We start from the raw sequence: 57,671 nt of genomic DNA, 5'->3' as shown, positions 1-57,671 counted from the left end.
GAAGCAATAGCTCGACCTGAAGCAGCCCAAGGGAAAGTGGCAGTTTCATAACTTACACCTTGCTCTTTAGCTTCTTTTTCAGTCAATCCTACCCAAGCGACTTCTGGGTCAGTGTAGGCAACTGAAGGAATACATTTAGGATCGAAGAAGTGTTTCTTACCAGCAATAACTTCTGCAGCTACATGGCCTTCATGAACAGCTTTGTGAGCAAGCATAGGTTGACCAACAAGGTCACCAATTGCATAGATGTTGCTAACGTTAGTACGCATTTGTTTATCAACGTTAATGAAGCCACGCTCATCTACTTTCACGCCAGCTTTATCGGCAGCAACTAAACCACCGTTTGGACGACGTCCAACTGCCACTAATACTTTATCGTATTTAACTGGCTCAGCAGGTGCTTGTTTGCCTTCGAAAGTCACGTACAAGCCATCATCTTTGGCTTCAACGGCAGTAACTTTAGTTTGTAGCATAACGTTAAACTTGTTTTTAACGTATTTTTGGTAGATTTTAATGACGTCTTTATCAGCAGCAGGGATCAACTGATCTAAAAACTCAACCACGTCAATTTGAGAACCTAGTGAACGATAAACGGTTCCCATTTCCAAACCAATAATACCACCACCCAAAACTAGCATTTTTTCAGGGATGTCTTTCATTTCCAAGGCACCCGTTGAATCGATTACTCGATCATCATCGTTTGGAATGAAAGGTAAAGAAACTGGCTCTGAGCCCGCAGCGATAATTGCGTTATCAAAGGTGATGGTAGTTTTACCATCTTTGCCTTCTACTTCAATGGTATTGGATCCGGTAAATTTACCGTAACCTTGCACAAACTTAACTTTGCGCATTTTTGACATGCCTGATAAACCTTTCGTAAGTTGCCCTACTACACTGTCTTTCCAGCCACGCACTTTATCTAAATCGATTTTTGGCTCACCGAACACAACGCCGTGTGAAGCCATTTCTTTTGCATCATCAATCACTTTAGCAACGTGAAGTAACGCTTTAGACGGGATACAGCCTACGTTAAGACATACTCCACCTAAGGTTTCACGGGAGTCAATGATGACTGTTTCAATACCTAAATCGGCAGCTCTAAAAGCTGCGGAATAACCACCAGGTCCTGCACCTAGCACAACCAGTTGAGTTTTAATTTCGCTCATTATGACCTCAAATTTCGAATTCTATTCTGACAGACCTGTAAAATACTACCTTCGCAACAGTATGTTAGCAAAGGAAAGCTCGACTAAACACGAAAAATATCAAAAAAGTGCGCCTCAAGGTTATTTCCGTAAAGCGCACTCTTATTGTTACCTAAAGTAAGATTTGGCGAAGATCTGCTAACACATTACCTAAGTGCACTGCAAAACGTGCAGCCACAGCACCATCGATCACTCGGTGATCGTATGACAATGATAGTGGTAACATTAGTCTTGGTTCAAAATCTTTACCATTCCATTTAGGTTTCATCTCACTTTTTGAGACACCCAAAATAGCAACATCAGGGGCATTAACAATAGGCGTAAATGCCGTACCGCCAATTCCACCTAAACTAGAGATTGTAAAACAGCTACCCTGCATATCTGGGCCTTTAAGTTTTCCGTCTCTGGCTTTAATACTAATTTCAGTTAACTCTCGAGATAATTCGACAATGCCTTTTTTATCTACATCTCGAACCACAGGAACAACAAGTCCTCCTGGAGTCTCTACCGCAATACCAATATGGTAATACTTTTTCTGGATAAGTGATTCACCAGACTCAGATAAAGATGTGTTAAATACCGGATAGGCTTTAAGGGCATCAGCCACCGCTTTCATCATAAACACAAGAGGTGTAATTTTAACCCCTAGTTTACGTTTCTCAGCGATAACGTTTTGCTCTTTACGGAATTTTTCTAACTCAGTGATATCCGCTTCTTCAAACTGGGTAACATGTGGAATCGTCACCCAATTACGATGCAGATTTGGTCCAGAGATTTTCTGGATACGAGTAAGAGGAACTTCTTCCACTTCACCAAATTTAGCAAAGTCTACTTTCGGTGGAGCAAGTACTTGCAAACCACCTGAGCCGCTTCCTACCGACGACCCAGGAGTCATCTTCGGACGTGACAACTCGTATTTAACAAAAGACTGAACATCTTCTTTTAAGATACGTTTCTTCGGTCCACTGCCGGTAACCTGAGTTAAATCGACACCAAATTCTCTTGCTAAACGACGTACCGATGGTGAAGCATGAACTTTACCGCTGGACTTTTTGTCGGCTGCAGAAGGATGATGTGGAACAGGTGGCTTACGGGTATTTGCCGATGCCGCTTGTGCTGGCGCAGCAGGTGCCGCAGCTTTTGGTGCTGGAGCCGGAGCCGCCGCTTTAGGTGCTGACTTTTCAGTAACTTCAAGGGTAATAACTAAACTTCCCTCAGAGACTTTATCGCCAACGCTCAATTCGACACTTTTCACCGTACCACTTTTTGGAGAAGGCACATCCATAGTGGCCTTATCGGTTTCTAATGTAACCAATCCGGCTTCTGCTTCAATCTCATCGCCAGCTGCGACCAATACTTCAATTACATCAACATCAGTATCGCCACCAATATCTGGGACTTTTACATCAATTACTGACGTAGTTTCTTCACCAGAATCCGCCTCGGCGCTAGCCGGTGCTTCTGGTTCTGACGCTTCTTGTGCTGGAGCAGGAGCTGGTTCTGAGGCAGCTGGTGCAGATTCAGCACTTGAACCTGATGCACCTTGGGTAGCTAATTCAAGAACCAAAGTTCCTTCAGAAACCTTGTCGCCTACTTTAATTTTTACAGACTTGACTACACCTGCAGCAGGTGAAGGAACGTCCATTGTGGCCTTGTCGGTTTCCAAGGTAATTAAACCGGTTTCCGCATCAATCTCGTCACCTTCGGCAACCAGTACTTCGATAACGTCGACGTCGGTATCACCACCAATATCAGGTACTTTAACTTCAATCACTTCACTGCTTGAACTTGCATCAGCTGACGGTTGTTCTGGTGCGCTTTCTGGTGCTTTTTCAGGCGCGGCTTCTTCAGCTGGCGCTGCAGATGAATCACCTTCAGCAGCCAGTTTCATAATCAAAGTGTCTTGACTAACTTTATCACCAACCTTTACCAGAATATCCGCTACAGAGCCTGCAAACGGAGCAGGAATATCCATACTGGATTTATCACTTTCTACCGTTATTAGCGAAGATTCAGCTTCGACGTCTTCGCCAACAGCAACACAGATCTCTATGACTTCAACTTCTTCACCGCCCACATCGGGGACCAATACATCTTTTAAATCTGACATTTTGAGTCCTCCCAATTACGCGTAAAGCGGATTAAGTTTGTCGCCATCAATACCAAATTCTTTGATAGCCTCTAGTACAACTTTCTTATCGATATCACCGGCTTTGCTTAACTCAGTTAGCGCGGCTAGTGCGATAAACTTAGCATCAACTTCGAAGTGATGACGCAAGTTAGGACGACTATCAGAACGACCGAAACCGTCAGTCCCTAACACTTTATATTGACCTGGTACAAACGCACGAACTTGGTCAGCATAGTTTTTAACGTAATCAGTAGCCGCAATAGTCGGACCATCAAAGCCTTCTTCAAGTACAGTAGTGATATAAGGCACTTTGGCTTTTTTGTCTGGGTTGAGCATATTGAAGTGTTCGCAATCTAAACCATCACGGGCCAATTCATTGAATGAAGGGACACTGAATACTTCAGAAGCAACTGAGAACTTATCTTTCAATAATTGTGCAGCTTCACGAACTTGCAATAAAATCGTACCAGAACCAAGCAATTTAACTTTCTTCTTACTCTTCGCTGTGCCGACCTTCTCAAGGGAATAAATACCTTTGATGATGCCTTCTTCAGCGCCTTTAGGCATTTCTGGCTGGGCGTAGTTTTCGTTCATAACGGTTAGGTAATAGAAAACATTCTCATGATTCTCACCCATACGACGTAAGCCGTCTTGTACAACCACTGCCACTTCATAACCATAAGTTGGATCGTAAGTTACACAGTTTGGAATCAAAGCCGCTTGAACATGACTGTGTCCATCTTGGTGTTGTAGACCTTCACCATTAAGTGTAGTTCGGCCAGCCGTTCCGCCCACCAAGAAACCTCTTGCTTGACTATCACCGGCAGCCCAAGCCATATCACCCACACGTTGGAAACCAAACATAGAGTAATAGATGTAAACTGGGATCATCGGCAAGTTATTGGTCGAATAAGACGTCCCTGCAGCTAACCACGAAGCCATTGCCCCTAGTTCGTTGATACCTTCTTGTAAAACCTGGCCTTTTTTATCTTCGCGATAATAAGCAACTTGGTCGGCATCTTGAGGAACATATTTTTGTCCCTGACTAGAATAAATACCCACTTGACGGAACAAACCTTCCATACCGAAAGTACGAGCTTCATCAGGAATAATGGGAACGATACGACTACCAACTTGTTTGTCTTTAAGCATAACGGTCAAGACACGAACGAATGCCATAGTGGTAGAGATTTCACGCTCACCAGAACCTTTGGTAATAGCTTCAAAGGATTTTAAAGGTATTGCAGGTAAATCTTCGGTGCTGTCAGCTAAACGGGTTGGCATATAACCAAACAGTTTTTCTCTGCGCTGTCGAAGATAGGTTAACTCTGGGCTATCTTCAGCAAACTTGTAATAAGGCAAGTTTTCTAAATCTTCATCAGCAACCGGAATATTGAAACGATCGCGATACTGGCGAACTGCATCTATGTCCATCTTCTTCACGTTATGGGCAATGTTTTTACCTTCACCAGCTGAACCTAGACCATAACCTTTAACGGTTTTAGCAAGGATAACCTGAGGACGACCTTGAGTTTCAGAAGCACGTTTATAAGCGGCATAAACTTTAACTGGATCATGTCCACCACGATTCAAGCGCCAAATATCGTCATCTGACATATTTGAAACCATTTCTTTCAACTCTGGATATTTACCAAAGAAGTTTTCGCGGGTGTAAGCGCCACCTTTAGCTTTGTAATTCTGATATTCACCATCAACGGTTTCATTCATAACATCAAGTAATTTGCCTGAGGTATCGCGGGCCAAAAGCGGATCCCAATAGCGACCCCAAATTACTTTAATCACTTCCCAACCAGCGCCTCGGAATGTCCCTTCTAATTCTTGGATAATTTTACCATTACCACGAACAGGACCATCAAGACGCTGTAAGTTACAGTTGATTACGAACGTTAAGTTGTCTAAACCTTCACGAGAGGCAAGACCGATAGCACCTAGACTTTCTGGCTCATCCACTTCACCATCACCCATAAAGCACCATACACGCTGCTCAGAACAATCTTTCAGGCCGCGGTTGGTTAGGTATTTTAGGAATCGGGCTAGATAAATGGCTTGCATTGGACCTAAGCCCATAGAAACCGTTGGGAACTGCCAAAAGTCTGGCATCAATTTAGGATGAGGATAAGAAGAAATCCCATTTCCATCCACTTCCTGACGGAATCCATCTAACTGATCTTCAGACAAACGTCCTTCGATGTAAGCACGGGAATAAATGCCCGGAGAAACGTGTCCCTGAACAAATAAATAGTCGCCGCCGTCTTTTTCGTTAGGTGCGCGGAAAAAGTGGTTAAAACCGACATCGTAAAGCATAGCTGAGGATGCAAAACTTGATATATGGCCACCTAACTCCAAATCTTTCTTAGAGCCACGCAAAACCATCATCATTGCATTCCAACGGATTGCTTGACGAATTTTAGCTTCAATCGTTTGATCCCCAGGCATGGTCGGTTCTTGACCAGCGGGAATGGTGTTTATATAGGCAGTGGTTGCTGTATAAGGCAAGTACGCACCGTTACGGCGAGCCTTTTCTATCAAGCTTTCTAATAAGTAGTGGGCACGTTCTACGCCCTCTTCTTCAAGTACTGCGTCTAGAGCTTCTATCCATTCCTGGGTTTCTTGTGGATCCACATCCGGATGCATCATATCAGCCATGGTGCTTTCCTTTAGTTAGTTTAAAGATAAATTTACTGACCGAGAAAATAAAGAATAGTTTATTTTTATATTCTTTTCTTTCAGTTCAGTAAGTAAATTACATAAATTGGCAAACTTAACGTTACCAAAAAGGTTAGTTCTGTATTTCAATTCTTCTAAGTGCCCGTTGAATTCTGGTATCTTGTCGATTAATTTCCAACAAAATATCTTCAATGAACGCTAAGTGTTCATTACTTGCTTGCCTAGCTGTTTCCGGGTCACGAGAAACTATGCCAGCCAATATTTTTTCACGTTGTTTATGAATAGTGTCAGTAACATCGTCTCTAATTGCCAGCATTTCAAAGTTGGCTTTGATATTTTCCTGCAACATTGACTTTAAACTACGCATTACATGCACTAACACCAAGTTATGAGAAGCCATTGCCATAGCGAGATAAAACTCTACCAAAGCCTTCGATAAATCAGTTTTGTCTGACTTTTTAGAAAGCTCTGATATAGAAGCAAGTGCGTTTTCTAACTTAACGTAATCTTCTGGTTGGCCTCGCAGCGCAGCATAATAAGCAGCCATGCCTTCTAATGCATGGCGAAATTCCAATAAATCAAATTGAGTTTCTGGTCGCTTAGCGATTAAGTCCAGAAGAGGATCTGTCACCGACGCAGTTAAGTTACGTTTAACAAAGGTGCCTCCACCTTGTTTTCGCAATAATAAACCGCGGGCTTCTAAATTTTGAATCGCTTCACGTAAGGACGGTCTAGAAACGGCAAACTTCTCGGCAAGTTCGCGTTCTGAAGGTAACTTTTGACCAGCTAACAAACGACCATCAATGATCATTGATTCTAGCTGTTCGGTGATCACATCAGAAAGTTTTCGTGACTGTATGCGTTGCATGTTTGCGCGTGCTTCCTCAAAAAGTGTTAGGGCTTGCCATAGTGTTTATTAGCAAAAATATAATTTCACTACACCCACACACTAAAATTGGTAAGACCATTTTACCTAATAGGTTAGACTAGTTATTTAATTACGTAAACCTTTTACCTGAAAAACTTTTTCAAAGATTCTGTTAAAAAATGTCGAAAGTTGTTAAACAACCTATTTTTAAAGGCTTTTCATGAATGGTCAGACCACAAAGCCTAAATTCACCTAAAGTGCAGTTAATTTACCTCAGCCAGCCTGAAAGGGACAACACTGAAATCAAGACCACTAAAAACATCACATTTCGTTTTGCTAAACGAACCAAAGTGCATGGTTCTTCAGTATAGTCGGATTTATCACATTCGACTTCCTCAGCTGCATCGGCGACATCACACAAAATCATTTTTGCTGAAACATTAAGGTCAAATAAATACTTAAACCAAATAGGAAAGGCTTTGGAAAAATGCCCCATTAATAACAATCCTAATGTCGTGATTCTGACCGGCAACCAATCCAGAACGGTCATAAATTGCTTGCCAATGGTGAGCTCATTTTGAAATTCGCTTTTATAGGCTTCGGCTGCACTTCTTGCAATGACATACATCACTGCACCAGCGGGACCAAGAATGGCAAACCAAATAATTACCGCGGCATAATGCTGATAATTCAACCACACTAACTCTTGACCAAATGTTCTTGGACTATCTCCGCTGTGTCCCAATTGATCTGCATACATTGAACAGGCTTGAAAATCACCTCGATTAGCCGCTTGTAGATAACACTTATATAGTTCGCGTAATTTTGGACAACCAATGCATACCATTAAAATAGCAGTATCGAGAATCAATCGAATTAGAGCATTATCAATACTATTTAATAGCAGTAAAATAATAAAAGCAGGAATGAGCACTGCAGCTAAGAAAGTAAGGCTGGTCATATCTTCAGTAAAGATACGTTTGCGCAGTAGCAAACCTTGATACATTCCATTATAAAAACTTTCTCGCCAATATTTAGTTTGGGTGGCTATGCGCTCTGCCATTAAAACCACAATTAAGCTTATTAATGTCATGGAACTTCCTTCTAATGATTATCTTTATTTAAAACACGGGTGGTTGCAGAAAAATCCTAGACAACCGCTTTATCCACTTTTCGGAAAACGAATCTGCTGCCTGTATCCTGCCCAGTCAAAGCTAACGCCCGGATCGGTTTTTCGACCCGGCGCAATATCATTGTGCCCCACTATGCGAGATAGGTTAATTAATGGGTATTGCTTAACAATTACATTAGTTACCTTAACTAATGCTGCGTATTGCTCTGCACTATATGCGCTATTATCTGTTCCTTCCAACTCAATGCCAATGGAAAAGTCATTGCATCTGGTACGACCTTGAAAGGAAGAAACCCCAGCGTGCCATGCGCGCTCTTCAAAACCAACAAATTGAATAATTTGACCATCTCTACGAATTAATAAATGCGCTGACACCCGCATAAGGTAGATTTGTTCAAATATAGGGTGAATATGTGGCTGCAGCTTACCGGCAAAAAAGTCTAGAATATGCGGCCCACCAAATTCACCAGGAGGCAATGATATATTGTGGATTACTAACAGACTGATATCATTAGCGTCTGGTCTACAATCAAAATGTTCACATTCAGAACGTTTAACCGAGTTAAGCCAACCCGCGTGTATTTGCAATCCGGTGTCTGAGACCATATATAAAACAAGCCGTAAGTATTAAAGCGAAAAGAAGCAGCATAGCAGGGTATAGAATGGAACAAAATCAATCACCGGCCGAAAACTCCACTAAAATCGGAAAATGGATGTTTTTCGCCTTTTGGATAGTGGGGCTATTGCTGTTGTCGCTATTTTTTGGTGATCGATTAGAAAAACAAAATAACCCAAATCAAAACCCCGAAAGTCAACTGAACAATGGTGCGGTTGAAGTAAAACTTAAACGCAATCGCATGGGGCACTATGTGGCCAGTGGCCTTATTAATGGGCAAACCGTGACTTTTTTATTGGATACGGGAGCAACTAATGTGTCCGTTCCAGCTCACCTCGCTACTGAATTAGGCTTAGTTGCTGGCGCTAGATATAACGTTTCAACAGCAAATGGCAATGTAACAGTGGCGCAAACTAATATACAACAATTAGAGCTAGGCTCAATTCGATTAAACGATGTTCGTGCTAGCATCAATCCCGGTATGTTAAGTGATGAAATTCTTTTGGGTATGAGTGTACTCAAGCAGTTGGAATTTACTCAACGTGGTGACTGGTTAATACTGCGGCATTAACAATTTCGCGTAGATTATCTGTGTACTAATCTGCAATTACTTTACTTATGTGACTTTCATATGAATCAAAACTTAATAAAAAACGATGTTGAGCGAGCGCTTGACGAAGACTTAAATGGCCTAGGTCCCATAGACGGGGATATTACCGCCGCTTTAATAAGCAGTGATGTTAAAGTGAAAGCGTCTATATTGACCCGCGAAGATTGCGTGTTATGTGGAACCCAATGGGCGACAGAAACATTTAATCAAGTCAATCCTGACATCGAGGTTAAATGGTTAGCTGGCGATGGAGAGTTATGTCAAGCCAACCAGATATTTTGTGAGCTTACCGGTTCAGCCCGATCCATACTAACCGCTGAGCGCACCGCGCTGAATTTTTTACAAACGTTATCTGGCACCGCAACCAAGGCGAAAACCTATGTTGATCTACTTGAAGGTAGCGGTATTACTTTATTAGACACACGCAAAACCATACCTGGTATGCGCTTGGCACAAAAATATGCGGTCAAATGTGGTGGTGCTGAAAACCACCGTATTGGTTTATTCGATGCTTTCCTTATAAAGGAAAACCACATACTTGCTTGTGGATCTATTGCCAATGCGGTGAAACAGGCTCGTGAAAACATGCCTAAAGCAAAAGTGGAAGTCGAAGTAGAAAGTCTTGATGAGCTTAAACAGGCAATAGACGCAAGAGCAGATATTGTAATGTTAGATAATTTTGATCATGAAATGCTTAATCAAGCAGTATTGATCAATAAAAAAACAGTAAAATTGGAAGTTTCGGGCAATATAACCCAAGAAAAATTACATAATTTACGGGGTATAGGTATAGATTTTGTGTCATCAGGGGCATTAACCAAGGATGTCAAGTCAATTGATTTATCACTAAGAATCAATTAGTTACTTATTTTAGGGCTGTAATTTTGTTTGATGAAAGAGACTTGAGTATGTTTCTACATACTTGTCAGTAAGCAATCTCGTTCTATACTGATTATGAATTCAACGAGGACGCCATCAAACGCAAACGTTGTTGTGGCAACAAACAACTTAACTAACTAATTTACAGTAACTTAAATCGCACTAAATGGTGCAGGAGATAAATACCATGAAAATGACTCAAATGACTAACAACAAAGGTTTTACACTAATTGAATTGATGATCGTTGTAGCGATTATCGGTATTCTTGCAGCCATCGCTTTACCAGCTTATCAAGGCTACACAGATAAAGCGAAATTCTCAGAAATAACCAATGCGACAGCAGCAGCGAAGTCAGCGGTTGAAGTATGTGCACAGGTTAACAATGCATTAACTGCTTGTGACGGTGGTTCTAGCGGTATCCCAACTAGCATAGCAGCGACAGCGGTAGCTAACGGCCTAGAAACAACAGATGGCGTAATCACAGCGACTTTCAAATCTGACGGTTCATCACTAGACTCAGCAACTTTCATATTGACTCCAGCATTCGCCGGTGGCCGTGTTGAGTGGACTGCAGCGTGTAACCCAACAACCCTTTGTTAATAGCAACAGTTTTGCAAATTGCTTAAACATAGTAATTAAATATAGTTTGAAGCCCAGGTTATCTGGGCTTTTTCGTCTAAACAGATAGGTCAATAGGGTTTAACGATGGCTAAAACAGCAGAAATGTATACCTGGATTGGAGTCGATAAAAAAGGCCACAGTCGAAAAGGCGAAATCAGTGCTATTTCGTTGTCAGAAGCGAAAAATATGCTACGCCGCCAAGGTGTTTCTGCCACTAAAGTTAAGAAACTCGCCAAGCCACTGTTTGGCAGAAGAGATAAAGTTTCCGCTCAAGATATTTGTGTGTTATCTCGACAAATCGCAACTATGTTAGGGGCTGGAGTAAGTTTGATTCAGACGATAGATATGATTGCCCAAGGTCATGCAAAACAAAGTGTGCGCAGAATGCTTACGGAGATTGCCGATGAAGTCAAAGCCGGTAACCCGTTATCCAGTGCGTTGCGAAAACACCCTGACCAATTTGAAGCCCTATATTGTGACTTGGTGGAGACCGGCGAACAATCCGGTGCCTTAGAAACAATCTATGATCGTATCGCGACTTATAAAGAAAAAGCCGAAGCGTTAAAATCAAAAATCAAAAAAGCGATGTTCTATCCCATCGCCGTAGTGGTGGTAGCCTTTATTGTAACCACCATCCTATTAATATTTGTAGTACCGCAGTTTCAAGAAATATTCAGTAGCTTTGGAGCTGAATTACCCGCTTTTACATTATTTGTATTAGCTATTTCCCAATTTGTGCAAGATTTTGGCATTTTCATCGCGGCGGGCACAGCGATTGCTGCGGTTTTATTTATGCGCGCCCACAAAAAGTCAAAAAACTTACAAGATAAAGTGGATAAGCTCATTCTCAAAATACCGATTATTGGTGAGATTCTGAAAAAAGCGTCAATCGCTCGATTTACCCGTACTCTTGCCACCACCTTTGCAGCGGGGGTGCCATTAATTGGCGCATTAGATTCTGCGGCTGGTGCATCAGGTAATGCGGTGTTTCGTGATGCCATATTATTTATTAAACGAGAAGTCGCAGGTGGTATGCAAATGAATACGGCCATGCGAGCTACCGGCACCTTTCCTGACATGGTCACCCAGATGATTGCCATTGGTGAAGAATCTGGCGCGGTGGACGATATGTTAAGTAAAATAGCAACCATCTATGAAGCGGAAGTTGATGATATGGTTGATGGCTTAACCAGTTTGTTAGAACCAATGATCATGGCTGTACTAGGGGTTGTCATTGGTGGTTTGATTGTGGCTATGTATTTACCCATCTTCCAAATGGGTAATGTGGTTTAGTAAAAGTACCAATCACGTTATATAATTAGCACTATGATTGCCAGAAAGGTTTCTACCTCAACACTTTTCTGGCAAGCTTAGAAAAAATATTTTTCACTTTAACAAAGAACCCACATATGCCAGCGATGTTTGAGCTATTAGCCGATTCTCCCTTTTTTTTTATTAGTTTCGTTTTTATTATCAGTTTATTGGTAGGTAGCTTTTTAAATGTGGTTATTTATCGTCTTCCCGTAATGATGGAACGTAGCTGGAAACAAGAATATCAACAATATTTCCAGCCTGAGACATCAGAACAAACGACTACAGACACGTTCAATTTAGTTAAACCGGATTCTACCTGTCCGAAATGTCAGCATAAAATAAGAGCGTGGGAGAATATCCCTGTAATTAGCTGGTTATTTCTGAAAGGCAAATGCTCTCAATGTAACAATCCAATTTCAATTCGCTACCCTGCCGTTGAGCTTTTCACAGCTTTAACGAGTATGGCCATTGCATGGCACTTCGGATTTGGTTGGCAAGCGGCCGCCGCGGTTTTATTTACATGGTGCTTGGTTGCCTTAATATTTATTGATATCGATAAAATGCTGTTACCTGACCAAATCACTCTGCCCATTTTATGGCTAGGGCTGATTTTGAGTACCATGAACATTTTTGTCAGCCCAACAGATGCCATTATTGGCGCTGCAGCGGGTTACTTGAGCTTGTGGAGCGTGTATTGGTTATTCAAATTGCTCACCGGCAAAGAAGGGATGGGCTATGGTGATTTTAAATTATTAGCCGCTTTAGGTGCATGGGTGGGTTGGCAGTATCTTCCCATTATCATTCTGCTCTCTTCGTTGGTCGGCGCAGTGATAGGGATTAGCTATTTATTAATTAAGGGAAAAGACAAAGGCAGTCATATTCCCTTCGGCCCATATTTAGCAATAGCGGGTTGGCTGACGTTAATTTATGGTGCAGATATAGCTAACTGGTATTGGGGATGGGCTTTAGCATGAGCGATTATGTAGTTGGGTTAACAGGTGGTATTGGCAGTGGCAAAACAGCAGTTTCTGACACATTTGCCGACTTAGGAATTGATGTTATCGATGCTGATATAGTGGCTCGTGAAGTAGTTGAACCTGGTAGTCCGGCACTCCACGTTATCGCGAAAAAGTTTGGTGATAAATCATTGTTAGCAGATGGCAATTTAAATCGACAATATATTCGAGAGATTGTATTTTCAGACCCATTGCTGAAGACCTGGCTAGATAATCTACTCCATCCGATGATCCGCAAAAATATGCAACGTCAATTAAAACAAGCAAAATCCCCTTATTGTATTCTTGCCGTGCCTTTATTAATCGAAAATAGCATGATGGCGATGGTTAACCGAGTTTTGGTTGTGGATGTTGACGAAGAGGTGCAGTTACAGCGAGCAGCGAATAGAGATCAGCAATCTAGCCAACAAATCAAAAATATAATGGCTAATCAGGTCTCCCGAGAAGTGCGCTTAAGCCATGCTGACGATGTGATTGATAACAATGGACCTGTGGAAAATTTAAAAAAACAAGTTGAACAATTACACCAACAATATTTATTGCAGGCTAACAATCAAGTCGCACTAGTTTAACTAAGATTTTAGCCGATCAACAATTTTGCTAGAACAAGCATCTAACAACAGACGAAAATATGTTATGTTGTCCTCCTAACTACCGCTTTACAGATTAAAAACACCTATTGCTAACATTTTGAGGGTTGTATGATTTACAACTTTATTATCTTGGGGTTGAAATCTGATGCGTTTTGCGGTGTAGTTTCCTTTATAATAATCATTCAATAGTCAGTTCTAACTATTTTGATTTGCTTTTTAAGAACAATAAGTCTTCCGTCTGCGTATAAATTCTTTAGGATAATTAATGTCATTAGCTGTTTATGAGTTTCCATTAAACGAAAAAGTCAGGACCTATTTACGTCTTGAACAGTTGTTTATTCAACTCAAACAAAGCGCAAAAGCCCAAGAAGATTGGCAATTTATGAGCTTTTTTGAGGCTCTCTTTACCCTACTTGATCTCTTAGAGCGACTGGATATTCGTAGTGACATTTTAAAAGATATTGAAGTTCACGAAAAGAACTTAGTGTATTGGTCACAGCACCCGAAAATTGATTCAGAAGCACTGCAAGCTGCACTGCAAAAAATACTGCGCCTTAGAGATCAGCTTAAACACTCGAAAAAAGTTGGCGCAACACTCAAAGAAGATAAATTTCTAAGCTCAATTAGACAACGCTTTTCCATTCCTGGTGGTACCTGTAGTTTTGATCTGCCAAATTTACACTACTGGATTAAACAGCCGCTGGAGCTGATCCGTAGCGATATTGATAATTGGCTAAAAGAGTTCGATTTAATTAATGAAGCCATAGATATTACCTTAGCTTTTTTACGCGAAAGAGGACGTTTTACTGGGATTACAGCTGAAAATGGTTTTTATCAAGGGATAGCTGATGATAAAAGTGAGTTAATTCGAATCCAAAGTGTCACTGATGAAGGCTATTACCCGATGTTAAGTGGCAACAAATACCGGTATGCGATTCGATTTATGCTGTTTACTGCAAATGAAAATGGCAGTAGCCAAGTGACTGATTCCATCCCATTTAAAATTGCCAGTTGTTAGGAGTTTAATATTGCAATGCTAGTGTCCTGCCCCACTTGTTCTAAAAAAGTAGAATGGAATGAAAGCAGCTTATTTCGCCCATTTTGTTGTAAGCGTTGTCAGCTAATTGATCTTGGTGAATGGTCTAATGAAGAAAAGTTCATTGCCTCAAATAATCCAAATAATGATGGTAAAAACCAAACCCTTCCTGATGTTGAAGATATAGAAGCCATCCTGGCTCAACAGCAACAAGATTTTTTTAAAGAATAGGCTCCAGCGCTTCTACCATTAGTTGCAAACTTACGCGCCCCCTAAACTCATTAATATCTAGCTTGTAAGCAACTTGAATTTGCTTACATCCGTGATTAGGCCAGAGCTTTGGATCTATGTTAAATGCTATCGCATCTACCAATACCCCTGATTCGCTTTTCAACATCAATTTGAGGTGCTTACCACCCAGTAACTTTTGATCCACAGGTGTAAAGATGCCGTCAAAAATCGGCTCAGGAAAACCTTGTCCCCATGGGCCACAATCTTTTAATTGTTGAGCGAATTCCAATGAGAGTTCTTGTTGGGAAAGTTCTCCATCACTTAATACTTGCCCGCTTAGGTCTTTATCTTTTAACAACTCGTGGCTAACTTGCTCAAAAACACGTTTAAATGCAGTGAACTTGTCGGCATAAATTGTCAAACCTGCAGCCATGGCATGACCACCAAACTTAACAATCACATCAGGATAGCGACTGTTTATTTCTTCTAGCAAATCACGAATATGCAGACCTGGGATAGATCTAGCCGAGCCTTTTAATGTTTCGTCATCTTGATTAGCAAATGCAATGGTTGGGCGGTTGTATTTTTCTTTGATTTTACCGGCAACAATACCAATAACACCTTGGTGGAAATCAGACTGATAAACAATTATCCCATTTTTTGATTGGTCACCATCAATTTCCAAGCTTTCTAAACTAGCTAACGCTTGGTCTTGCATTGATTGCTGAATTTCTCTGCGTTCGCGGTTTAATGAATCAAGTTCAACAGCCATTTGCCGAGCTTTAGCATGATCAGCAGCCAATAAACATTCGATGCCCAAAGACATGTCGTCTAAGCGGCCAGCGGCATTAAGCCGTGGACCAAGAACAAAACCTAGATCACTGGACACCATTCTTTCGGAATTCTTACCGGCAACTTCTACCAAGGCTTTAATACCGGGTCGACATTTACCACTGCGAATACGTTGTAAACCTTGGTAAACCAAGACACGATTATTACTATCCAAAGGCACAACATCAGCCACTGTACCCAAAGCAACAATATCTAAAAATTCTGCTAAATTTGGTTCGGGGATGGCTCGCTTTTCAAACCATTGTTTTTGTTTTAGGTGATTTCTAAGGGCTAACATTAAATAAAACGCGACCCCTACCCCAGCGAGGTTTTTAGATAAAAACTCACAGCCAGGTTGATTAGGATTCACTATTGCATCTGCCTGAGGTAGACGATCTGCGGCCAAATGATGATCTGTTACCAAGACTTTAATTCCAAGGGCTTTAGCTCTATCCACCCCACCAAAACAAGCGATACCGTTGTCTACGGTAATTATTAATTGCGCACCTTGTTGATGGGCGACGTCGACTATTTCAGGACTTAAGCCATAGCCAAAATCAAACCGATTAGGCACTAGATAAGTGTGATCAGTAGCGCCCATTCTAGCCAAACACAGCATAGTCAGAGCAGTACTTGTTGCGCCATCGGCATCGAAATCGCCAACAATGATAATTTTAAGCTGCTTTTCCAATGCATCACTAAGCACTTCAACGGCGGCCTCGATACCAGAAAGGTTTTGATAATGCAGTAAGGCTCTTGCTCCTTTATCTAACTGACTTGCTTCTTCAATTCCTCGACTTGCAAAAATTTGTCGAATTATTGGTTGAGAAATATCGGCTAAATGAGAGTCAGGAACAGGTTGGCGACGGACAATTTTGGCTGGCATAAGATACCGTAGTTTGATGTGGCAGATGTAACACTGGGAAAGGCTCAAAACACTGGGTGTTTTGAGCCTCAATTTTATAATTTAGATTTGATTTAATTTCTGTAACAGAGCATCAGCAGGCATGTAACCACCAACCAAAGAACCGTCAGGTAATATGATGTTAGGTGTGCCATTCACGCCTACTCGTGTACCAAATGCATATTCATCTGCAACTTTATTGCTACACGTAGTGCCATTCACATCGGCTCCTGTTTTTGCTGCGGTAAGGGCACTTTGTTTATCATCAGCACACCATACTGCAACCATGTCGTAATAAGTTTGCGTATTAAGACCACCTCGAGGGTAAGCTAAATAGCGAACTGTAATACCTTTTTCGTTGTAATCGTCAATTTCACGGTGAAGTTTTCGGCAGTATCCACAGGTAATATCAGTGAAAACATTAATGACGTACTTTTCATCTTTTGCTTTAAACTCAATCACATCTTCATCAGAAAAATCAGCAACGCCTTCTAAACGAAGTTCTGACAATTTAATATCAGTTTCATTCCGCATTCCCGCATCAACATTGAAGATTCGGCCACTTACCAAGTACTTACCATCTTCACTGGTGTAAAATAGACCTTGATTAGTTGAGACTTGAGCTAAGCTAGGTACAGGTGAATCTCCGATTGCAAGAACTTTAAGCCCGAGCTTATTTTCTAGCTTTTGTTTTGTCTTAGTGTAGTCAGCACTACCCATTGAGGTATTTTGCTGTGATTCATTTTTAGGAATATTTTCAGCCTGATGTTTGACCATCACTTTTGCAGTATCTTGGGTATCACCTGCGTTTTGTGAATCTTTCATCATTGCGTAAGTTGACGCGGCTGCAACACACAAAGTCACCAAAATTAGAGGTGGTTTTATCCAGTTTTTCATTTACCTTCCTATTAATTAACCATTATTAACTACGTTGTAAGATGTAGACCTGCGAAATGAACAAAAAATTGCATCTAAACAGTTAATTTTTAGTGTTCAAAATTTTTCATTAGTTTATAACGAAAGCCACTTTGATCCAATGTAAGCGAAGCATGCAAATGCATATATTCGCACCTTTTTTGACGAATATCGCTTAATTGGAAAGCATTGATTACAGATTGACTATTTATCCTCTTGGGTGATGCTCTTCCACCAGCATTTGCAGCCTCTGTGTTGCAACATGAGTATAAATCTGTGTTGTAGATAAATCACTGTGACCCAACAACATTTGCACAACCCTCAAATCTGCACCGTGATTCAGTAAGTGAGTAGCAAAGGCATGACGCAAAGTATGAGGTGAGAGATGGGTCTGAATACCAGCAACAAGTGCATAATGTTTTATTCGATGCCAAAACGTTTGTCTGGTCATCATCACCCCACGATTACTCGGAAAAACGATGTCTGATTCAGTCTTCAAAAGGTTACCGCGTGCTAACTTAATAAACCTCAATAACCATTCAATAGCTTCTTCTCCAAGGGGCACTAATCGCTCTTTATTACCTTTACCGGTAACCCGTATTACCCCTTGTTGTAATCCCATTTGTTCCATACGCAAAGACACTAATTCCGATACCCGAAGACCGGTGGCATATAATACTTCCAACATTGCCTTATCTCTAAATTCAATTGGGTTATCGATGTTTGGGGCATTGAGTAAATCATCGACCTGCTCTTCACTTAGGGTTTTAGGTAGGGATTGCGGTAGCTTAGGGTTACGCATTTGTGCAATAGGATCATCTTCTCGCAACTTTGATTGCAGTAGGTAGATATTGAACATACGCAGACTACTTAAAAAACGAGCCATACTGCGTTCAGACTTTTTTAAGTCGTATTGAAAGGCTAAGTATTGGTCGATATCAGATTTAGTAAATTGTTGCAGAGAAAAATTAGCCAAATGCTTTTCTGCAAAGGTACAGAATTTCAATAAATCTGAGCGGTAGGCGTTTAGGGTGTGCTCGCTTAAACCTTTTTCTATCCAAATAGAATCAATAAAGGTTTCAATTAATGTTAGATGATGATCTTGTACTGTCACTTACTGTTCCTTTCTCATCATTTAACGGAGGTTTTTAAGCATCATTTTGGCTTCTTCTGAACCTTTTTCTACCGCCTTCTCAAGCCAACTCTTAGCCTTCTTAGGATCTGACTTAGTGCCAACGCCTTGCATATAGGCTTTTGCTGTCGCAAGCATACCTTCGACAGAGCCCCACTTAGCACTTTGCTCATAAAAAACGGTGGACAATACCGGGTCTTTTTTAAGCCCATTATCTGTCTCATGTAATTGCCCCAGTCCAAAAGCGGCAGCAGAATTTTGCATTCCGTAGGCAATAATATAATACGACTCCGACTTCTGTGGATTAACCTCTACGAGTTCGCCGCTTGCATATATGTAGCCTAATTCAACCAGAGCACTTTGATTATTGGTGGCGGCACTTTGTTCAAGATATTTCAATCCAACATCGATGTTCTGTTCTCGGCCCTCACCGTAAAAATAACAGTAGCCAACATCATACAATGCACTTTGCAAATCGAACTCAACCGCTTTTTCATAGTAGTCACAGGCTAGCTTATAATCTGACTCGCCGTGCTCACCCAAATAGTAGATATCTGCGAGGTTCTCTGCTGCGAAGCCATTACCTTGGCTGGCTGCTTTTTGGTACCAACTTATAGCACTTTCAAGGTCTTTTTCTACCCCGTTACCATAGCGTAAAGCAGTCGCGTAGTTGTTTTGTCCTGTGGGATTACCGCCTCGGGCAGAAAATTGATAAAAGTTAACAGCCCTTTCTAAATCAACGGGTACACCTTCTCCATGTTCGTAAATGTAACCTAAATTCGCAGCAGCTCGAAAACTGCCTTTATTTACCGCTTGCACATAATAGGCGATTGATTGTTTTATGTTTTTTTCAACGAGCTCACCTGCACGATAAATGACTCCTAATTCAAACAAGGCATCTTTATCCCCTAACTGAGCGGCTTGTTTAAAACGTTGAATACCAAGAGGCACATTTTTGTGATGGTCAATTTCAATGAATGCTAAACCATAAGCACAACTGGCTATTTCTTTGGCGCTACTTTGGGGATCATCTATGACCTGCTCATAGAATTTAACCGCTAAATCGTAATTCCGCTTTTCGACTTCATCCCCATACAAATCTCCTAATCTACAACCGGCTAATTGAAAACCAGCATCTAAGGATTGTTGAAAATACTCTACTGCTTGTGACAAATCGCGTTTCACTCCGCGGCCAAAACGATAAGCCAGAGCAAGGTTATACAGAGCGTTAGGCTCTCCTTGTTGTGCAGCTTGTTGATACCAATAGACCGCCTTTTTTCTATCCTTGCTGATACCAAAGTGAGAAAAGGTGTATAAGATCCCATAATCTAGCTGAGCTTTGGCATAACCTTGCTGCGCCAACTCCTCTATTATTGCCAATCCAGCTTCACTATCTTGTTGATTGTTCCAGCTTCCGTTTAATAAAATATGCGCGTAATCTAATTTTGCGCGTGGATATTTTTCACCTAAACGTTGCAGTAAATAGCTAAGTTTTTGGTTAACTAAGGGCGTGATCAAGCCAAAGGTTGTATTGTAATTATTAATAGCAGTGCGCCAATATGAATAATATTCTTCAGATAAGTTAGCTAATAACAAATCAAACGCTGAACTATTATTGGGTTGATTTAAAAACCCCTCCAACCAAGTATTAGTCGCCTCTTCAGCCCCTAGCGTTTTTACATTATATTGGTATAAGTGTGCGGCTTCCTCTGCTTCGAAAGGGTCTTGGGTGGATAACATATACTGTCCAAGAGCAGCACTGGCATTAATAAATCCATTTTCTGAATAGGTGAGCAAATCATCCATTCTAAATTCGAACTCATTATTATTTTGTTGGTGCAAATAAGCATAAGCTAATGCAACAGACGCTACCGCACCTAAATTCTCAGCGTTTTCCAATGACTGAATAACCAACTCTGGATGATCATTCTTTAGCCAGGTGTTAAATTGCCAAAGAAACGCCGCTATGCTGCCCGTTTGGAAACGGTTTTCCATTTGTATTTTAGCTAACTGCTTACTTTTTCCATTTTGCGGGATAAGTAAGTTTTGTTGGCGGGCAAAAAACTCGGTATTTTCCACATAGTAAACGGAGTATTTAGAAGTGATGCTGTCCATTGCATGTACTTTGAATACAACTTGATTCCCTAAACGAACCATTTCCATATCAAAAACACTGATACCCACCCAGTTAAAGATGATTTGCGCTTCATAAAGCTCTCGAATGGTAATCGCTTGTTGAGGAGTTTTACCGTTTCCCGATTGCAATAACAGAGTTGAAATAAGGTCAATTTTAGACCTAATTTGCATACCTAACTCGTCGTTTGCGGCGCTTTCGGCACAATGTAAAGCCATTCGATAGGCCATTAAACTTGTATTATTCAACGCTAGCGTATCTTCGATAGCCCGTTGATGCTGGTTACTACAAAAATCCTCTTCTGGCCAAGAATTTAAACGTTCCAATTGTTGATTGTAAGGTTCGATAACAGATTTAACATCCGCTATAAAAAATTGGTTTATTTGCTGTAACCAGTATTTTTTATCCTCACTCATATTCGTGGTATCAAAATCCAAGACTATGGGTGGAGTGACATATTTAGCAGGTTGTGTTGCCGTTGTTGCACACCCTGCCAGTCCTCCACCGATTACCAAGGTAGAAGTTAGGACTTGCAACAAACACACCCAATTTGGTCTCATTTCATTTGAACCCTTTGACTTGCTTAATCAAATCATACGCCGACTGTATATCCTGGGCCTTATTTTTTGCTATTTCAATGGCTTGTTTAGGTAGACCTTTAGACACCAACTTATCGGGGTGGTATTCCGTCATTAGCTTGCGATAAGCCTTTTTGATTGTGCGACTGTCATCGCTTTGATTAACCCCTAAAATCTTATAAGCATCGGCTAATGATTGTTGCTGGGAATAATGGGGTTGTTGCGAGTGGGAGCGACTACGGTTACCACCAGAGTTCCCGGTACGAAAACGAATCTCCGCTTCATACATGGAAAGCAAATATAAAAACTCATGCTCTTTGAATCCCAAGTGACGAGCGGCATTTTCCAATAACCGTTGTTCTTTTTTATCTAATTTTCCATCCACGAAAGCCGCTTGAATTAGGATTTCTAAGAACACCTGTAGGACATCACGTCGACCATGACAAGAGGCTTTAAATTCACGCAGAACCTCATCCACCGGAAAGTCATTGGCTTTACCTTCACGAAATGCTTGCTGCGCTTCTTTGCGAGTATCTCCTTGCAGATTCATTTGATCCATCAAGGCTGTAGCCATGCGTATTTCAGAATCGGTAACTTGGCCGTCAGCTTTGGCGATGTGACCCATCAAGGAAAATAGCGCGTGGAAAAATATCGCTTGAGATTTCAGCTCATCTTGACTGGTAAAAAATCGACTGAACCCGCCCATTTGATTAAAATCACGACTGTATCCTTTATCGAAAAAATGACCGATGATAAATCCAATCAACGCTCCTATCGGGCCTCGGAACATAAACCCAAAAACAGTCCCTAACACTCTTCCCCAAATCGGCATTGTTACCCTTCCATATTATTAATTTCTTCTAAACGTTGCGGCGTACCTATATCAAACCAAATGCCAGGATGAAGCTGACCAGTAAGTTGGTTTTTATCTGCTAAATCAAAAAGAAGCGGTGCCAATGGTGATTTGCGCCCTTCCAGATTAGCGAACAAATTCACATCATAAACGGCTATTCCGCTAAAAGTGAATTGATTAGGTGGCTGACGCACAACTGTGTTTCCAGTTAAGTTAAAGTCGCCCTTTAGGTTATGTGGGGGGTTATTGACTAAAACCAAATGGCCCAGGCTGCCATTTAACTCACTGGGTAGACAACTAAACTCAAAATCTGAAAAAACATCTCCATTTATCACCGTAAAACAACGTTGTTCATGCAAACATCGTTTAATTAATGGCAATGCATTGACGATTCCCCCTGCAGTTTCCAATGCGGCAGGTTCAGCAGAATAGTGAATCTGCAAATTAAATTGTGAACCATTCCCCAGATAGGCTTCAATTTGTTCACCCAACCACGCATGATTGATGACCACATGCTCAAAACCGGCAGAACCTAGCTTTTCTAAGTGTAACTCAATTAAGGTTTTACCTTTGACCTTCAACAATGGTTTGGGAGTTGTATCCGTCAGAGGTCGCATACGTTCACCTCTGCCAGCTGCCAAAATCATAGCGACTTTCATTTAGATAACGCCAATAATTTGGGTTTAACTATCTTGTCTATTAGGGCAACCAACTCCGTTAACTCCGAATATTTTTTACCAACCTCAAGAATATAATCTAAGGTACGAGGTATATGGGTTAAATAATCACTTTTACCATCACGATGAAAGAGTCGACAAAATATTCCGCTTGCTTTGAGGTGCCTTTGCATTCCGCTCACATCAAACCAATATGAGAAATCTTGCCATGGATATTGTTCATAAAAACGTTGATGAAATTGACGTAATAATTCATCTACTTGTTCACTAGGCCACTTCTGATAGCAATCTCTTAATAACGATACCGCATCGTAGGTAATTGGGCCAATTACCGCATCTTGAAAATCAATCACGCCAATATCGCCATTGGCTAACAACATCAGGTTGCGACTATGAAAGTCTCGATGCACGCCGACTTGAGGTTGAGATTTAAATGTTCGATGCAAAAATTCGTAGGATTTTTCTACAGTATCCAGTTGGCTTTTTGTTAGCTTGATGTTTAAATGCACCTCGATTAACCAATGGGTAAAAATGTACTTTTCTTTTGCTAACAATTCGTCATCGTAAAGGGGTAAAGGTTGACCGTTTGTCACCATACACGATTGAATGGCGGGAATTTGATTAAGCGCTTGGGTATACAGTTGGTGCATCGTATCCAAATTTAGCCCTTGGCTAAATTGCATATCGCCAAAATCTTGTAAGCAGTAAAAACCCAGTTTGGGATTATGGGCTAGCACTTTTGGTACTATAACTTGATGTTGGAAATAGGCATTGGCAAGATTGACAAATTTGCAGCTATCTTCGAATTCCGGTGGTGCGTCTACCGCAATAATTGAGGTATGAGTTAATTCATCCCTAAATCGAAAATAGCGACGAAAACTCGCATCGCCAAAAATCATTTCTATTTTCTGGCATTTAAACGCGGTAGAAGAATTTATCCATTCTAACAATGCCTGCTCAATTTGCACTATTTGTGTCACTTTTTACCTCATATTTGTGGTATAAATATAGCCATTGCGAGAGCATAATAGATCAAAGGAAATCCATTGTGGTGTATTTTTTGGGAAGTTTATTAGTAAATCGTGTTCAAGCACTTAAAATTTACACTTTTAATGTCGATTATCGACCTCTACATGGCAATTTAACTTAGACCCTGTATGCAAATTAACCAAATCACTTCTTTACTCCTAACCTGCACTGTTGGGAGTGTTGCGGCTCAAGCTCAGCCCATTTCTTCTTGTAAAATTAATACAGAAGAGTTTATTTCTGACCAATCTATATCAGCCGACCAAATTAGAGTCAAAGCTAATCGCGCTGAAATCCAGCAAAATCGTTATGCGACCTTTGAAGGCGATATCATTATTGATAACGAAAAAGCCCGGATTTTGGCTGACAATGCCACTATTGATAAAGACAATACCGAATTAAAAGCCTCAGGTGATGTTAGTTATAACGATAATTTGATGGTAGTGCAAAGTAGCGATGTTCGATTGAATACAACTTCTGGCCAATTATCCATGAGCAATACCGAATATCATTTACGTCAATTCGGTGGAAGAGGCGCTGCTGGCGTAATAGATATTGATGAGCAAGTAGGCATCGAGTTAACAGACGTGAGTTACACGACTTGCCCTGAAGGTGATGAAGATTGGAAGATAAATGCTAGCAGCATTAAAATTGAAGAGGATGCCTTATGGGGGGAAGCGGTCAATACGGTTTTCTACTTGAAAGATATTCCAGTTTTTTATCTACCGTACTTTGTCTTTCCGGTATCTGATCAGCGGCAAACAGGATTGTTATTCCCCGAGATTACCACTTCAAGCACCACAGGATTAGATTACGAACAACCGTTTTACTGGAATATAGCCGAAAATTACGATGCCACGTTTTCACCTCGAATTATGACTGATCTTGGCGTGATGTTAAAAACTGAATTCCGCTATCTAACTGAGCAAAGCGACGGACAAATCAATATAGAATATTTAGATAACGATAAAAGTACCAGTGACAGTGACGCTAGATACTTTTATCGGTTGTTGAATTCCACCAGCATTGGCGAAAATTGGAACTTGAACATTGATTACAATGCGTTGAGTGACGATAACTATATTGTTGATTTCGGCTCGGATTTTTATAATCGTGCCGACACTCACTTGTATCAAACAATGGCACTGAATTATTACAGTGATAGCTTGGACTTTTCGCTTAGCTTCAAAGATTTTGAGATTATCGGTGATCATCCAACCAATTATCGTGCTCTACCTGAGTTGAAACTGAATTATCAAGCCGATATGTTTGCCGGATTAGAGTTTCGATTTAACTCAGAACTCGCTTATTTTGAAAATAAACAAGCAGACTTACCCAAGGCAACTCGATTTCATATAGCTCCGAGTGTGGCATTGCCATTGCGCGCTCATTGGGGTGAGTTTTTAGCAGAAGCTACGCTATTAAATACCTATTATCGTCAAGATAATATCGAAGGAACGGCACTAACTGAGCGTGCCAATCGCTCCTTGGCACAAGGGCGTATTTTCGGCGCTTTGCATTTTGAAAAAGATATTCAGTGGTTTGATAATGAACTCAGACAAACATTGGAACCCAAAATTCAGTACTTGTACACTAGTTACGAAGACCAAAATGATATAGGGCTTTATGACACAACCCGTCTTTTAAACGACTTCAATGGTTTGTTTCGAGGTCAAGAATTTACTGGTTTAGACAGAATTAGCGACAACAATCAGGTAACCGTTGGTTTAACCACCAGAATATTAGATGAAAATAGTCGGGAACAATTTGCCCTTAGTTTAGGTCAAATTTTCTATCTCAAAGAAAACCGTGTCGTCGCAGCGAGTAAAGATGAAGATCAATCTGCCCTAGCCTCTGAACTAGATTGGCAAATAGGCAGCAAATGGTTTGCTCACTCAGAAATACAGATTGCGACCAAAACTGATAAAGTAGAGCGCAGCAGTATTTCATTGGAATATCAATTGAGTGAAGATAAAATATTCCAATTGAACCACAGATTTGTGCGGAATTTATCAGGCGAAAAAATAGATCAAATGGGATTAACCGCAAGTTGGCCTCTCGCTGAAAATTGGCATTGGGTCGGTAGGTGGTATAAAGATTTAAACACCCAACGTACCATCGAAACCTATACGGGTATCCAGTACGAGTCTTGTTGTTGGGCAATTAGCATTGTTGGTCAGCGGTACTTAAGCAACCGATATGATGATTCTGGTTTACAAGACACGCAGGAATTTGAGACCAGTGTTAATTTGAAATTTAGCTTTAAATTTACGGGTGGCGAAGCAAGAACGAGCCGCCGAGATATGCTCGAAGATGGTCTTTTTGGTTACCGCCAATCTTACCTGATAAATTAATAACAGATATAATGTCCTAATTAAGGACATTTCCACAACGTTTTGAGTAAAAGTAATAAACATGAAATTATTAGTCGTCGCTATAGCTTTAACCACACTTCTTACCTTTCAAAGTGTGGCGCAACAGGTTTCGTTAGATAAAGTAGCCGTCATAGTTGATCAGGGAGTCATTTTAGAAAGTGAAATAAAAGCCTTGGTTGAACAAGTGAAACGTAATGCTGAAACCAATAATCAAACTTTACCTTCAGATCGTGCTTTGCGCACACAGGCAATTGAAAAATTAGTCACTGATAATCTACAAACTCAAATGGCTCAAAAAATGGGGATACAAATTAGCGATCCTCAACTTGACCAGACAATTGCAGGTATTGCCGCAAATAATAATTTGCCCATGGACCAATTTAGAGCCGCTATCGCCCGAGATGGTATCCCGTTTGAAGTCTACCGCGAAGATATTCGAAAAGAATTAATCACCCAAGAAGTAAGACGAGCAAATGTTCGTAGAAGGGTTTATATCACGCCTCAGGAAATCGAAAACTTAGTTAAGTTAATTGATGAGCAAGGCGCGGAACAAGCAGAATACAACTTAGGGCATATATTGATTGGTTTTCCGCCGCAACCTACCGATGAAGATATTGCTAAAGCAAAATCAACGGCAGACAAAGTATTAGAATTACTTAACAGTGGTTCTGATTTCACACGGATAGCCATAGCCTCATCTTCTGGCTCTAAAGCATTGGAAGGTGGTGATTTAGGTTGGATGAATATCAACTCCATGCCGACTCTGTTTGCAGAAGCTGTGCAAGATAAAGGCAAAGATGAAGTCGTTGGACCGATACGCAGTGGTGCTGGTTTCCATATTCTAAAGGTCAAAGATTTACGTGGCGTTGAGGTTGTAAAAGTACAGGAAGTGAATGCCAGGCATATACTTATCAAACCGTCAGTGATCTTGAGCGATGAAAAAGCAAAAGAGAAACTAGAAGAATTCCGTAAACAAATCGTCGCCGGTGAAGCCACATTTGAAGATCTCGCTAAAGAGCACTCTGCAGATCCAGGTTCAGCAATCAAAGGCGGTGAGTTGGGCTGGAATGATCCGAATATCTATGTTCCTGCGTTTAAAGATGCCTTAGCGAATCTAGAAGCTGATGAAATCGGTCAACCTTTTCGCTCTTCACACGGCTGGCATTTAGTGCAAATGATCGGCAAGCGAGTTGACGATGCCACCGATAAACGCAAAGAAGATAAAGCCTATCAGCTTATTTTCAATCGTAAATTTACTGAAGAAACCGATGCTTGGTTAAGAGAAATGCGCGATGCAGCTTACATCGAGGTGTTAGACTCCTCATCTGAATTAGGAAGTTAAATTGCCCTTTAAAATAGCGATCACGCCAGGTGAACCAGCAGGAGTTGGGCCTGACCTTATTATTCAATTAGCGCAAAAACAGTGGGATGCCCAACTAGTTGTATTTGCTGACCGTAACATGTTAGCTGAACGGGCAGAGATGCTTGGATTGCCCTTAACTCTGCTTGATTACGAAAAGGGAGTTGTCCAAGTACAAGAGCCTGGACAGCTTTATATCATCGATATTCCGGCGAAAGTTAAAGTGGTTGCTGGTCAACTTGATGCCAAAAATGGTTTATACGTTGTGGAAACGTTACGTCAAGCCTGCGCTAAAAATATGAGTCAAGAGTTTGATGCGGTTGTAACCGGCCCGGTGAATAAAGGCATTATCAACAAAGCCGGTATATCCTTTAGTGGACATACGGAATATTTTGCCAGTCAATCTAACACCCAAGACGTGGTGATGATGTTATCCACAGAAGGCTTGCGAGTGGTTTTAGCCACTACTCATATCCCGTTAGCTTATGTGGCAAAAGCCATAACTCGGGAAAGGTTACACAAGGTGCTGCACATAGTGCACACCGATATGAAGCTTAAGTTTGGGATCCCTACTCCGCACATTTTTGTGTGTGGATTAAACCCTCATGCCGGTGAAGATGGGCATTTAGGGCGAGAAGAAATTGATATCATAATTCCTGCATTAGAGGAATTACGTGAACAAGGGCTGAAAATCACCGGTCCTTTGCCAGCAGACACTATGTTTCAAGAAAAGTATATGCAGCAAGCTGACGTCATTCTTACTATGTTCCATGACCAAGGGTTACCTGTTTTAAAATACAAAGGATTTGGACAGTCGGTTAACACCACTTTAGGCCTTCCCTTTATTCGCACATCCGTCGACCACGGAACCGCATTAGATTTAGCTGGAACAGGTGAAGCCAATCCAGGAAGCTTCGAATGTGCCATCAATGACGCGCTAAAATTGGCAGTAAAAAGCATATGAGTAAACAACATTTAGGTCACACAGCACGTAAACGATTTGGTCAAAACTTCCTTCACGATGCGTACATTATTGATCAGATTGTCTCGGCTATTCACCCTGTTGACGGTGAGAACTTAGTTGAAATAGGTCCAGGTTTGGCGGCCTTAACTGAGCCAGTATGTGAGCATATAAGCAAACTTAACGTAGTTGAATTAGACCGAGACTTAGCAAATCGACTTAGATCTCACCCATTCATTTCGAAAAAATTAAATGTAATAGAAGCTGACGCATTAAAATACGATTTTTCCCAGTTGTGTGATGAGCAAAACCCATTGCGTGTATTTGGCAACTTGCCTTACAACATATCAACGCCTTTAATGTTCCACTTATTCTCTTTTGCCAATAAAATCAAAGACATGCATTTTATGCTGCAAAAAGAAGTAGTTAATAGGTTAGCCGCTAAAGCAGGCGAAAAGAATTACGGCAGACTATCCGTTATGGCTCAATATCACTGCCAAGTGATACCGGTTCTACATGTTCCGCCTGGGGCGTTTAACCCACCACCAAAAGTGGATTCTGCTGTAGTACGGTTATTACCCCATGACAAAAAACCAGTTGAAGTGATTGAACAAAAAATGTTGAATCAAGTCTGCGCCCAAGCGTTTAATCAACGCAGAAAAACCATTCGCAATAGCTTAAAAAAGTTGATTGAAGAAAAACAGCTTGAAGATTTAGGGATTAACCCTGAGTTAAGAGCAGAAAATCTGAGTCTTGCAGATTTCGCAATTGTAGCTAACTTCCTCTCTCAACAAGGAGCTTAAACATAATGGACCCTAAGGATATTTGCATAGACGTGCAAACTCAGTATCTGGAAGATAGATTTCCAGAAAGCGAGGAAAAATATGCATTTGCATACAAAATAACAATCACCAATAACAGTCAAGATGAGGTCACCCTACTCAATCGTTATTGGCTCATTACCGATGGAAATGGCGACAAATCCGAAGTTTCTGGTAAAGGTGTGGTTGGAGAACAACCTTTAATTAAACCCAGTGAATCTTTTCAGTATACTAGCGGCGCCATATTGGACACACCTGTAGGGACAATGCAGGGCCACTATGAGTTTAGCTGTGACGAAAATGATGAATTGCTTAAAGTGCCTATTGAAGTGTTTAGGTTAGCTGATACAAACGTTCTTAATTAACCGTTAAACAAGCATTGCGCAAATTATATGTCTAATTATGTAGTGGGTGATATCCAAGGTTGTTACGCCGGTCTGCGGCAACTGCTAGACAAAGTACAATTTGATCCCAGCCAAGATAAATTGTGGGCGGTAGGCGATCTTGTGGCCAGAGGCCCAGACTCTCTCGACACCCTACTATTCCTAAAGTCCCTAGGTAGCGCATTTGAAACTGTGTTAGGCAATCACGACTTACATTTTCTTGCCATATTAGGAAAATTAAAAAAAGCTAAACGGAGCGACTTTTTAGAGCCTCTTTTACAATCTCCCCACGCAGAAGAGCTTTCAAATTGGTTGAGAAGCAAGCCTTTGGCTTTACGCATAAACAAAGATACCCTGCTTAGTCATGCTGGCTTATATCCACAATGGTCCTTTAAAAAAGCTCTAGGCTTAAGTGATGAAGTGAGTGCTGTTCTGGCCGGCCCCCAATATTTAAGTTTATTGTCTTCCATGTATGGTTCTAAACCAGACCGTTGGGAAGAAGAACTACAAGACAGGGATCGATTACGCTTTATCATCAATGCATTTACCCGTATGCGTTATCTCAAAAAGTCATCTATATTGGAATTTGAGACAAAATGCGCACCAAATAAACTCAATAATACTTTGAAGCCTTGGTTTACCGTCAAAAATGACAATATCAATAAGCATCAGCGCATTATATTTGGTCACTGGGCTACGTTAATGGGAAAAACCAATTCTAATCAACATGTTGCCCTAGACACAGGGTATGTTTGGGGTAACACCATGACGCTATATTGTATTGAAAGTGAAAGTCGAATTAGCGTTCAAAATAATAGTAAACAACTCACCTGATACTTACCTTCTTCCTTTCTAAAGGATCAGCGTCAAATGTCGATAATTTAATTAGAATCTAATTTATTAATTAATTCAGTGTGTTATTCCATGTTACGTAACTTATTTCTGGTTTTTCAACGGGTAGTGACTTAGTTAAAGCAAGGTCGCAAAATTTCATTTGGGATTTATACTTAGTAATCGTTTTATGTACGTATCAATTCATTTAGTCATTATGTTTAATGAGAACCAGTGTTAGACTGATTTTCATAGTTAAGTTACATAATTTATGACTTTTATGTCAAAGTTTGACACACTTAAATCCGTATTGTTAAAAGTTTGATCTTGGCAAATATAATAATAATAAGATCACTAAATCAGAGGAATATCTAAATGAAAATATCAGTCGCATTAAGAGTAATAGGCGGATTTGCCGTTATTTCTGTTCTACTGCTGGTAATAGGTGTTTCTTCGCTATTTAATTTTAACTCCATTGACTCGGCAACTGATGAAGTTAATACATTGGCCATCCCCACGCTTAACGCGAGTAATCAACTTAAAATATCATTTTTGAATATGGGAAGGCTGACGGTTGCCGGTTTTTATGAAACAGACTCTGATGCTTTAAATAGTCAGTTGGAAAACCTACTAACAAGTGAATCAAACTTCAAAAGTGAAGTGACGATGATCAAAAGTAAGGTTAGTAAAGACCCGACTTTCAGCCAAGCCTTGCAGAATGTAGAAGGCATTTATCAGCAGTACAATAGCAACGTCACCAATATGTTCGAAAACCGAAAAGCCTACTTAGATGAAGGGGCTCGACTAGCGGATATTGTTGAAAACGTTGAGGACAACTCAGATGACTCTTCTACGCTGCTTTTAGATTTCTCAGATTTGGATAGCGTACAAAGCGACGCCCAGTTAAGTAAAGCGGCTGAAATTGGCAGCACTTTAGAATCCACATTACTATCTCTTTTAACGGTTAGTGCCGACTATATTAAAACAGAAAACTTAGTTCGAGCCGATACTATCGGTAACGAAGTTGAGTTGGTTATTGGTCAGATATCAGCACAGTTAGCGGATATGCAGGCTTTGGTTGGCTCACGAGATGACAGCGGCACTATGCAAGAAATCACCAATCTTGTGAACTCTGTCATTAGCTCGGTTACCGCATCAGATGGACTTTTAAACACCCAAGTAACACGCTTAAACAATCAAATAAAATCAGCAGAAGCATTAGCAGCCTCTGAAGAAAATATTCAACAAGCTATCGCAGAGTTAAATGCATTGCTGCAGGTCGCAGAAGAAAAGACTAACGCCATGAAAGAACAGGTAGCAAATCGTGTATCTTTAGGCACTACCGTCATCATCGTGTTAACCATTGTCTCAGCAGTATTAGCCGCTTGGATAGCATGGGCGAGTGTCAGAGCCATTACAGTACCCCTTAGAAAGGTAAATGAAGTTTTACATGTTGTCTCCTCTGGTGATTTGACGCGCAAGTTAGATGATACCTCCGATGACGAGTTTGGCGAGTTAGCCACCAGTGTTAATAATCTTATCGAAAGCCTGAAAACCCTAATAAGTGGCATCAGCACCCGGGCCTCTCAACTGGCTGCAGCATCTGAACAAACCTCAACGGTAACCGCTCAAACAACTCATTCCATTCAGAATCAGAAGTCCCAAGTTGCTCAAGTAGCAACTGCAACCACGGAAATGCACAGTACGTCACAAATGGTCACCCAAAGCGCGGAAGACACCTTGAACCAGATTCGTCACGCCGATAAAGAAGCGGAAAAAGTAAAAGGTATTTCTTTAAATAATAAGATGACCATCGAAAAACTAGCAATTGATGTGGATGACGCGGCTAATGTAATCAATAAACTTCATCAAGATAGCGCGAGCATAGGCGGGATATTAGACGTGATCCGCGGTGTGGCTGACCAGACTAACCTATTAGCCCTTAACGCCGCCATAGAGGCTGCAAGAGCCGGTGAACACGGTCGAGGTTTTGCTGTAGTAGCCGACGAAGTGCGAACCCTTGCCAGCCGCACGCAAAAATCAACTCAAGAAATTAATGATATGATTGAAGTGCTACAAGCTGGCGCCGAAAAAGCCGTGATGGTGATGAATCAAGGTAAAGAACAAGCCACTGTGTGTGTGGATGAAACGGAAAAAGCCACTCAAGCTTTGGATTTGATCACGGAAGCTGTGCATAGAGCCCATGATGTTAGTAGCCAAATTGAACAATCAGCTAGGGAACAAAATGTGGTATCTCAAGAGATCAGTGAAAAGCTTGAGAATATAGTAGGCATTGCCGAAGAAACCTCGACGGGTGCGCAACAAACCGCAGATTCAAGTGAAGAAGTCGCCCGGTTAGCAGAAGAGCTACAAGCCTCTATTCAACAATTTAGAGTCTAAATTACGCCAGACGACAACTATTGTAAAAACAAAAACGCTGCTTAAAAGCAGCGTTTTTTTATGGGACTTAGTAAGTTTACTGAGTTTATTCGAAAAGCGAACGGTGTAGCTCTTTGACAATTTCAGTACTGTCATCCTGATGTACTAGGAATGACATATTGTGTGGGTTAGCCCCATAACAAATCATACGTAAGTTATAATCTCTGACTGACGAGAATATTTTTGCTGAAACCCCTGCAGCACTATGCATATTGTTGCCAACCACTGTAACCAAATCATAATCACTCTCGACGACCACCTCACAGAAATCTCGCAATTCATCAAGGGTTTCACGATTAAGCTTTTCAGCCATGGAATTGGTGGGATTATCTAGAGTGAATGAAACTGCAATTTCAGAGGTGGTGACCAAATCGACACTTAAACTATGTTTAGCGATGATCGTAAACACTTGCTGCAAGAAGCCTTGAGCATGCATCATTTTAGGTGTTTTAACGGTTACCATAACTTGTTTTTTACGACGAGTAATCGCTCGGTACGGCGGTTCATTATCACAATCTCTGACAATCCAAGTACCGCCTTTTTCTGGCTCTTTGCTTGAGCCCACAAACACCTTAATGTTCTTACGTAGGGCCGGTTCCATAGTCGCAGGATGCAGTACTTTTGCGCCAAAGTTTGCCATTTCGGCAGCCTCATCGAAGCTTAATTCTGGGAGCGGTCGAGCGGCATCGGTGATGCGAGGATCTGTAGTGAATACGCCGACTACGTCAGTCCATATTTCACAACTCACTGCATCCAAAGCTTCAGCCAGTAGAGCCGCACTAAAGTCACTGCCGCCACGGCCCAAAGTGGTTGTTCTACCTTGCTCATCAGCGCCAATGAACCCTTGAGTAACATAGACTTTTTGCGATAGCTCTGGTTTCATCACTTGGCTTGCTAAAGATTTGATTTCATCGATTTGTGGAACAGCCTCACCAAATGCCGAATTGGTTCTTAGCACGTTGCGCGCATCAAAGTTCTCGGCTTTTACGCCCTGCTCTTTTAGCACTTCAGCAATTAGCAAAGATGACATTCTCTCTCCGAAAGATAATAATTTGTCTTTCAAGTCATCTCGGTGCAACAACTCTTCGTGGTAGGCCACTTTTTCCATTGCTTCAAATAAAGACTGCAATTTTTCGGTAACTTGCTCTGGCTCTGCAAGTTCTGCGACAATTCCATTTTCAATGATTTTAATCTGCTCAATGGTTTGTGCAATTTGTGCATGAGTCAATGCCGTATTAGCAAGACTAACCAAATGATTAGTTACTCCAGCAGATGCACTCACCACTACAACACGAGTAGATGAGTTAGCCGCGATTATCTTTGCGCAGTTTTGCATTGCGGCATAATTTGCCACACTTGTGCCACCAAACTTGGCGATATTAAGGTCAGGAATTGTCACGCTTGATCCTCTTTGAAAATAATCGCAGTAAATTACCAGATATAAACTTATTTAAAAGCAATAAATCGCAATTTCCTTCGATTAGTTTTGCATTGAATATGCATTTTTTAACTGAATAGTTATTTACTTTTTTCAAATAAACATTCAAAAGTGATATTTACCCATGAGTGTCATGAGCACAAGTGGATATTTCCTTCGCAGCTCGACTCTCTTTAGGTACTAGTTTAATTTGCTTTTATGGGCAAGCTTAGCGGCGTTATCTTCCCAGTTTTGGCCGTCAAAAGGGACAATAGTGATATTAGCGGGTTTAGTATCTAAACAACGTACATTGACGTCGACACCATCGGGATTAGAACGCGGAATATAAAAGGGTTTTGCCCCACAGACTTTGCAAAAAGTATGTTTAGCCACGCCAGAATTGAATCTGTATTCAGTTAAAACCTGTTCGCCAGAAATTAATCTAAAGTGCTGTTTGGGGACAATTAAATGCAAAAATCCAAACTTACTGCACACCGAACAATTGCAATCCTCAACTTCGACCTGCTCGCCAGACTCCACTTCAAATTGAACCGCTTTACAATGACAACTGCCCGTATATTTCATTAGATTCCCCTTAACTATATTTGCAATAAACCCAGAAGTTTATAAATCAGTTGCTCCTCTATTTGGGTATATTAACGTTTACAACGTCTCCAACTTTCACTTTATGCTTGGCAAACCAGCCTAAGTTCATTTCCAACGCGTATAGCACTTCCGTTGAAGAGTTGATGGAGGTTAAGTCATGGGGCTGCATCCCTAGTATGTCAGTTATCATTCCTTGTTCATCAATGTAGGCAACGTCGAGGGGAATAAAGGTATTTTTCATCCACATACCGGCAATACGAGGTCGAGAATATTTAAATAACATTCCACAACTGTCGCACAACTCTTTTCGATACATTAACCCTCTGGCGCGCTGCTCAAAAGTTTTTGCATATTCCACTGTTAATTCAATTTCATTAATTTGTACTTTAGCTTCTTCAAACTCTAAAGCATGGCTGACAGTAGATAATAGTGACAGACCAATGAACAGGACTGTCGCGTATAAATTTTTAGCTATAGTTTTTTGCATGAATATCCTTCAACGCCATCACTTGTTTGTCAGGTTTTATAATGTCCCTGAAAACACTGGCTCTTGACTATAAAACACTGTTGTTGATTATATCCTACCTGAGTATTGGCGGTATTAGCAGCAGCATGACCTAAAAATTCTTTAGTTAAACTTGTGTATCATGCTGTCACGCTAAACAAGACTAGCATGAACCACAGAGGCTGCATCAATTCTCCAGGTTTTTGTGGTTAATGTTAATAGGAATAGCGCTAAGAGTATCTAGTTCCTATCCGCAAATTTAAACAACTAACATGCATAAAAAAACCGAACGAATCAAAGATTACGTTCGGTTTTGTTATTCCTTTAAACTTTGCTGATTAATGCCAAAGCTTAACTGGGCAATGAATGCCTAAGTAAATGTTACTTAGGCAATATTCAATGCTGGAATGATCTTATCTTTAGCAGCTTCTTCAGCTTGCTTAAACTCTTCGATACGGTCGAAGTTTAAGTAGCGGAATACGTCACCAGACATAGACTCAATCTTATTCGCATATTCCATGTACTCAGCAGTAGTAGGAATACGGCCAACAATAGCCCCTACAGCAGCAAGTTCAGCAGAACACAAATAAACGTCAGCACCATCACCTAAACGGTTAGGGAAGTTACGAGTCGATGTTGATAATACGGTTGAGTTAGCTAGTACTCGTGCTTGGTTACCCATACATAATGAACAACCAGGCATTTCTGTACGTACGCCTACACGACCATAGATGTTGTAATAACCTTCATCCATCAATACCGCTTTGTCCATCTTCGTTGGAGGAGAAATCCACAAACGTGTAGGCAAAGTTTTATTGTATTGTTCAAGTAGTTTACCCGCGGCACGGAAGTGACCAATGTTGGTCATACAAGAACCGATGAAGACTTCATCAATTTTCTCACCAGCTACGTCAGATAATGTTTTAGCATCATCAGGATCGTTCGGGCAACATAGAATTGGCTCATTGATATCATCAAGATCAATTTCAATGGTTTCAACGTATTCAGCGTCTTTGTCAGCTTCCATAAGCTCTGGATTCGCTAACCACTCTTCCATCTTACGCGCACGACGTTCAAGGGTACGAGGATCGCCGTAACCTTCGTTGATCATCCAACGTAACATAGTGATGTTAGACGTTAGGTACTCAGCAATAGACTCTTCTGACAACTTGATTGTACAACCTGCCGCAGAACGTTCTGCAGAAGCATCTGACAATTCAAAGGCTTGCTCAACTGTTAGTCCATCAAGACCTTCAATTTCAAGAATACGACCAGAGAAAGCGTTTACTTTACCTTTCTTAGCCACGGTCAATAGACCCTGTTTGATACCGTACAAAGGAATCGCATGAACTAGGTCACGAAGAGTGATACCTGGTTTCATTTTACCTTTAAAACGAACCAATACAGACTCTGGCATATCTAGAGGCATAACCCCTGTTGCCGCTGCGAAAGCAACCAAACCAGAACCGGCTGGGAATGAAATACCCATTGGGAAACGAGTATGTGAATCACCACCAGTACCTACGGTATCAGGCAATAACATACGGTTTAACCAAGAGTGAATGATACCATCACCAGGACGAAGTGATACACCACCACGGTTCATAATGAAGTCAGGCAAGGTGTGCTGAGTATCGATATCAACTGGCTTAGGATAAGCCGCAGTGTGACAGAAAGACTGCATGGTTAAATCTGCAGAGAAACCTAAACAAGCCAAATCTTTAAGTTCATCACGGGTCATAGGACCTGTGGTATCTTGAGAACCAACAGTGGTCATCTTAGGTTCACAATATGTGCCTGGGCGAATCCCCTCAACACCACATGCTTTACCTACCATTTTCTGTGCAAGGGTATAACCTTTACCAGTATCAGTTGGTTGAACAGGCTTACGGAATAAGTCTGAAGCACCAAGACCTAGAGATTCACGAGCTTTATCCGTTAAACCACGACCGATGATAAGGTTAATACGGCCACCAGCACGCACTTCATCTAACAATACGTCAGACTTGTATTCGTACTTAGCAAGCTCTTCACCAGTTTCTGAGTTAGTGATACGACCTTCTAGTGGATAGATGTCGATAACGTCGCCCATGTTCATTTTGTCAACGTCAGCTTCAAATACTAGTGCACCGGCATCTTCCATAGTGTTGAAGAAGATTGGCGCAACTTTACCGCCAATACACACACCACCACCACGTTTATTTGGAACACCTGGTAAGTCTTCACCGAAGAACCAAAGTACTGAGTTAGTAGCAGACTTACGAGAAGAACCTGTACCTACAACATCACCAACGAAAGCAACAGGGTGACCTTTAGCTTTCACTTCTTCAATTTGTTTAAGTGGACCTATTTCACCATGTACTTCAGGCGTTAGACCATCACGAGTCATTTTATAAGCAGCGCGAGCGTGCAAAGGAATATCAGGACGTGACCATGCATCAGGTGCAGGTGACAAGTCATCGGTGTTAGTTTCACCGGTAACTTTAAATACTGAATAAGTGATTTTTTCAGGTAGGTCAGGACGCGATGTGAACCATTCGGCATCAGCCCAAGATTGCAAAACGTCTTTAGCGTACTTGTTACCCGCTTTTGCTTTTTCTTCAACATCATGGAAAGCATCAAACATCAGCAAAGTATGCTTCAATTCTTCAGCGGCCAATTCAGCTAAATCTTCATTATCTAAAGCTGCAACCAAAGTTACGATGTTATAACCACCGTGCATATTACCAAGCAATTGGATAGCAGCATCTTTTGAGATTAGTGGAGAAGTAGCTTCATCATTTACGATAGCAGCTAGAAAGCCAGCTTTTACATAAGCGGCTTCATCAACACCAGGAGGAACTCGTTCAGATAATAACTCTAACAAGAACTCTTCTTCGCCAGCAGGAGGATTTTTCAACAACTCGACTAAACCAGCGACTTGTTCTGCATTTAATGGTTTAGCGGGGATACCCTCAGCGGCACGCTCTTCTACGTGTTTACGATAAGCTTCTAACACTTTTTGGTCCTTTTAAATTATGAATACAGAGAAATGTTGGCGATAGTATAAATGCAAACGTTGAAAATTTGAATTATTCACAACGATTATTTATTTATAGCCAGCATACATGGAATCAATATACCTTAATCAGATTTAATTATGTTTAAACCTAATTAATTACCTTATTAACGATTGGCAGTTACTCTTAATATCTTACCTTGCGCATCATCAACCAGTAAATACAAGGAGCCATCGGGATGCACCTTCACATCGCGAAACCGATAACCTAAGTCAGCGAATAAAGACTGCTGACCGACAACTTTATTTTGTTGCATTTGCAACCAAATAAGCTCTTTCGATTTCAAACTGGTCACTAATAAGTCGCCACGCATTTGTGGAAACATGATGCCATCATAAACGGTGATGCTTGATGGTGCGATGGAGGGCGTCCAATCAACTAATGGTTGTTGCATCCCTGAGTATTTTTTAAAAGGCGTAATTAATGCGCCAGAATAGTCTTTACCGTTAGTAATCACCGGCCAACCATAGTTATCACCTTTTCGAATGATATTTATTTCATCTCCACCGGCGGGACCATGTTCATTTGAAAAAACCATATTGCGGATTGGATCATAAACCAGCCCCTGCGGGTTACGATGACCTATAGAAAATACAGAGTGAGCAAGATTTTTTTCTGTTTCACCAATATAGGGGTTGTCTCGGGGTATCTCCCCGTTATCCAAAACCCGTAGAATTTTGCCCATCTGATTATTCACACGTTGCGCGTTTTCGCGAAAGTCAAAACCATCCCCCGAGGTGATTAACAACGAATTATCCTTTAAGAATGCCAGCCTACCACCGTAATGCACTGGGGTATTTCGAAAGGGTTTAACGGTAAGAATAACTTGGCCATCAACTAACTGGTTATTCTTTAATTTTGCGCGCATGACTTTAAGCGTGTTGCGTTCATCAGTGCCTGCCGAATAGGAAAGGTACAGCCAGCCATTTTGTTGATAATTGGGATGCAGCACCACATCTAACAAACCGCCTTGGCTTTTCACATAAATATCCTTTGGCAGTCCGTCTATAGGCTGGCCTAAGGTAAAGTTAACCACTTGGCGTAAACTACCTGAACGTTCAGTTACGAGAAATCGACTGTTTGAAATAAAGGCAACAGACCAAGGGAAATTGAGCTCGTTCACAACCTCTTCAATTTTAAAAGATTCTGAACTAACAACATTCTTAGCATTTGCTACATAACTGAAAGATAAGAAATAAATTAGCACAGCTGTGAAAAATCGAATGCGCACAAATAATTCCTTAGATTAAAAAGTAGAGTGTTAGATAGGGTGTTCTGCCATAAATCAGTTATAAATATACTCATAAACAGAAAAAATGCGAGCTTAGTGGAAGTTAACTACCTTTTTATTGTTGTTATAAAGGTTGTTACTTTTCCTGCCAAAATGCCACACTAGATAGTATTGATGAAGACAAGGTTATCCTATGAAAAAAACTATAAAACTTGTTTTGGACTTTATCGCGGCGACCCTTGGCTGTTTTATATTAGCAAGTCTCATACACACGCAATTTGTACTCCATGAGCTCATCAAGTTGGATGTGGCGATAAACTGGCAAACAAGATTATCGGCTACAGGAAAAGATATTCTTGGTCTTCTACCTACTTATGGGGTGATAATTTTAGTTGGATTGTTGCTGGCGTTTTTAAGCGTGTTTTGGTTAAACAAATTATTCGTCAAACCTCCCCCCTGGCTATACCCACTTAGCGGCGCAGTGGCTATGTTTGCTATTCTAAGCGCTATGCAACCTATTATGGACATCACTTTGATCGCTGGAGCCAGAACCCAGTTGGGAATTCTTAGCCAATGTTTGGCCGGACTATTTGGTGGCTGGGTATTCATGTATCAGCGCCGAGCAAAGTTAAAGCAGTAATAAATGGTCAAAACAATGTGTTCTGACCACTTTCTGGAACCTAGCGCATATTAGGTATAGCGTTTTTCGCGCCTAGCAAAATTTCACTTCTCGATTAATGGGTCATATCAGAGTGCGCATTACGATTCATATGCAACTCCGTATCCAACAAATGACCATCCATTCCCCATGCTCGCATCTTTTCTACTGCCCACTCTGCGGTTTGCTCAGTGTGACATTCGTTACAAGCATTGGGAGAGTTTTCTAAGCCCATTTTGGCTGATAACAGAGGATTGGGAATGGTACCCACGTTGTGGCTTCTTACATAATAATCGATACCAGATACCTGATTCAGCAGGTTTTTAGGCATGTGGCAGTCATAACAAAAAGAACCTTTGGTGTCTGGCGCATGCCTAGTATGTTTAGCCAAATTCTGCTGTATGGGTTGATGGCAGTCTAGGCAAAACTGATTACTAACTTCAGAGGCTTCTAAAATACCGAACTTCGCAGGCTGTTTGTTATTATGGGGATCATGACAATCGTAGCAGCGCATATCAGTTTGTTCATAATGTGCCGAGTCGGCAAAGGAACGAAACAAAGTACCTAACCCTTTAGGACGACCATCGGGCCAAACTTGTAAAGTAGGGAAAGTGCGACCAGGTACCGTTTCTGCTTCGGTAAAATATTCGGATAAGTCATTTAAATTACCAGCGTGATCATAACCTGGAGTATAAGTGCGATAAGCATCCATTCGTTTTCGTAAAATATCTGAACCATGACAACGGGCACAAACACTTAACGCTACTCCTTGAGAGTGATCAGCGGCATTCATGATGTAAGGAACAGGCTCTTCAAACAGTTTTAAATTGACCAAGGACATCATGCGGTTAATTGGTTTATCTTGCATATAATCGAGATGTTTACTGCCGGGTCCATGGCAGACTTCACAACCCACTCCATCTTCAGTCCACTTTACATTGGCCACAGTATGGGCACGATCTTTACTTATTTGTTGTAAATTAGTGGTATGGCAACGGGCGCAATATAAATTCCAAGCGGAATTTAATGGCTTCATCTGTTCCCATAAATCGTGGACAGTTTCCGGGCTTTGTTCTTGCTCGTTCCAATAGGCAAAAAACTCACCTCTAGCCACAGACCATTGCACAGGTAAGCGCCTCAACACACCACCATCTTCTTGGGTAAGATAAGTTTGGCGATATTGATAACCTATTACTTTATCGATTTTAAAGGATTTGTACTCATCTGAATCAATATCTTTGAGAGCTAAAAAGAAATCCTCACCTTGTCGAAAGGATTTAACCGCAGGACTGGTTTTATCAGGATCTGTATTTAAGAAAAAAGTACCGTTATTGAAATTACCTACAACCGTGCTGTCACTAGGGGCATGGGTAATATTGTGATGGGGCGATTTCAACCAAGCATCGTAATTAATAATATGGCAATCACCACAGACTTCGCTTCCCACAAATTCTGCGTGAAAAACTTTGTCATAGTTATCTTGACTAAACCAAACCAAAGCCACCGCCGCAACGATTAAGCCAATAAAAATATAAACAAATGATTTAAGTCCCATAATTCCTAACTACTTTTAACAAGACATAATAAACCAGTAATGCCTTTATCTTTATTTGATTAAGCGTTCCAACGTTTAAAAATGAGTGAAGTATTAATGCCACCAAAGGCAAAATTATTACTCATTATATAATCGGTTTCCAACTCTCTACCTTGCTGCTTAATGTAGTCTAACTCACCGCAACTATCATCTACACTTTCAAGGTTTGCAGTGGGATGGAACCAGTTATTACGCATCATTTCAATGGCAACCCAAGCCTCTAAAGCACCGCAGGCACCTAAGGTATGTCCGGTATAACTTTTTAGAGAGCTAATAGGAGTATGTTTGCCAAATACAGCTGAGGTGGCTTGGGTTTCAGCAATATCTCCGCGATCAGTGGCAGTGCCATGGGCACTTATGTAACCTATTTGTTGTGGAGCAAGACCTGCGTCTTCAAGGGACAAGCGAATAACTTGCTCCATGGTTTTGGCTGAAGGCTGAGTAATGTGCTGACCATCTGAATTGGTACCAAAGCCCACTAACTCAGCATAGATATTTGCGCCACGCTGGATGGCATGCTCATATTCTTCTAACACCAAAGTACAAGCGCCTTCACCAATGACCAAACCATCGCGATCTTTATCAAAAGGTCTTGGCGTTTGCCCTGGGCTGTCATTCTTTGTGCTCGTAGCATACAGGGTATCAAATACCGCGGCTTCTGTTGCACAAAGGTGTTCACAACCACCAGCAAGCATCACTTTCTGTTGACCAAACTTAATCGCTTCGTAACCTTGCCCTATGCCCATGCTTGCTGAGGTGCACGCACTGGATGTGGTATAAACTCGGCCTTTTAAACCAAAATAAATGCCAATATTAACTGGTGAGGTGTGCGACATCATTTTGATGTAAGTGTTAGCATTTAAACCGTCACAATTATTGTGCAGTAGCATATTGCCAAAGTCAGCAATAGCCCCGGTATCTCCAGCAGATGATCCGTAGGAAACCCCCGCTTGGCCACTGGTTAATACATCAGCATTGAGCAAATCTGCATCGATTAATGCATTTTCAGAACTCACTACAGCAAGTTGTGCTACCCGCCCCATACTACGCAAATCTTTTCTAGAATAGTGGGCAGGCACGGTAAAATCGACCTTGGCACCAAGCCGGGTATTCAAACCTTCATAGATATCCCATTCAGGCATTTGAACAATGCCGGTTTCACCGGACTTTAAACGGCCAAAGATAGCTTCCCAGTTATTTCCAATTGGAGAGAAACCTGCAATTCCTGTTACAACAACTCGATTCATTAATACATTCCACCATTGACAGAGATAACCTGTCGAGTGACATACCCTGCATCTTCAGACATTAAAAATCCGACTGCAGCTGCCACTTCTTCCACTTTTCCCATGCGTTGCATAGGGATCATTTTCATTGCTTCTTCCATATGCAGATCTTCGGTCATTTCAGTATCAATGACCCCAGGAGCAACACAATTCACGGTTATTTTTCGTTTAGCCAATTCTACCGCTAAGGCTTTAGTAGCACCAATAATTCCGGCTTTTGACGCACTATAATTAACCTGACCACGATTTCCCATCTCGCCAGAAACAGACGACAAGGTCACAATTCTGCCTGGTTTCCGGCGTCGAATCATGGGCATAATAATGGGGTATAAAACGTTGTAAAAGCCATCCAAATTAGTATGAACAACTAAGTCCCACTCCTCGCCAGGAATGGCTGGGAATGCATTATCTCTGGCGATGGAGGCATTACAAACTACACCATAATACGCGCCATGTTGCTCTACATCTTGCTCTAAGATTTGTTGGGCTTGTTGCCGGTTTGCGATATCAAAACTGAGAATTCTGGCGTTACGTCCCATGTCTGTTATTTGTTCGACAACCTCTTGAGCAAGGGTAATGTTATCGCGACAATGAACAACAATATCAAAACCTTGTTTTGCAAGCCGCAACGCTATCGCTTTACCAATGCCTCGACTTGATCCTGTTATTAGTACCGTATCCGCCATCGTTATTCTCCTTTTAAAAATGCTGCGGCATCTTCAGGTTGGAACACATTCAGCTTTGCTGATGCCTCAATCCCATTGCCGCGCAATACTGCATTAAATACGTTTAAACCGTTGTCTGCTTCCATTTCTAATTGCACTTCAATGGTCAACACACTACCAACAGGAAAATAGTCAACACTAGATTGGTATTTTCGGCACCCTAATAAAAACCCTAATTTAGGCTTTAATCCAGATTGCCGTTCTTTGCTTCCTGCGTAAGCTGCTACACCTTGAGCCAAATATTCGATACCTACCACGGCGGAAACGCCTTGTTTTTCGACAAACATCGATTCAGGTTTAATTTGTAATCTTGCTTTTAACCAGCCATCACCAAAATCTAAAACGTCATCCAAGAGACTCATTTTACCTGAATGAGGAACAAACTCAGAAATATTATAAGCTTCCATATTAAGCCCGCCCTAATAACAAGGATATATTGTTGCCACCGAAAGCAAATGAATTACTCAACACATAATCTATTGATTTCGGTTGATGAGAACCCGCATCTGCAAAGTGTAACTGAGGTAATTCTGGATCGGCTTGCTTGTCCCATAAATGGGGAGGTATGAATGCTTGTGTACTGTTATCTTCCAACATCAACCAACAGATACCAGCTTCAACCGCGCCTGCTGCCCCTAGTGTATGTCCGGTAAAAGGTTTAGTAGAGCTGCACAATACATTATCAGCAAAAATGGAATTGACCGCTGTCGACTCCATTTGGTCATTGAGTTCGGTGGCCGTGCCATGGAGGTTAATATAATCGATCTGACTCGGCGCTAATTGGGCATCACTAAGGGCACCTTGCATACATTTAATCGCGCCTTTGCCTGCAGGATCGGGTGCCGAAATGTGATGGGCATCACTGCTTTCCCCAGAACCAAGTAGTTCAACCCCACTTTTTTGCTTGCTAACTAAAAACAATCCAGCCCCTTCACCGATGTTGATGCCTTTGCGGTTAACACTGAACGGATTACAAATATCTTCACTTACGGCTTGTAAAGAACTAAAGCCTTGCACAGTGAGCTGACACATAGTGTCAACGCCACCTGCAACAACGGCATCGCATAATCCAGCAGATAACAAGCGGCGGGCAGTGGCCAACGCTTTTGCCCCAGATGAGCAAGCCGTTGAAATTCCGTATGCCGGCCCTTTAACCCCTAAAACTTCGGCGATAAATTGAGCGGGAGCTCCCATTTCCTGCAAACCATAGTCATAGGATTCAGGCACAGTTTCAGTCGTCACCCATTGTTCAATTGCTTGTTCACTTTCTGCAATACCTGAAGTACTAGTACCAATAATAACGGCAACTCGATGTTCCCCGAATTGACTAATAGCTTGGTCAACCTGCGTTCGAATTTGCTGCAGTGCAGCAAAGGCACATTGATTGTTGCGACTTTGCCACTTTTTATGTTCTAAGGGGATCTTAGGTAACTCCCCTGCGATCAACCCTAGGGGAAGCGCCGGACCTGCATGATAATTGTCCGACTTAGTTAATTTGACATTACCTGACTGAATATTATGTTTGATTTGGTCGCCATTATTTCCTGCGGCACACAATATTCCTAATGCGTTTAGGTAACATTTTTTCTTTATCACAACCTTTTGTACTCCAAGGTTTCAATTTTCACTTTGTATTGATGAGCATAATTTTCTAGCATCAATTGTTGATCTGCCAAATAATCAACACGTAACTTAATGCTGCCATTAAGTGACAATAAACGATATTTAGGTTTGATTTCCAGCAACCAACCTTCGTCTTGTTGATAATATTGACGTATTGCCGACTCCGGCCAAAGGGCAAATTGTAACATGCTCAGAATATCTTGAGCAGGCAGTTCATTTCCCCCAAAACTTTGATGATTTAAATTTTGGCCATCGTAATCCAGAGCATAGACAGACTGCCCCGTAGGCAGCAGCCCTCGCAACTTTATCTCTGATTTATCAATTTTTAACACCACCAACAATTTGCTAAAGTTAGTCTCAGATTCCAACTCCAAACGTTGTTTATATATTGCTGACTCTGGCCCATTCACTGGTGGTAATAACAGCAGAGGAAATGCCCGGTTAGCACCGCTATTAAGTAAGCTACACGCCCCTAAACAAAGACATAAGCAAATAACAATAGTTAGTCGTTTTGACATATTTGTGCCAAGGTGGTTAATCGACTCGGATTATGTACGTATGGATTTTTCTTATCCCAAGCGTAACCGGCCAAAATAGAACTTATCATTCGCGTAATATTGTCGCTTTTCTGGTTTGAGAACACCACATTTTGAAAACGCTCATCATACCAACCCTCAACAAACTCCTTGAAGGTAGTGACGCCCACTTTTAATTTTTGTGCGTATTCTTCTTCCCAGTTCGGCGCTAAACCACGCAGTTGTCTGTCAACCACTTCTGCCGCTAGGCTTGCTGAGGTCAATGCAATTGTAACTCCCGATGAAAAGATAGGATCTAAAAATTCCCCAGCATTGCCCAACAACGCGTAATTGTCACCATACAAACTAGTGACGTCGCATGAGTAGCTTCCCAAAGTCCGAAATTCAGTGTCAAACTCTGCGTCTTTTAGAAATTCTGCTAACTTACCCGCTTCTGAAATTAACTGCTGTAAACACTCACCAGGAGTACCAGGCATCGTGTCTAAAAGTGCCGGAGGAATAACCACTCCTAGAGACGCTCTGCCATTACTAAAGGGGATTAACCAAAACCACACTTCGCTGTGTTGCGGGTGCACGGTGATAAGAATTTTATTACGGTCAAACTCGGGCGCATTAATATTGTCTTTTATATGAGTGAAAATAGACTTTCGAGTACCTAATGTTGAGGGTTTTTCCAAATTTAATAACTTCGGCAAAACTCGACCAAAGCCACTGGCATCCAAAACAAAGCGCCCTTGCACTTGATACTCTTCGCCACTATCAGTTTCAACACTAAGAACACGGAGGTGATCTTTGGTGGTACATGCTTTGAGCGTATGCCCGTAACGGAAAGTTACACCTTGTTTGGCAGACTCATCAGCGAGGATTTTGTCAAAGGACTCACGTTGCACTTGAAAAGTGGTGCCCCAACCGTCTGAGAATTTTTCACGGAAATCAAAGTATTCATATTGGTTTCCACGACAAAAGGCAGCACCATTTTTATGTTGGAAATTAGCATTTTCCACAGCTTCCAACATGCCGGCTTGCTCTAAATAAGTCATACATTGGGGCAACAAACTTTCACCAATGGAAAAGCGCGGAAAGTGCTGTTTCTCTAATACTAAAACTCGATACCCTTTTTTATTAAGTAGCGCAGATGAAACTGCTCCTGCAGGTCCTGCGCCTATCACTACAATATCGAATGTATCCATCTTATTTTGCACTGCCGAGTATCTCCATTATTTTAAATCCTATTAATGTTGAGGGATTTTTTATTCTATTTAAGTTCACGTTTTCTGCTTATGCACGCGCATGGCGGGCGTAATTAACCACACTAAAGTTAAACCTATTAGCACGGTCAAACCAAAATGATGTAACACTGGGGTGTTGCTCCAGGCCAATAATCCAAAGGCGAGTAAGCTAGTAAAACTAGACAGCGAAACGGCTAACCAAGTATGTTTACTTTCACCAGACTCCGCCATAAAAATTCCCATATCTAAACCAATACCTAGCACTAAAATTAGCGCCAACAAATGAAACATATTCATTCCACCTTCAATTAAGGTGATACTTGCTAAAGCCATAATTGACGCCAGAAATGGGGGTAAAATCACGCGCCACACTTGCATTTTGTAACGCCACACTAAAATCATCAACACCACCATATAAGCCAATAAAACCAGTTCGGTTACCTGTACTCTGTACTGTTTCATCACATCTGAGATATTGCTTACTTGATCTATTAATATAAGTTCTGCGTCCGCCGCTATCAGTTGTTCTATGCTTAATTTTGCTTGTTGATTAAGATACCCTGAAAAGCGAATAATAGTGGCACTGTTATTAGGCTCATCCCTTACTAATAAATCTTGCCATGGCTCACTACTTTCCAATGTTAACCAGTTTTCAACGCTTAGGAAGCTGTCTTTAGCCTGTTCAAAAGCAAGGTTAGCTGCTATTAATCGAGCATCATCAAATTTCAGTTTTTTAAACAGTTCGGGTAACTTCTCCTTATAAAGTTCTGCTACCAAGGCATAGTTTTGTTGTTGCGTTGCCTGTGGTGGAAGATGAGTTGATAGCCCCTGAAAAGGTGGAATCAGCTTATCTTGTTGCAAGCTTTTTAAATGTTTAAATAACTGCTGTTCTTTAAGTAGGCAAGCCTCAACGGACTGTCCTTTCACTAGAATAAACTGCGTACTGCTATTCGTGCCTAGCATAGCTTGAATCGACTGTTCTTGTTTTAATAACGATGCCGGTGAGGTCTGCAAAAGTCGAATATCATCTTGTGGGGCTCCCTTTATTACAACTCCAAGAGCGACAGCAGATATTCCCAATAACAAAACCAGACTTAAAGGATGGGTACTAAAACGAGGAATTTTATTGCGTAAGCTAAATAGTTTGTCTGCTAAAGGTAAACTAATTTTTGTATCTTTGGCGGTTAAAACAGGGAAAACTAAGACCACTGTTAGCCAAGAGGCAATTAATCCTACCACCGAAAAAACTGCCATCTGCTGCAATCCTGGAAAAGGAGCAAATGCTTGTACCGCATATGCAAGAACACTGGAAAATAGACCGAGCAGCAAACCTGGAAGGATTTTAGGCAGCACCTTTTGAGGATTGGAGTACTGTCTTTCACAGACAAAATGCAATGCGTAATCAATGGATACACCAACTAATCCAGCGCCAAAAGCAAGAGTAATTAAGTGCACCTGTTGAAACATCATCAATGTAACGGCAATTGCGCTGCAGCAGCCAATAGAAACGGGCAATAACATCAGTACAATGGGCTTGAGCCGACGAAAAACCATTAACAATATGAGAATAATGCCAATTAACGAGCCTATGCCAATACTTGAGATTTCAGCTCTCGCCTGATCTGCCCCAGCAGCAGCATGCAATATCATTCCAGAGCTTCTCAATAGGATATCATTTTCCGCTAGTGTCTTAGTTTTTGCTGATAAGAACCCCATCACAATGTCTTGCATCACTAATGAATAAGGTTCTTGGTTAAAAGTAACTAAGAGCAGATAAGTTGGGACATCAGTATTTTTAACTTTTAAGAATGAATGACTTATTTGAATATTAATGTCACTAGTTTGCTGCTGACTAAGCAGCCCATAAAAGCCAAAGGGATCGTCAATTAACTCTACTTTACTGGCGGTTAAAGGGCTAAAGAGGTTTCCTAGGGTACGGCGTTCAAACAACGAATAATTTCCAGTTAGCAAATCTTCGCGAGCAGCAGGATCAAGTAAAGCAAAACGATAAGGAAAAAGCCCCTGGCGTAATTCTTCCAGTTGATTACTTTCAACTTGCCAACGCACCTCAGACACCGGAGATAAAGCCTGTAACTCTTGAGCTAAGGTGACAACAGATTGGCGTAAGCTAGTTTCATCTTCGCCACTTAACAATAATAATAGACGTTTGGAAAACCTGGCTGAAGTTTGATCAATAGCCTGCTGAGCTAGGGGTTGTTGCTGTGATTTGGGTAACAACGACATAATACTTGAATCGAATGTCACTGGACGACTGAAAGCGAGTATCAGTAGGCCGATAACCGTGAGCCCCCATAAAACAGCGGCAACCTTCTGCCATTTGTGTCTCACTTTTGTTGACTCAATTGGCTAAAGTGAATTTCAGTATAGTCGCCATTACTTTCGTAAAACTTTAGATAGCGCAGATATGCATCACCTTTCAATTCCACATGACTAATTGCTTGTGCAAGGGCAGCATCTTTTGGCTCTAACAACACTGACCATGTTTGCGCCTCAACTTCACCACTTATCACAAAATAACTTTCTAATTGTTGCCACTGTGAGGTTAAGACTGAAAAAAACACTTCGCTTAACAATGTGACGACTGGGTTAGATTCTGCCTGTAAACTCATCACTTCCACTTCACCTTGACTGCTGACAATACTAGAAGGTGTCATGGTCACTAAGTTTTGAATAGGTGTGAGTGTATGCCAATGGACATTTTGCCCTTGCAGATAATCAAATTTACCTGTTGACTCAAGGCTCACATCAAAGTCATTCAGATATTTTTGTTGTACGAATTGACCTTGTAAAAACTCAGGAGAGCTTGAGATGGCGTTTAGCTCGTTGATGTCAAATTGCGCAAATACGAGACTAGGTAATAACGTTAAACAGAAAAAAAATAGGCGTATTAATGACACATTTTTCATTTTAAAAGCCCTAACTTTTCAAACAAAATAGGCGGTGATTCGAACATCATTTCTTTACTTTCAATTTCCACTGCAACTTGGACAGTGGACGCTTTAGTGAGACGCTTACCGGTTTCTTTATCAACAATCTGATAGTTAATTTTAAGGCGGTTTTCCCATTCCACTATTTTTGCTTTTACAATAATGGCTTGTTGAAAATTCAAGGGCGACGCATAACGAATATGTAGGTCGATGACAGGCCACGCATAGCCTGACTGCTCCATTTCAGGAAAGTTGTACCCCATTTTATCGAACAAAGCACAGCGCGCTATTTCAAGATACTTCACATAATGCCCATGCCAAGCGATGCGCATCACATCAATGTCATGAAAAGGAATGGTAATTTCAGCCTGGGCTTCTAACATTTGGGTTTCCTTGTTAAATCTCAAATGGCGGTTAAACCATTCTTTTAGCGTTGTTTATTGTTTCGGTGTTTTGTTATCTGATAGCCAGAAAGGAAAAAAGTTAAACCACTGCAACGGCGCTTTTATGCAGTAATACTGTAATCTATCTGCATAATTTTGAACCACTAAATCTAATTGCTGCTGACGTTCTTTGCGAGCAAATTTTAGTTGTTCAGAAAATTTTTCCACGTAGATATGGTACTTTTTTCGCTGTTTCAAACAAAACAACAGGTAAACAGGACATTTAAGTAAACTCGCTAAAATAAAAGCTCCCTGGGGTAAGTGGGCAGGTTTACCTAAAAACTCCACCTCAGAGATTCGTCCAGCGTGTTCTGGTGTGCGATCACCAGCTATGACGATCAACTCACCCCGCTCTACTCTCTCGGCTAACATCATGGCAGTGGCGGGTGAAAGGTCGTTTACTTGTAGTAACTCAGCGTGGGTATTGCTGTCTAATTGCTGCATTAGTGAATTCAGCTTTTCAGCATGTTCCGTATTCACAAGAATGGTTAACTTCACTTCATCGAGTTTTTGTCGCAACGCATTACAGACTTCAATATTGCCTAAATGGGACACCACAATTAACGCACCTTGACCTGAAGCTTTAATATTATCAACCACTGAAGGGGTTTCAAATACAATATCGTCAGGGGTAATCCGCCCCATCCAAACTAGTAGTTTATCAAGCAGCATATTTCCAAAGGAGGTGAAATGTTTGAAGCTACTCAGCTTGGTTACTTGCTCAGGGGCTATAAAGGGTTTCAAGTAGTTAAGGTATTGCTGAGATGATTGTCTGGCCGTTTTGTTGGTTAAATAATAGTAAGCCATAACCGGCAAGAGAATAAGACTAAACACGGTTCTACCAAATAAACGATAGATAAAAAGTAAGATTTTAATCCCTAATACGGTGCCGTTTTCTTGCACCTGTGTCCAATGCGTAATCTTCTTTTGCATTTAAAATTTCTGCCACAAAAGCTTTGGCAAACGCAGTAACATTCCAAAAAACAACCGTGTATGCATCCAACTTATCAGTACATTATCGTGCACTAAATTAAAGTGAGAAACACCGTCAATTGGATAGTTTACTTTGGTTTGTACGTTTATTATCTGTCCTTTTTGCCACAACCAGCGAACGATAACCTCAGTATCGAAATCCATTCGATTACCACAAGGATTTTTTTTCAGCATTTGATTAAACTGCTTCACTGGATACAATCTAAATCCGCACATGCTATCTTTGATAGTAAAAGACAAAGTGTTAATCCACACCCATACGTGGGTTAGATATCGGCCATAAAAGCGACCTTTCGAAATTGTCTCGTCATATTGAGGAAAACCTGCAATTAGGGCATTGGGGTGCATTGAACCGGACTCCATAAACGCGGGAATATCAGCTAAATTATGTTGTCCGTCTGCATCGACCTGTAAACCATGACTAAATCCCATTTCTGCTAATTGACGTAGGCCAGACTTAACAGCATGTCCTTTTCCACCATTTAGTGGTAAAGACAATAATGTCACTTGTTGGTTATATTGCTCAGCTAATTGACGAAGAACTGAAGCACATGCCTCATTACTGCCATCGTCAACCAATAACACAGGGTAGCCAAATGCCATCACTTCACGCAAGGTATCAACTATAGCCAACTCATGGTTGTATACAGGGATCAAAATAGCAGGTTTAATCGTAGAACTATGCAAAACAAATTCGCCCACTTGAATGTAGTCCTTTATCTGAGCGATAAGAAAAACTCACTTTTTGTTTTTGTGGATTGAACGTCAACACGATTTCTATCTGATCGTCAGGCTGAATAATATTTGAGAACTTAATCACTTCTAAATGACTAAAACGACCAGCAATAGCAAAATACTCGGCTGCGTATTTTTGCGCCCAATGCACTTGTACAACCCCGGGTAAAATAGGGGCTTGGTCAAAGTGACCGTCAAAATAAACGAGTCCTGTTGGAATAACACAAGCAATCTTTATCTCTGCTGTGTTTTTATCAACTGATTTAATAATTGGCCATTTTAACAAGGCGGGTTGCTCCATCAAAGCATGCAAGGACGCCATAGTGACCTTACCTTGCTGATTATAAGGCATTGTATCAACAAATCGCCAACGTCTGGGAATAACGATTGTTTCAAAGTTTGACAATAATAAGTTACGTAAGGTTTTAATTACCTTGGCTCGGCCCATTTGCATTAATTGTACTTCTCCCACTTTCGTTAGAGTTAATACAACGGCCACTTCCGTTCGCTTGCGCACTAGGGAAAAAGCTTTAGCTTCAAAAACCCAGTTATGTGCAATTAACACACTTTCAATTGCATTCAATGAAACTCGCTTTCCCTCGATTTTGACAATTTGATCAGATCGGCCTTTTAGTTCAAAACTGCCATCAGCATAAATATTTAATTTATCGTTTAGGTAAGGCGATGACTTATCAACAAAGGCGGAGCACACTTTAACTTGCTCCTGCTCATCGATCTCAAAGATAACATGGGGTAAACGTTGCCAATGTGCTTCTCCATCATTATCAGACTGGCTGCGCCAAGCAATAACGCCAGTCTCCGAACTTCCGTAAATTTCTAATAAGGGTGCATCTAGCAACTTACTCATGCGCAAAGCATCGGCTTTTTTCAAAGGAGCTGCTGCTGAAAATATATTTAAACACTCAGCCTTCATTGAGGACCAAGCTAATAGCTCGTTGACTCTGGAGATATGCGATGGGCTGGCAACGAGCACAAACTGAGTTAATGGTTGGGCATAATTAAATATATCTTCAGTGTACTCACATAATTCTGTTAAAAACGGTTGGCCGGAGCTAAAGGGGCGCAATAAACGAAAAGTTAACCCGTATAAATGTTGGTGACTGACTGTAGAGAGTATCTGCGCACCAGGTTTAGCTGGAAATTGCTGTTCCAAGCTTTGCAATTCACTTTCTAATTGGCCAATGGTTTTAATAATCGCTTTGGGCTCACCACTTGACCCTGAGGTATATAACTCGACTGCAACTTGCTGATTATCAATCCTGGGAAAATCAAAATTAGCGAAACCTTGCAGTTCGCTCGCCGATTCCTGTGTAATACCATTATCTATTTCTCCCACACCACCATCTGCATGATTTAACAAACGAGTGATTGTCGCTGGCCGGTTATCGCCTGGAACGCAAGCGACTTTTTTGAGGTACCACAAAGCATAGAGAATAGATAAAAATTCGTAAGGATCGCTATGATACACAACCCAGCGTTGCCCAGAATATTGAGACAATGTGTGCTGCCAACGATAAACATTAGCCATGAACTCTTCGACGCTTAAATGCTTTCCAGAACGAATAGCAACACTGTGTTTAGGACGGGATTGTGTCCAATTTGATAAAGAAAAATATTCTGACATTTTAGGCCTTGATTACTTGTTGCCTAATAAGCCACTCAGAAATCCCTAAAATTCCCATTAAAATGTAGGCGACTAATCCGTTGTATAACATCCAAACTTCATCCGATGAAAATAGTGCGGTAAAACATGCAATAGAACCATTTATCACAAAAAACACACTCCAAACCATAGTGACTTTACGTGTGTAAATAATCGCTTTGTTAGGTAAGTCTGGCTCTTTTATACGGGCGAACTTTTCAACAATGCTGGTTGAGGTAAACAGACTGCCTGCAAACAGCACAAAAAAACTCAAATTCATCATAACGGGATAAAACTTTAAGCCAAGTTGTTGGCCGGCAAGCATAATAATCGTTCCCATTACCATTAACGTAATTAAAATTACATTACGTTCAGAGGATTGTTCAGATGCGCACCATCGCAGCGCTAACATTGAAAACAAAAAAGGAATTAACCATTTTGCTTCAACGCTCTGCAACCCGAAATAAACAATAAATGGATAACTGACACTTAAGATAATAACCACTAAGGTTAATAGTTTTTTCATCAGTTATTCGGCCGTTAATTTATCTACCTGCTCAACGATATCGTTTACGGTTCTGACGGACTTAAAGTCTTCTGGCTTTATTTTAATACCTGTCATTTTACGCAGTTCTACTACTAAATCGACAGCATCAATGCTGTCAATATCAAGGTCTTCATACAAATTTGATTCTGGCGTGACCTTGGCGGGCTCCAACTCAAATAGTTCTTCAAAAAGCGAAACAACCTTTTGAAAAGTATCTTCCTGTTTTTTCATAATATCGACTTACTTTATATTGTTCTGTGATTTTTTACTAAGTCAGCCAAGGCATTCACATTGGCAAAGTGAGCTCGGGTTTCTTCCGAGTTGGAATCTAATTTAATTCCATAACGTTTTTGTAACGCCAATCCTATTTCTAATGCATCAATAGAATCCAATCCAAGACCATCAACAAACAATGGATCTTGATTATCAATTTCTTCTGCTTCTACATCTTCAAGATCAAGACATTCTATAATCATTTCTTTTAATTCAGTTTGCAACGCTGTCATTAACTCCAACCTCAGCATTAAAATATTTAGTTAAATAATCAGTCAACAACCTCGCATTTTTGGTGCTATTTGATAACTGAAAGTCGCTCACTTTAATTATTGGATTAGCCGATATATTAAAATGCATGGGACTTGACGGGATATGATACCACTTATCTTGCTTTGTGAGTGATATTGGCTCACAACTAATAATTACCGGTGTTATATCAACATTGGTTCTAATGGCAATATTAGCTGCTCCGCGCTTAAGTTGATGGGACTTCCCAGGGATACTTCTCGTCCCTTCCGGAAATACAATCATAATTTGTTGCTTGTTAAACACGTCTTTGGCATCAATGAGAACATCATTTGCAGCGCCATTATTAATGGTATAACCGGCGGCGCGAATGGCTCCGCGCATGAATGGATTACGCAATAACGCACCTTTTACAACGCAGTTAGCATTTGGTATCAGAGCTATCAAAAATACAACATCCAATAAGGTTGGATGATTAGCAAGTACTAACTTAGCTTCTCGAAGTTCCTTTGCGCCATGAATTTCATAGGTTAGTACCCCTAAAAACCTCATTAACTTTATAAAGGACGCGAAAGCCAAGTGAATAAATTTCTGCCCTCTCGCTTCCCTTTGCAATTGAGTGCCAGGTAACACGAATAAAATAGGCACAACAATAACCGGAATAATGATCCCACCGACCCCAAACACAAAAAAACTAAAAGCGGTGGCAAGCCAGCGCCATGCAAACTTCAATTTAGCTAACATGATGATGGGTCTTTTGCAGTGTCCATGTAGAGCCATTCACTCGACACATATAATCTTCAGACTTATCTAACAAAAATGCCATAAAGCGTTGCAATTCACTTTTTGGATCTGCGTTCAACTCTTGGTTAGAATGACTTTCGTTTTGGTGGGTAAATGATAATGAATTGTGGTTGCTTTGGCTTAATACCATGGCAATAGCGTAAGGGAATTCCGAGCTTTCACTGTATGTTTGATACAGTGCAGGCAGCGGCATATCATAAACAATACAGAGTACTTTTTCGGATATTTGTAATTGACCAATCGCTTCGAATAACGCGCTGGCAATCAATCCTTCCATGGCAGCAATTGCAGTTATTTCACGGGTATTGTTACTAATTATCGAATACAAGCCACTGACCGCATTATGTACCGCTAAACTAAATCCAGTTGGAGACATATCTTCATGCTTTCCAATATTCTCTAACAATGAAAGTGTGAGTTTAGTGTCACCATGTTGCGACGCAAAGATACACGGAATATCTGACTCATCTAACGCCAACTGGTGAATGGCACCCATTGCACATTTACCCAGAGTATTGAAACGTCTTCGCAACATCATTGGCACATGCTTTAAGTTAACCGTCAAAGGTTGCTCTGCAATATCAGTATTTTCAGCTAGCCACTGTGACCAATCCTGTTTATTTTCAAGAGTAGGTGCTAGTGCAGTCCATGCTTCTAACGTAAAGCCCGTCAAATAAATCTCCGTGTGCTGTCATCGCAAGTAAATTAGTCATTTTTCGCCAGCATTTTACTTCACTGACTCATTATTGCAACGTGACAAAGAAAGTTTATTGAACTGAAACAGTTGACGGTGAATTCCTTTCTAATTAACCTTTCGCGGTAAGTAAGGGATTTCACTTTAACCGTGTAAATAAACACCCGAAAATAACCAAAATGGAGATTAGGACAATATGAAATTTTTTAAAGTAGTAATCGGTTTATCATTGATACTTATAGCGTCGAACACATTAGCTCGTGACACTAAACATATGTATTCGATTCAAGAAGCAATGGAGTCAGCTGACTTTAAACAGAGGTTAGATCCTAACATTGCACTTTATTTTGGCGAACAAGCCCACGGCGAAGTAACAAAAAGCTTAGGCAGTTTCCCTACCAATAAAAAAACCAATGCATTTAATAAAAGTGATGATGAAGCTTGCCAATGGGTATTGCTGTCAGCGCTATTAACATTGCAAGACCGCGCTAAAAAGGAAGGCGGGAATGCTGTTATCAACATTGCCAGTTATTATAAAAAAAATACAGTAGTAAGTGATACCGAATATGAATGTCATGCAGGCGCATTTGTTGCTGGCGTAGCCTTGATGGGTGAAGTGGTAGAACTTGCAAACTAGCTTCAAACAACACGTCAATTTTCAACTTTGGGAAACCAAAGTTGAAAATGACACA

Annotated in this window: 53 protein-coding genes (1 of these 53 running past the window's edge); 17 read left to right on the top strand and 36 right to left on the bottom strand. The window is 41.0% G+C overall.

Going from position 1 to position 57,671, the window contains the following annotated elements; all coding sequences use genetic code 11:
- The 6 genes from lpdA to ampD form a co-directional block, all read right to left on the bottom strand.
- Positions 1 to 1,166 carry the 5' portion of a dihydrolipoyl dehydrogenase gene (gene lpdA, locus ABJV04_RS03200; RefSeq protein ID WP_348489797.1) on the bottom strand. 256 nt of this gene lie to the left of the window's left edge, so the window shows 1,166 of its 1,422 coding nt (coding positions 1-1,166); the start codon lies at positions 1,164 to 1,166; its stop codon lies beyond the left edge, outside the window.
- A 151-nt stretch (positions 1,167 to 1,317) separates the two neighbouring features.
- The gene (gene aceF, locus ABJV04_RS03195; protein ID WP_348489795.1) at positions 1,318 to 3,315 is read right to left on the bottom strand and encodes a dihydrolipoyllysine-residue acetyltransferase; all 1,998 of its coding nucleotides are present in this window, start codon (positions 3,313 to 3,315) and stop codon (positions 1,318 to 1,320) included.
- 15 nt (positions 3,316 to 3,330) lie between these two features.
- Positions 3,331 to 6,003 (bottom strand): pyruvate dehydrogenase (acetyl-transferring), homodimeric type, encoded by a 2,673-nt coding sequence (aceE, locus tag ABJV04_RS03190; protein ID WP_348489793.1) that lies wholly within the window; start codon positions 6,001 to 6,003, stop codon positions 3,331 to 3,333.
- Positions 6,004 to 6,136: 133 nt separating this feature from the next.
- On the bottom strand, positions 6,137 to 6,892 hold the full coding sequence (gene pdhR / locus ABJV04_RS03185) for a pyruvate dehydrogenase complex transcriptional repressor PdhR (protein ID WP_348489791.1): 756 nt from the start codon (positions 6,890 to 6,892) through the stop codon (positions 6,137 to 6,139).
- 268 nt (positions 6,893 to 7,160) lie between these two features.
- Positions 7,161 to 7,985, bottom strand: a complete 825-nt coding sequence (gene ampE / locus ABJV04_RS03180; RefSeq protein WP_348489789.1) for a beta-lactamase regulator AmpE — start codon at positions 7,983 to 7,985, stop codon at positions 7,161 to 7,163.
- 69 nt (positions 7,986 to 8,054) lie between these two features.
- Entirely contained in the window at positions 8,055 to 8,630 is a 576-nt protein-coding gene (gene ampD / locus ABJV04_RS03175; protein WP_348489787.1) for a 1,6-anhydro-N-acetylmuramyl-L-alanine amidase AmpD, read from the bottom strand.
- A 56-nt stretch (positions 8,631 to 8,686) separates the two neighbouring features.
- On the opposite strand from ampD, the gene ABJV04_RS03170 reads away from it, so the two are divergent.
- The 8 genes from ABJV04_RS03170 to yacG all read left to right on the top strand — a co-directional run bounded on the left by ABJV04_RS03170 (position 8,687) and on the right by yacG (position 14,941).
- Positions 8,687 to 9,211: a TIGR02281 family clan AA aspartic protease gene (locus ABJV04_RS03170; RefSeq protein ID WP_348489785.1), complete on the top strand. Its 525-nt coding sequence runs from the start codon at positions 8,687 to 8,689 to the stop codon at positions 9,209 to 9,211.
- Between the two features lie 60 nt (positions 9,212 to 9,271).
- Complete coding sequence (gene nadC, locus ABJV04_RS03165; RefSeq protein ID WP_348489783.1) at positions 9,272 to 10,111, top strand: carboxylating nicotinate-nucleotide diphosphorylase; 840 nt, start codon at positions 9,272 to 9,274, stop codon at positions 10,109 to 10,111.
- A gap of 205 nt (positions 10,112 to 10,316) precedes the next feature.
- Positions 10,317 to 10,730, top strand: coding sequence for a prepilin-type N-terminal cleavage/methylation domain-containing protein (locus ABJV04_RS03160; RefSeq protein WP_348489781.1), 414 nt, complete (start codon positions 10,317 to 10,319; stop codon positions 10,728 to 10,730).
- A gap of 105 nt (positions 10,731 to 10,835) precedes the next feature.
- Positions 10,836 to 12,044 (top strand): type II secretion system F family protein, encoded by a 1,209-nt coding sequence (locus tag ABJV04_RS03155; protein ID WP_348489779.1) that lies wholly within the window; start codon positions 10,836 to 10,838, stop codon positions 12,042 to 12,044.
- Positions 12,045 to 12,160: 116 nt separating this feature from the next.
- Complete coding sequence (locus ABJV04_RS03150; RefSeq protein ID WP_348489777.1) at positions 12,161 to 13,039, top strand: A24 family peptidase; 879 nt, start codon at positions 12,161 to 12,163, stop codon at positions 13,037 to 13,039.
- Positions 13,036 to 13,653, top strand: a complete 618-nt coding sequence (gene coaE / locus ABJV04_RS03145) for a dephospho-CoA kinase (RefSeq protein WP_348489775.1) — start codon at positions 13,036 to 13,038, stop codon at positions 13,651 to 13,653. Before ABJV04_RS03150 ends, coaE begins: the two co-directional genes overlap by 4 nt.
- A 286-nt stretch (positions 13,654 to 13,939) precedes the next feature.
- Positions 13,940 to 14,692: a cell division protein ZapD gene (gene zapD, locus ABJV04_RS03140; RefSeq protein WP_348489773.1), complete on the top strand. Its 753-nt coding sequence runs from the start codon at positions 13,940 to 13,942 to the stop codon at positions 14,690 to 14,692.
- A 15-nt stretch (positions 14,693 to 14,707) separates the two neighbouring features.
- Complete coding sequence (gene yacG / locus ABJV04_RS03135; RefSeq protein ID WP_348489771.1) at positions 14,708 to 14,941, top strand: DNA gyrase inhibitor YacG; 234 nt, start codon at positions 14,708 to 14,710, stop codon at positions 14,939 to 14,941.
- Here yacG and recJ read toward each other — a convergent pair.
- The 7 genes from recJ to ABJV04_RS03100 form a co-directional block, all read right to left on the bottom strand.
- Entirely contained in the window at positions 14,931 to 16,658 is a 1,728-nt protein-coding gene (recJ, locus tag ABJV04_RS03130) for a single-stranded-DNA-specific exonuclease RecJ (RefSeq protein ID WP_348489769.1), read from the bottom strand. The genes yacG and recJ overlap by 11 nt on opposite strands.
- Before the next feature lie 81 nt (positions 16,659 to 16,739).
- Positions 16,740 to 17,573 (bottom strand): bifunctional protein-disulfide isomerase/oxidoreductase DsbC, encoded by an 834-nt coding sequence (gene dsbC / locus ABJV04_RS03125; protein ID WP_348489767.1) that lies wholly within the window; start codon positions 17,571 to 17,573, stop codon positions 16,740 to 16,742.
- Between the two features lie 226 nt (positions 17,574 to 17,799).
- Entirely contained in the window at positions 17,800 to 18,705 is a 906-nt protein-coding gene (xerD, locus tag ABJV04_RS03120; protein WP_348489765.1) for a site-specific tyrosine recombinase XerD, read from the bottom strand.
- Positions 18,706 to 18,726: 21 nt separating this feature from the next.
- Positions 18,727 to 21,417, bottom strand: coding sequence for an SEL1-like repeat protein (locus ABJV04_RS03115; RefSeq protein ID WP_348489763.1), 2,691 nt, complete (start codon positions 21,415 to 21,417; stop codon positions 18,727 to 18,729).
- 1 nt (position 21,418) lies between these two features.
- Positions 21,419 to 22,267, bottom strand: coding sequence for a co-chaperone DjlA (gene djlA / locus ABJV04_RS03110; RefSeq protein ID WP_348489761.1), 849 nt, complete (start codon positions 22,265 to 22,267; stop codon positions 21,419 to 21,421).
- A 2-nt stretch (positions 22,268 to 22,269) separates the two neighbouring features.
- On the bottom strand, positions 22,270 to 22,947 hold the full coding sequence (gene murU, locus ABJV04_RS03105) for an N-acetylmuramate alpha-1-phosphate uridylyltransferase MurU (protein WP_348489759.1): 678 nt from the start codon (positions 22,945 to 22,947) through the stop codon (positions 22,270 to 22,272).
- Positions 22,944 to 23,945 carry a phosphotransferase gene (locus ABJV04_RS03100; protein WP_348489757.1) on the bottom strand — a complete coding sequence of 334 codons (1,002 nt, stop codon included), beginning with the start codon at positions 23,943 to 23,945 and terminating at the stop codon, positions 22,944 to 22,946. Before ABJV04_RS03100 ends, murU begins: the two co-directional genes overlap by 4 nt.
- Positions 23,946 to 24,122: 177 nt before the next feature.
- Here ABJV04_RS03100 and lptD point away from each other — a divergent pair, with 177 nt between their 5' ends.
- The 7 genes from lptD (at position 24,123) to ABJV04_RS03065 (ending at position 33,122) form a co-directional block, all read left to right on the top strand.
- Positions 24,123 to 26,345, top strand: a complete 2,223-nt coding sequence (gene lptD / locus ABJV04_RS03095) for an LPS assembly protein LptD (protein ID WP_348489755.1) — start codon at positions 24,123 to 24,125, stop codon at positions 26,343 to 26,345.
- Positions 26,346 to 26,406: 61 nt separating this feature from the next.
- Complete coding sequence (surA, locus tag ABJV04_RS03090) at positions 26,407 to 27,708, top strand: peptidylprolyl isomerase SurA (RefSeq protein ID WP_348489753.1); 1,302 nt, start codon at positions 26,407 to 26,409, stop codon at positions 27,706 to 27,708.
- A gap of 1 nt (position 27,709) precedes the next feature.
- A complete protein-coding gene (gene pdxA / locus ABJV04_RS03085) occupies positions 27,710 to 28,690 on the top strand; it encodes a 4-hydroxythreonine-4-phosphate dehydrogenase PdxA (protein ID WP_348489751.1) in 981 nt (326 codons plus the stop codon).
- Positions 28,687 to 29,490 carry a 16S rRNA (adenine(1518)-N(6)/adenine(1519)-N(6))-dimethyltransferase RsmA gene (gene rsmA / locus ABJV04_RS03080; RefSeq protein ID WP_348489749.1) on the top strand — a complete coding sequence of 268 codons (804 nt, stop codon included), beginning with the start codon at positions 28,687 to 28,689 and terminating at the stop codon, positions 29,488 to 29,490. The genes pdxA and rsmA overlap by 4 nt, the downstream gene beginning before the upstream one ends.
- Positions 29,491 to 29,495: 5 nt before the next feature.
- On the top strand, positions 29,496 to 29,873 hold the full coding sequence (gene apaG, locus ABJV04_RS03075; protein ID WP_348489747.1) for a Co2+/Mg2+ efflux protein ApaG: 378 nt from the start codon (positions 29,496 to 29,498) through the stop codon (positions 29,871 to 29,873).
- Between the two features lie 27 nt (positions 29,874 to 29,900).
- Positions 29,901 to 30,725, top strand: coding sequence for a symmetrical bis(5'-nucleosyl)-tetraphosphatase (locus ABJV04_RS03070; protein ID WP_348489745.1), 825 nt, complete (start codon positions 29,901 to 29,903; stop codon positions 30,723 to 30,725).
- Positions 30,726 to 31,097: 372 nt separating this feature from the next.
- Positions 31,098 to 33,122 (top strand): methyl-accepting chemotaxis protein, encoded by a 2,025-nt coding sequence (locus ABJV04_RS03065; RefSeq protein ID WP_348489743.1) that lies wholly within the window; start codon positions 31,098 to 31,100, stop codon positions 33,120 to 33,122.
- An 85-nt stretch (positions 33,123 to 33,207) separates the two neighbouring features.
- Here ABJV04_RS03065 and lysC read toward each other — a convergent pair whose 3' ends face one another.
- The 5 genes from lysC to ABJV04_RS03040 form a co-directional block, all read right to left on the bottom strand.
- Positions 33,208 to 34,560, bottom strand: coding sequence for a lysine-sensitive aspartokinase 3 (gene lysC / locus ABJV04_RS03060; protein ID WP_348489741.1), 1,353 nt, complete (start codon positions 34,558 to 34,560; stop codon positions 33,208 to 33,210).
- Between the two features lie 219 nt (positions 34,561 to 34,779).
- Positions 34,780 to 35,163: a GFA family protein gene (locus ABJV04_RS03055; RefSeq protein WP_348489739.1), complete on the bottom strand. Its 384-nt coding sequence runs from the start codon at positions 35,161 to 35,163 to the stop codon at positions 34,780 to 34,782.
- A 58-nt stretch (positions 35,164 to 35,221) separates the two neighbouring features.
- Entirely contained in the window at positions 35,222 to 35,671 is a 450-nt protein-coding gene (locus ABJV04_RS03050; protein ID WP_348489737.1) for a DUF192 domain-containing protein, read from the bottom strand.
- A 403-nt stretch (positions 35,672 to 36,074) separates the two neighbouring features.
- Positions 36,075 to 38,687, bottom strand: coding sequence for a bifunctional aconitate hydratase 2/2-methylisocitrate dehydratase (acnB, locus tag ABJV04_RS03045; RefSeq protein ID WP_348489735.1), 2,613 nt, complete (start codon positions 38,685 to 38,687; stop codon positions 36,075 to 36,077).
- A 167-nt stretch (positions 38,688 to 38,854) separates the two neighbouring features.
- The gene (locus ABJV04_RS03040) at positions 38,855 to 39,979 is read right to left on the bottom strand and encodes a PQQ-dependent sugar dehydrogenase (protein WP_348489733.1); all 1,125 of its coding nucleotides are present in this window, start codon (positions 39,977 to 39,979) and stop codon (positions 38,855 to 38,857) included.
- A gap of 193 nt (positions 39,980 to 40,172) precedes the next feature.
- Here ABJV04_RS03040 and ABJV04_RS03035 point away from each other — a divergent pair, with 193 nt between their 5' ends.
- Positions 40,173 to 40,619: a hypothetical protein gene (locus ABJV04_RS03035; RefSeq protein ID WP_348489731.1), complete on the top strand. Its 447-nt coding sequence runs from the start codon at positions 40,173 to 40,175 to the stop codon at positions 40,617 to 40,619.
- 94 nt (positions 40,620 to 40,713) lie between these two features.
- On the opposite strand, the gene ABJV04_RS03030 is transcribed toward ABJV04_RS03035, so the two are convergent.
- The 18 genes from ABJV04_RS03030 to ABJV04_RS02945 form a co-directional block, all read right to left on the bottom strand.
- Positions 40,714 to 42,192, bottom strand: coding sequence for a multiheme c-type cytochrome (locus tag ABJV04_RS03030; RefSeq protein ID WP_348489729.1), 1,479 nt, complete (start codon positions 42,190 to 42,192; stop codon positions 40,714 to 40,716).
- A gap of 59 nt (positions 42,193 to 42,251) precedes the next feature.
- Positions 42,252 to 43,478, bottom strand: coding sequence for a beta-ketoacyl-ACP synthase (locus tag ABJV04_RS03025; RefSeq protein WP_348489727.1), 1,227 nt, complete (start codon positions 43,476 to 43,478; stop codon positions 42,252 to 42,254).
- Positions 43,478 to 44,203 carry a 3-ketoacyl-ACP reductase FabG2 gene (locus ABJV04_RS03020; RefSeq protein ID WP_348489725.1) on the bottom strand — a complete coding sequence of 242 codons (726 nt, stop codon included), beginning with the start codon at positions 44,201 to 44,203 and terminating at the stop codon, positions 43,478 to 43,480. Before ABJV04_RS03020 ends, ABJV04_RS03025 begins: the two co-directional genes overlap by 1 nt.
- Positions 44,204 to 44,205: 2 nt before the next feature.
- The gene (locus ABJV04_RS03015; protein ID WP_348489724.1) at positions 44,206 to 44,649 is read right to left on the bottom strand and encodes a hypothetical protein; all 444 of its coding nucleotides are present in this window, start codon (positions 44,647 to 44,649) and stop codon (positions 44,206 to 44,208) included.
- A gap of 1 nt (position 44,650) precedes the next feature.
- Entirely contained in the window at positions 44,651 to 45,838 is a 1,188-nt protein-coding gene (locus tag ABJV04_RS03010) for a beta-ketoacyl-[acyl-carrier-protein] synthase family protein (RefSeq protein ID WP_348489723.1), read from the bottom strand.
- Complete coding sequence (locus ABJV04_RS03005; protein ID WP_348489721.1) at positions 45,835 to 46,383, bottom strand: DUF3261 domain-containing protein; 549 nt, start codon at positions 46,381 to 46,383, stop codon at positions 45,835 to 45,837. The genes ABJV04_RS03010 and ABJV04_RS03005 overlap by 4 nt, the downstream gene beginning before the upstream one ends.
- A complete protein-coding gene (locus ABJV04_RS03000) occupies positions 46,368 to 47,591 on the bottom strand; it encodes an NAD(P)/FAD-dependent oxidoreductase (RefSeq protein ID WP_348490018.1) in 1,224 nt (407 codons plus the stop codon). Before ABJV04_RS03000 ends, ABJV04_RS03005 begins: the two co-directional genes overlap by 16 nt.
- Before the next feature lie 75 nt (positions 47,592 to 47,666).
- Entirely contained in the window at positions 47,667 to 49,979 is a 2,313-nt protein-coding gene (locus ABJV04_RS02995; protein WP_348489720.1) for an MMPL family transporter, read from the bottom strand.
- Positions 49,976 to 50,557, bottom strand: coding sequence for an outer membrane lipoprotein carrier protein LolA (locus ABJV04_RS02990; protein ID WP_348489718.1), 582 nt, complete (start codon positions 50,555 to 50,557; stop codon positions 49,976 to 49,978). The genes ABJV04_RS02995 and ABJV04_RS02990 overlap by 4 nt, the downstream gene beginning before the upstream one ends.
- On the bottom strand, positions 50,554 to 50,961 hold the full coding sequence (locus tag ABJV04_RS02985; protein ID WP_348489717.1) for an acyl-CoA thioesterase: 408 nt from the start codon (positions 50,959 to 50,961) through the stop codon (positions 50,554 to 50,556). Before ABJV04_RS02985 ends, ABJV04_RS02990 begins: the two co-directional genes overlap by 4 nt.
- Before the next feature lie 54 nt (positions 50,962 to 51,015).
- Positions 51,016 to 51,954 (bottom strand): lipid A biosynthesis acyltransferase, encoded by a 939-nt coding sequence (locus tag ABJV04_RS02980; RefSeq protein ID WP_348489715.1) that lies wholly within the window; start codon positions 51,952 to 51,954, stop codon positions 51,016 to 51,018.
- Positions 51,955 to 52,716: a glycosyltransferase family 2 protein gene (locus tag ABJV04_RS02975; protein WP_348489714.1), complete on the bottom strand. Its 762-nt coding sequence runs from the start codon at positions 52,714 to 52,716 to the stop codon at positions 51,955 to 51,957.
- On the bottom strand, positions 52,694 to 54,394 hold the full coding sequence (locus tag ABJV04_RS02970) for an AMP-binding protein (protein WP_348489712.1): 1,701 nt from the start codon (positions 54,392 to 54,394) through the stop codon (positions 52,694 to 52,696). Before ABJV04_RS02970 ends, ABJV04_RS02975 begins: the two co-directional genes overlap by 23 nt.
- A gap of 1 nt (position 54,395) precedes the next feature.
- Positions 54,396 to 54,938 carry a hypothetical protein gene (locus ABJV04_RS02965; RefSeq protein WP_348489711.1) on the bottom strand — a complete coding sequence of 181 codons (543 nt, stop codon included), beginning with the start codon at positions 54,936 to 54,938 and terminating at the stop codon, positions 54,396 to 54,398.
- 3 nt (positions 54,939 to 54,941) lie between these two features.
- Positions 54,942 to 55,190: an acyl carrier protein gene (locus ABJV04_RS02960; RefSeq protein ID WP_348489709.1), complete on the bottom strand. Its 249-nt coding sequence runs from the start codon at positions 55,188 to 55,190 to the stop codon at positions 54,942 to 54,944.
- Positions 55,191 to 55,204: 14 nt separating this feature from the next.
- Positions 55,205 to 55,465, bottom strand: a complete 261-nt coding sequence (locus ABJV04_RS02955) for a phosphopantetheine-binding protein (protein WP_348489707.1) — start codon at positions 55,463 to 55,465, stop codon at positions 55,205 to 55,207.
- Entirely contained in the window at positions 55,446 to 56,225 is a 780-nt protein-coding gene (locus ABJV04_RS02950; protein ID WP_348489705.1) for a lysophospholipid acyltransferase family protein, read from the bottom strand. The genes ABJV04_RS02955 and ABJV04_RS02950 overlap by 20 nt, the downstream gene beginning before the upstream one ends.
- The gene (locus tag ABJV04_RS02945) at positions 56,215 to 56,958 is read right to left on the bottom strand and encodes a beta-ketoacyl synthase chain length factor (RefSeq protein WP_348489703.1); all 744 of its coding nucleotides are present in this window, start codon (positions 56,956 to 56,958) and stop codon (positions 56,215 to 56,217) included. Before ABJV04_RS02945 ends, ABJV04_RS02950 begins: the two co-directional genes overlap by 11 nt.
- 217 nt (positions 56,959 to 57,175) lie before the next feature.
- Here ABJV04_RS02945 and ABJV04_RS02940 point away from each other — a divergent pair, with 217 nt between their 5' ends.
- The gene (locus ABJV04_RS02940; protein ID WP_348489701.1) at positions 57,176 to 57,616 is read left to right on the top strand and encodes an excinuclease ATPase subunit; all 441 of its coding nucleotides are present in this window, start codon (positions 57,176 to 57,178) and stop codon (positions 57,614 to 57,616) included.
- Positions 57,617 to 57,671: the final 55 nt, after the last annotated feature.

The sequence above is a fragment of the Aliiglaciecola sp. genome, assembly GCF_039982535.1.
In the GTDB taxonomy this organism is placed as follows: Bacteria; Pseudomonadota; Gammaproteobacteria; order Enterobacterales; family Alteromonadaceae; genus Aliiglaciecola.
The sequence above is the reverse complement of the archived record's forward strand: the minus strand, read 5'-3'. Positions and strand labels throughout refer to the sequence as shown.

Excerpts from the sequence above, each read along its gene's own strand:
- ABJV04_RS03050 (WP_348489737.1), bottom strand. The coding sequence starts at position 35,671 with ATGCAAAAAACTATAGCTAAAAATTTATACGCGACAGTCCTGTTCATT.
- dsbC (WP_348489767.1), bottom strand. The coding sequence starts at position 17,573 with ATGAAAAACTGGATAAAACCACCTCTAATTTTGGTGACTTTGTGTGTT.
- recJ (WP_348489769.1), bottom strand. The coding sequence starts at position 16,658 with ATGCCAGCCAAAATTGTCCGTCGCCAACCTGTTCCTGACTCTCATTTA.
- ABJV04_RS02980 (WP_348489715.1), bottom strand. The coding sequence starts at position 51,954 with ATGCAAAAGAAGATTACGCATTGGACACAGGTGCAAGAAAACGGCACC.
- ABJV04_RS02950 (WP_348489705.1), bottom strand. The coding sequence starts at position 56,225 with ATGTTAGCTAAATTGAAGTTTGCATGGCGCTGGCTTGCCACCGCTTTT.
- ABJV04_RS03115 (WP_348489763.1), bottom strand. The coding sequence starts at position 21,417 with ATGAGACCAAATTGGGTGTGTTTGTTGCAAGTCCTAACTTCTACCTTG.
- ABJV04_RS03005 (WP_348489721.1), bottom strand. The coding sequence starts at position 46,383 with ATGTCAAAACGACTAACTATTGTTATTTGCTTATGTCTTTGTTTAGGG.
- ABJV04_RS02970 (WP_348489712.1), bottom strand. The coding sequence starts at position 54,394 with ATGTCAGAATATTTTTCTTTATCAAATTGGACACAATCCCGTCCTAAA.
- ABJV04_RS03020 (WP_348489725.1), bottom strand. The coding sequence starts at position 44,203 with ATGGCGGATACGGTACTAATAACAGGATCAAGTCGAGGCATTGGTAAA.
- murU (WP_348489759.1), bottom strand. The coding sequence starts at position 22,947 with ATGAAAGTCGCTATGATTTTGGCAGCTGGCAGAGGTGAACGTATGCGA.
- aceE (WP_348489793.1), bottom strand. The coding sequence starts at position 6,003 with ATGGCTGATATGATGCATCCGGATGTGGATCCACAAGAAACCCAGGAA.
- ABJV04_RS03150 (WP_348489777.1), top strand. The coding sequence starts at position 12,161 with ATGCCAGCGATGTTTGAGCTATTAGCCGATTCTCCCTTTTTTTTTATT.
- ABJV04_RS02985 (WP_348489717.1), bottom strand. The coding sequence starts at position 50,961 with ATGTTAGAAGCCCAGGCTGAAATTACCATTCCTTTTCATGACATTGAT.
- aceF (WP_348489795.1), bottom strand. The coding sequence starts at position 3,315 with ATGTCAGATTTAAAAGATGTATTGGTCCCCGATGTGGGCGGTGAAGAA.
- ABJV04_RS03070 (WP_348489745.1), top strand. The coding sequence starts at position 29,901 with ATGTCTAATTATGTAGTGGGTGATATCCAAGGTTGTTACGCCGGTCTG.
- ABJV04_RS02955 (WP_348489707.1), bottom strand. The coding sequence starts at position 55,465 with ATGACAGCGTTGCAAACTGAATTAAAAGAAATGATTATAGAATGTCTT.
- ABJV04_RS03000 (WP_348490018.1), bottom strand. The coding sequence starts at position 47,591 with ATGGATACATTCGATATTGTAGTGATAGGCGCAGGACCTGCAGGAGCA.
- ABJV04_RS02990 (WP_348489718.1), bottom strand. The coding sequence starts at position 50,557 with ATGAAAAATGTGTCATTAATACGCCTATTTTTTTTCTGTTTAACGTTA.
- pdhR (WP_348489791.1), bottom strand. The coding sequence starts at position 6,892 with ATGCAACGCATACAGTCACGAAAACTTTCTGATGTGATCACCGAACAG.
- ABJV04_RS03155 (WP_348489779.1), top strand. The coding sequence starts at position 10,836 with ATGGCTAAAACAGCAGAAATGTATACCTGGATTGGAGTCGATAAAAAA.
- ampE (WP_348489789.1), bottom strand. The coding sequence starts at position 7,985 with ATGACATTAATAAGCTTAATTGTGGTTTTAATGGCAGAGCGCATAGCC.
- ABJV04_RS02940 (WP_348489701.1), top strand. The coding sequence starts at position 57,176 with ATGAAATTTTTTAAAGTAGTAATCGGTTTATCATTGATACTTATAGCG.
- ABJV04_RS02965 (WP_348489711.1), bottom strand. The coding sequence starts at position 54,938 with ATGAAAAAACTATTAACCTTAGTGGTTATTATCTTAAGTGTCAGTTAT.
- zapD (WP_348489773.1), top strand. The coding sequence starts at position 13,940 with ATGTCATTAGCTGTTTATGAGTTTCCATTAAACGAAAAAGTCAGGACC.
- nadC (WP_348489783.1), top strand. The coding sequence starts at position 9,272 with ATGAATCAAAACTTAATAAAAAACGATGTTGAGCGAGCGCTTGACGAA.
- coaE (WP_348489775.1), top strand. The coding sequence starts at position 13,036 with ATGAGCGATTATGTAGTTGGGTTAACAGGTGGTATTGGCAGTGGCAAA.
- ABJV04_RS03055 (WP_348489739.1), bottom strand. The coding sequence starts at position 35,163 with ATGAAATATACGGGCAGTTGTCATTGTAAAGCGGTTCAATTTGAAGTG.
- yacG (WP_348489771.1), top strand. The coding sequence starts at position 14,708 with ATGCTAGTGTCCTGCCCCACTTGTTCTAAAAAAGTAGAATGGAATGAA.
- ABJV04_RS03015 (WP_348489724.1), bottom strand. The coding sequence starts at position 44,649 with ATGGAAGCTTATAATATTTCTGAGTTTGTTCCTCATTCAGGTAAAATG.
- ABJV04_RS03065 (WP_348489743.1), top strand. The coding sequence starts at position 31,098 with ATGAAAATATCAGTCGCATTAAGAGTAATAGGCGGATTTGCCGTTATT.
- lptD (WP_348489755.1), top strand. The coding sequence starts at position 24,123 with ATGCAAATTAACCAAATCACTTCTTTACTCCTAACCTGCACTGTTGGG.
- djlA (WP_348489761.1), bottom strand. The coding sequence starts at position 22,267 with ATGCCGATTTGGGGAAGAGTGTTAGGGACTGTTTTTGGGTTTATGTTC.
- ampD (WP_348489787.1), bottom strand. The coding sequence starts at position 8,630 with ATGGTCTCAGACACCGGATTGCAAATACACGCGGGTTGGCTTAACTCG.
- ABJV04_RS02960 (WP_348489709.1), bottom strand. The coding sequence starts at position 55,190 with ATGAAAAAACAGGAAGATACTTTTCAAAAGGTTGTTTCGCTTTTTGAA.
- ABJV04_RS03170 (WP_348489785.1), top strand. The coding sequence starts at position 8,687 with ATGGAACAAAATCAATCACCGGCCGAAAACTCCACTAAAATCGGAAAA.
- ABJV04_RS03025 (WP_348489727.1), bottom strand. The coding sequence starts at position 43,478 with ATGAATCGAGTTGTTGTAACAGGAATTGCAGGTTTCTCTCCAATTGGA.
- surA (WP_348489753.1), top strand. The coding sequence starts at position 26,407 with ATGAAATTATTAGTCGTCGCTATAGCTTTAACCACACTTCTTACCTTT.
- ABJV04_RS03030 (WP_348489729.1), bottom strand. The coding sequence starts at position 42,192 with ATGGGACTTAAATCATTTGTTTATATTTTTATTGGCTTAATCGTTGCG.
- apaG (WP_348489747.1), top strand. The coding sequence starts at position 29,496 with ATGGACCCTAAGGATATTTGCATAGACGTGCAAACTCAGTATCTGGAA.
- ABJV04_RS03035 (WP_348489731.1), top strand. The coding sequence starts at position 40,173 with ATGAAAAAAACTATAAAACTTGTTTTGGACTTTATCGCGGCGACCCTT.
- rsmA (WP_348489749.1), top strand. The coding sequence starts at position 28,687 with ATGAGTAAACAACATTTAGGTCACACAGCACGTAAACGATTTGGTCAA.
- ABJV04_RS03160 (WP_348489781.1), top strand. The coding sequence starts at position 10,317 with ATGAAAATGACTCAAATGACTAACAACAAAGGTTTTACACTAATTGAA.